This window comes from Streptomyces sp. NPDC020681 (assembly GCF_044334895.1).
In the GTDB taxonomy this organism is placed as follows: Bacteria; Actinomycetota; Actinomycetes; order Streptomycetales; family Streptomycetaceae; genus Streptomyces.
In genome coordinates this window covers 1-55543 of record NZ_JBIRTX010000029.1, presented here as the reverse complement: position 1 = coordinate 55543, position 55543 = coordinate 1, and the positions used below count along the sequence as shown (strand labels likewise).

The 55543-nt window shown below is 68.7% G+C and carries 50 protein-coding genes and 4 pseudogenes; 26 read left to right on the top strand and 28 right to left on the bottom strand.

Features of this window, described 5'->3' with window-relative positions; genetic code table 11:
- Positions 1-215, bottom strand: a 215-nt coding sequence (locus tag ACH4YL_RS37535) for a DUF5937 family protein (protein ID WP_398512012.1), incomplete at its 3' end; no start/stop codon positions are given.
- Positions 216-314: 99 nt separating this feature from the next.
- Here ACH4YL_RS37535 and ACH4YL_RS37530 point away from each other — a divergent pair.
- Entirely contained in the window at positions 315-1529 is a 1215-nt protein-coding gene (locus ACH4YL_RS37530; protein ID WP_398512011.1) for an MFS transporter, read from the top strand.
- Here the strand turns inward: ACH4YL_RS37530 and ACH4YL_RS37525 are convergent.
- Positions 1519-1781: pseudogene (locus ACH4YL_RS37525) on the bottom strand (site-specific integrase); the annotation flags it as partial. The gene ACH4YL_RS37530 and the pseudogene ACH4YL_RS37525 sit on opposite strands and share 11 nt — an antisense overlap.
- A 46-nt stretch (positions 1782-1827) precedes the next feature.
- Here ACH4YL_RS37525 and ACH4YL_RS37520 point away from each other — a divergent pair.
- Positions 1828-2088: an SDR family oxidoreductase gene (locus ACH4YL_RS37520; RefSeq protein ID WP_398512010.1), complete on the top strand. Its 261-nt coding sequence runs from the start codon at positions 1828-1830 to the stop codon at positions 2086-2088.
- 41 nt (positions 2089-2129) lie between these two features.
- Here the strand turns inward: ACH4YL_RS37520 and ACH4YL_RS37515 are convergent, their stop codons facing one another.
- Positions 2130-4940 carry a tetratricopeptide repeat protein gene (locus ACH4YL_RS37515; protein ID WP_398512009.1) on the bottom strand — a complete coding sequence of 937 codons (2811 nt, stop codon included), beginning with the start codon at positions 4938-4940 and terminating at the stop codon, positions 2130-2132.
- Positions 4941-5628: 688 nt separating this feature from the next.
- On the opposite strand from ACH4YL_RS37515, the gene ACH4YL_RS37510 reads away from it, so the two are divergent.
- The 8 genes from ACH4YL_RS37510 to ACH4YL_RS37475 all read left to right on the top strand — a co-directional run bounded on the left by ACH4YL_RS37510 (position 5629) and on the right by ACH4YL_RS37475 (position 12482).
- Positions 5629-6528 carry an aminoglycoside phosphotransferase family protein gene (locus ACH4YL_RS37510; protein ID WP_398512008.1) on the top strand — a complete coding sequence of 300 codons (900 nt, stop codon included), beginning with the start codon at positions 5629-5631 and terminating at the stop codon, positions 6526-6528.
- A 27-nt stretch (positions 6529-6555) separates the two neighbouring features.
- Positions 6556-6774 (top strand): hypothetical protein, encoded by a 219-nt coding sequence (locus tag ACH4YL_RS37505; protein ID WP_398512007.1) that lies wholly within the window; start codon positions 6556-6558, stop codon positions 6772-6774.
- A 347-nt stretch (positions 6775-7121) separates the two neighbouring features.
- The gene (locus ACH4YL_RS37500) at positions 7122-7316 is read left to right on the top strand and encodes a hypothetical protein (protein WP_398512006.1); all 195 of its coding nucleotides are present in this window, start codon (positions 7122-7124) and stop codon (positions 7314-7316) included.
- Positions 7317-7374: 58 nt separating this feature from the next.
- On the top strand, positions 7375-8238 hold the full coding sequence (locus tag ACH4YL_RS37495; protein ID WP_398512005.1) for a DUF692 family multinuclear iron-containing protein: 864 nt from the start codon (positions 7375-7377) through the stop codon (positions 8236-8238).
- Positions 8226-9104 (top strand): hypothetical protein, encoded by an 879-nt coding sequence (locus tag ACH4YL_RS37490; protein ID WP_398512004.1) that lies wholly within the window; start codon positions 8226-8228, stop codon positions 9102-9104. Before ACH4YL_RS37495 ends, ACH4YL_RS37490 begins: the two co-directional genes overlap by 13 nt.
- 2 nt (positions 9105-9106) lie before the next feature.
- A complete protein-coding gene (locus ACH4YL_RS37485) occupies positions 9107-11098 on the top strand; it encodes a B12-binding domain-containing radical SAM protein (protein ID WP_398512003.1) in 1992 nt (663 codons plus the stop codon).
- Between the two features lies 1 nt (position 11099).
- Positions 11100-12092, top strand: coding sequence for a methyltransferase domain-containing protein (locus tag ACH4YL_RS37480; RefSeq protein WP_398512002.1), 993 nt, complete (start codon positions 11100-11102; stop codon positions 12090-12092).
- Between the two features lie 204 nt (positions 12093-12296).
- Positions 12297-12482, top strand: a complete 186-nt coding sequence (locus ACH4YL_RS37475; RefSeq protein ID WP_398512001.1) for a hypothetical protein — start codon at positions 12297-12299, stop codon at positions 12480-12482.
- Positions 12483-12560: 78 nt separating this feature from the next.
- Here ACH4YL_RS37475 and ACH4YL_RS37470 read toward each other — a convergent pair whose 3' ends face one another.
- Positions 12561-13217, bottom strand: coding sequence for a hypothetical protein (locus tag ACH4YL_RS37470; protein ID WP_398512000.1), 657 nt, complete (start codon positions 13215-13217; stop codon positions 12561-12563).
- 120 nt (positions 13218-13337) lie between these two features.
- Between ACH4YL_RS37470 and ACH4YL_RS37465 the strand changes: the two genes are divergently transcribed.
- The gene (locus ACH4YL_RS37465; protein ID WP_398511999.1) at positions 13338-14102 is read left to right on the top strand and encodes a polysaccharide pyruvyl transferase family protein; all 765 of its coding nucleotides are present in this window, start codon (positions 13338-13340) and stop codon (positions 14100-14102) included.
- Complete coding sequence (locus ACH4YL_RS37460; RefSeq protein WP_398511998.1) at positions 14099-14935, top strand: aspartyl/asparaginyl beta-hydroxylase domain-containing protein; 837 nt, start codon at positions 14099-14101, stop codon at positions 14933-14935. The genes ACH4YL_RS37465 and ACH4YL_RS37460 overlap by 4 nt, the downstream gene beginning before the upstream one ends.
- Before the next feature lie 5 nt (positions 14936-14940).
- Here the strand turns inward: ACH4YL_RS37460 and ACH4YL_RS37455 are convergent, their stop codons facing one another.
- Positions 14941-17010 (bottom strand): sulfotransferase family protein, encoded by a 2070-nt coding sequence (locus tag ACH4YL_RS37455; RefSeq protein ID WP_398511997.1) that lies wholly within the window; start codon positions 17008-17010, stop codon positions 14941-14943.
- An 86-nt stretch (positions 17011-17096) separates the two neighbouring features.
- Positions 17097-18458, bottom strand: coding sequence for a 2OG-Fe(II) oxygenase (locus tag ACH4YL_RS37450; RefSeq protein ID WP_398511996.1), 1362 nt, complete (start codon positions 18456-18458; stop codon positions 17097-17099).
- A gap of 49 nt (positions 18459-18507) precedes the next feature.
- Here ACH4YL_RS37450 and ACH4YL_RS37445 point away from each other — a divergent pair, with 49 nt between their 5' ends.
- Positions 18508-19434, top strand: coding sequence for a hypothetical protein (locus ACH4YL_RS37445; protein WP_398511995.1), 927 nt, complete (start codon positions 18508-18510; stop codon positions 19432-19434).
- Here the strand turns inward: ACH4YL_RS37445 and ACH4YL_RS37440 are convergent.
- The 11 genes and pseudogenes from ACH4YL_RS37440 to ACH4YL_RS37390 form a co-directional block, all read right to left on the bottom strand.
- Positions 19370-20194 carry a DUF1826 domain-containing protein gene (locus ACH4YL_RS37440; protein ID WP_398511994.1) on the bottom strand — a complete coding sequence of 275 codons (825 nt, stop codon included), beginning with the start codon at positions 20192-20194 and terminating at the stop codon, positions 19370-19372. The two genes, ACH4YL_RS37445 and ACH4YL_RS37440, sit on opposite strands and share 65 nt — an antisense overlap.
- Before the next feature lie 186 nt (positions 20195-20380).
- Positions 20381-20547 (bottom strand): annotated as a pseudogene (locus tag ACH4YL_RS37435) (glycoside hydrolase family 3 N-terminal domain-containing protein); the annotation flags it as partial.
- 50 nt (positions 20548-20597) lie between these two features.
- Positions 20598-22451, bottom strand: coding sequence for a peroxidase family protein (locus tag ACH4YL_RS37430; protein ID WP_398511993.1), 1854 nt, complete (start codon positions 22449-22451; stop codon positions 20598-20600).
- A gap of 268 nt (positions 22452-22719) precedes the next feature.
- A complete protein-coding gene (locus tag ACH4YL_RS37425) occupies positions 22720-22863 on the bottom strand; it encodes a hypothetical protein (protein ID WP_398511992.1) in 144 nt (47 codons plus the stop codon).
- Positions 22864-22995: 132 nt separating this feature from the next.
- Positions 22996-23784: a winged helix-turn-helix domain-containing protein gene (locus tag ACH4YL_RS37420; protein WP_398511991.1), complete on the bottom strand. Its 789-nt coding sequence runs from the start codon at positions 23782-23784 to the stop codon at positions 22996-22998.
- 123 nt (positions 23785-23907) lie between these two features.
- Positions 23908-24105 (bottom strand): hypothetical protein, encoded by a 198-nt coding sequence (locus tag ACH4YL_RS37415; RefSeq protein WP_398511990.1) that lies wholly within the window; start codon positions 24103-24105, stop codon positions 23908-23910.
- A 52-nt stretch (positions 24106-24157) separates the two neighbouring features.
- Positions 24158-24283 (bottom strand): annotated as a pseudogene (locus ACH4YL_RS37410) (hypothetical protein); the annotation flags it as partial.
- A 197-nt stretch (positions 24284-24480) separates the two neighbouring features.
- Positions 24481-24621, bottom strand: coding sequence for a hypothetical protein (locus ACH4YL_RS37405; RefSeq protein WP_398511989.1), 141 nt, complete (start codon positions 24619-24621; stop codon positions 24481-24483).
- Positions 24622-25009: 388 nt separating this feature from the next.
- Positions 25010-25741 carry a hypothetical protein gene (locus tag ACH4YL_RS37400; protein ID WP_398511988.1) on the bottom strand — a complete coding sequence of 244 codons (732 nt, stop codon included), beginning with the start codon at positions 25739-25741 and terminating at the stop codon, positions 25010-25012.
- A 533-nt stretch (positions 25742-26274) separates the two neighbouring features.
- Positions 26275-26937, bottom strand: coding sequence for a response regulator transcription factor (locus ACH4YL_RS37395; RefSeq protein WP_150497990.1), 663 nt, complete (start codon positions 26935-26937; stop codon positions 26275-26277).
- The gene (locus ACH4YL_RS37390) at positions 26912-28084 is read right to left on the bottom strand and encodes a sensor histidine kinase (protein ID WP_398511987.1); all 1173 of its coding nucleotides are present in this window, start codon (positions 28082-28084) and stop codon (positions 26912-26914) included. The genes ACH4YL_RS37395 and ACH4YL_RS37390 overlap by 26 nt, the downstream gene beginning before the upstream one ends.
- A 175-nt stretch (positions 28085-28259) precedes the next feature.
- On the opposite strand from ACH4YL_RS37390, the gene ACH4YL_RS37385 reads away from it, so the two are divergent.
- Positions 28260-30530, top strand: a complete 2271-nt coding sequence (locus tag ACH4YL_RS37385; RefSeq protein WP_398511986.1) for an MMPL family transporter — start codon at positions 28260-28262, stop codon at positions 30528-30530.
- Between the two features lies 1 nt (position 30531).
- Here the strand turns inward: ACH4YL_RS37385 and ACH4YL_RS37380 are convergent, their stop codons facing one another.
- Positions 30532-30879: an ROK family protein gene (locus tag ACH4YL_RS37380; RefSeq protein ID WP_398511985.1), complete on the bottom strand. Its 348-nt coding sequence runs from the start codon at positions 30877-30879 to the stop codon at positions 30532-30534.
- A gap of 253 nt (positions 30880-31132) precedes the next feature.
- Between ACH4YL_RS37380 and ACH4YL_RS37375 the strand changes: the two genes are divergently transcribed.
- The 7 genes from ACH4YL_RS37375 (at position 31133) to ACH4YL_RS37345 (ending at position 41961) form a co-directional block, all read left to right on the top strand.
- Positions 31133-34630: a SpoIIE family protein phosphatase gene (locus tag ACH4YL_RS37375; RefSeq protein ID WP_398511984.1), complete on the top strand. Its 3498-nt coding sequence runs from the start codon at positions 31133-31135 to the stop codon at positions 34628-34630.
- Positions 34631-34868: 238 nt separating this feature from the next.
- The gene (locus tag ACH4YL_RS37370) at positions 34869-36455 is read left to right on the top strand and encodes an SDR family oxidoreductase (protein ID WP_398511983.1); all 1587 of its coding nucleotides are present in this window, start codon (positions 34869-34871) and stop codon (positions 36453-36455) included.
- Positions 36456-36649: 194 nt separating this feature from the next.
- Positions 36650-36865, top strand: coding sequence for a hypothetical protein (locus ACH4YL_RS37365; protein WP_398512014.1), 216 nt, complete (start codon positions 36650-36652; stop codon positions 36863-36865).
- Positions 36866-36979: 114 nt separating this feature from the next.
- Positions 36980-38359: an NADP-specific glutamate dehydrogenase gene (gene gdhA / locus ACH4YL_RS37360; protein ID WP_398511982.1), complete on the top strand. Its 1380-nt coding sequence runs from the start codon at positions 36980-36982 to the stop codon at positions 38357-38359.
- A gap of 240 nt (positions 38360-38599) precedes the next feature.
- Positions 38600-39112 (top strand): hypothetical protein, encoded by a 513-nt coding sequence (locus ACH4YL_RS37355; protein ID WP_398511981.1) that lies wholly within the window; start codon positions 38600-38602, stop codon positions 39110-39112.
- A gap of 656 nt (positions 39113-39768) precedes the next feature.
- Positions 39769-40902: a hypothetical protein gene (locus ACH4YL_RS37350; RefSeq protein WP_398511980.1), complete on the top strand. Its 1134-nt coding sequence runs from the start codon at positions 39769-39771 to the stop codon at positions 40900-40902.
- Between the two features lie 276 nt (positions 40903-41178).
- Positions 41179-41961, top strand: coding sequence for a methyltransferase domain-containing protein (locus ACH4YL_RS37345; protein ID WP_398512013.1), 783 nt, complete (start codon positions 41179-41181; stop codon positions 41959-41961).
- 72 nt (positions 41962-42033) lie between these two features.
- Here the strand turns inward: ACH4YL_RS37345 and ACH4YL_RS37340 are convergent.
- Positions 42034-42286, bottom strand: a pseudogene (locus tag ACH4YL_RS37340) (LD-carboxypeptidase); the annotation flags it as partial.
- A 214-nt stretch (positions 42287-42500) separates the two neighbouring features.
- Between ACH4YL_RS37340 and ACH4YL_RS37335 the strand changes: the two are divergent.
- On the top strand, positions 42501-44006 hold the full coding sequence (locus tag ACH4YL_RS37335; RefSeq protein ID WP_398511979.1) for a serine/threonine protein kinase: 1506 nt from the start codon (positions 42501-42503) through the stop codon (positions 44004-44006).
- A 371-nt stretch (positions 44007-44377) separates the two neighbouring features.
- Here ACH4YL_RS37335 and ACH4YL_RS37330 read toward each other — a convergent pair whose 3' ends face one another.
- The gene (locus ACH4YL_RS37330) at positions 44378-45283 is read right to left on the bottom strand and encodes a LysR family transcriptional regulator (RefSeq protein WP_398511978.1); all 906 of its coding nucleotides are present in this window, start codon (positions 45281-45283) and stop codon (positions 44378-44380) included.
- A gap of 137 nt (positions 45284-45420) precedes the next feature.
- On the opposite strand from ACH4YL_RS37330, the gene ACH4YL_RS37325 reads away from it, so the two are divergent.
- From ACH4YL_RS37325 to ACH4YL_RS37315, 3 genes are all read left to right on the top strand, one after another.
- The gene (locus ACH4YL_RS37325) at positions 45421-46239 is read left to right on the top strand and encodes a 3'(2'),5'-bisphosphate nucleotidase CysQ (protein WP_398511977.1); all 819 of its coding nucleotides are present in this window, start codon (positions 45421-45423) and stop codon (positions 46237-46239) included.
- 41 nt (positions 46240-46280) lie between these two features.
- A complete protein-coding gene (locus ACH4YL_RS37320) occupies positions 46281-46877 on the top strand; it encodes an NADPH-dependent F420 reductase (protein ID WP_398511976.1) in 597 nt (198 codons plus the stop codon).
- Between the two features lie 266 nt (positions 46878-47143).
- On the top strand, positions 47144-47377 hold the full coding sequence (locus tag ACH4YL_RS37315; protein ID WP_398511975.1) for a hypothetical protein: 234 nt from the start codon (positions 47144-47146) through the stop codon (positions 47375-47377).
- A gap of 601 nt (positions 47378-47978) precedes the next feature.
- On the opposite strand, the gene ACH4YL_RS37310 is transcribed toward ACH4YL_RS37315, so the two are convergent.
- Positions 47979-49088: a hypothetical protein gene (locus tag ACH4YL_RS37310; protein ID WP_398511974.1), complete on the bottom strand. Its 1110-nt coding sequence runs from the start codon at positions 49086-49088 to the stop codon at positions 47979-47981.
- Positions 49089-49377: 289 nt separating this feature from the next.
- Here ACH4YL_RS37310 and ACH4YL_RS37305 point away from each other — a divergent pair, with 289 nt between their 5' ends.
- Positions 49378-49947, top strand: a complete 570-nt coding sequence (locus ACH4YL_RS37305; protein WP_398511973.1) for a suppressor of fused domain protein — start codon at positions 49378-49380, stop codon at positions 49945-49947.
- A gap of 35 nt (positions 49948-49982) precedes the next feature.
- Here the strand turns inward: ACH4YL_RS37305 and ACH4YL_RS37300 are convergent, their stop codons facing one another.
- The 7 genes from ACH4YL_RS37300 to ACH4YL_RS37270 form a co-directional block, all read right to left on the bottom strand.
- Complete coding sequence (locus ACH4YL_RS37300) at positions 49983-50627, bottom strand: transposase (protein WP_398511972.1); 645 nt, start codon at positions 50625-50627, stop codon at positions 49983-49985.
- Entirely contained in the window at positions 50608-50955 is a 348-nt protein-coding gene (locus tag ACH4YL_RS37295; protein ID WP_398511971.1) for a hypothetical protein, read from the bottom strand. The genes ACH4YL_RS37300 and ACH4YL_RS37295 overlap by 20 nt, the downstream gene beginning before the upstream one ends.
- Before the next feature lie 27 nt (positions 50956-50982).
- Positions 50983-51585 carry a transposase family protein gene (locus tag ACH4YL_RS37290; RefSeq protein ID WP_398511970.1) on the bottom strand — a complete coding sequence of 201 codons (603 nt, stop codon included), beginning with the start codon at positions 51583-51585 and terminating at the stop codon, positions 50983-50985.
- A gap of 407 nt (positions 51586-51992) precedes the next feature.
- Complete coding sequence (locus tag ACH4YL_RS37285; protein ID WP_398511969.1) at positions 51993-52517, bottom strand: hypothetical protein; 525 nt, start codon at positions 52515-52517, stop codon at positions 51993-51995.
- Positions 52514-54061: a caspase domain-containing protein gene (locus ACH4YL_RS37280; RefSeq protein WP_398511968.1), complete on the bottom strand. Its 1548-nt coding sequence runs from the start codon at positions 54059-54061 to the stop codon at positions 52514-52516. The genes ACH4YL_RS37285 and ACH4YL_RS37280 overlap by 4 nt, the downstream gene beginning before the upstream one ends.
- A gap of 417 nt (positions 54062-54478) precedes the next feature.
- Positions 54479-54772, bottom strand: coding sequence for a GNAT family N-acetyltransferase (locus ACH4YL_RS37275; protein ID WP_398511967.1), 294 nt, complete (start codon positions 54770-54772; stop codon positions 54479-54481).
- 186 nt (positions 54773-54958) lie between these two features.
- Positions 54959-55345 carry a DUF4440 domain-containing protein gene (locus ACH4YL_RS37270; protein ID WP_398511966.1) on the bottom strand — a complete coding sequence of 129 codons (387 nt, stop codon included), beginning with the start codon at positions 55343-55345 and terminating at the stop codon, positions 54959-54961.
- Positions 55346-55543 lie beyond the last annotated feature (198 nt).

Here is a 55543-nt window from a genome sequence, read left to right as displayed (position 1 = left end):
GCTTGTGAGGAACGCCAGAGGAACTCGGCCTCCCTCAACCGCTCGGCCAGCTCCGGCCGCAGCCCGGCCCAGACATCCCCGGCCCAGCCGGCGAGTTGCGGATGATGCCCGGGTTCGGCCAGCACATGCAGCATCGCGGTCAGCTCGGCCAGCGGGGAGGCGGCGAACCGCAGTCGCTCGGACGGCAGGCCGCTGATGTCGATCCTCAACGTCACCCCCTCATCATCACTGACCCGATGGCCGGCGACGACGTCGGTTGACGGTGTCCGTCAACCGACGTAGCCGGCCCGGCGGCCGAACGCACCGTTGACGCCATGCCAACCACCACCAAGATCCAGCCCCGCGCCCTCGTCCGTGCCTCCGGAGGCCCCCGCTATGCCGTCGCCCTGGCCGTGGACGCGCTCGGCACCGGCCTGCTGCGGCCCTTTCTGCTGCTCTACGGGGTGATGGTGCTGAGGCTGTCCGCGCCGGCAACCGGCATCGCCATGACGGTCGGCGTCGTCGTGGGTCTGGTGTGCATGCCCGCGGTGGGCCGATGGCTGGACCGGGGCGCACGCAGCACGGTCGTGGCAGCGTCGATGCTGGTGCGGGTGCTGGGCGTGGTGCTGCTGCTGGCCACCCCGGCGGGGCACGTCTGGCTGTTCGCGACGGCGGCGCTCTTCCTCGGCATCGGCAACCAGGCATGGCCGGCCGCCCACGCAGCTCTCGTGGCCACGGTCGCCCACGGCCGGGAACGCGACGTCGCTCTCGCGGGAGGCCGCGCCCTGCGCAACGCCGGCCTGGGCGCGGGCGCTCTCCTCGCCACCGCATGCCTGGCGGGCGGCACGACCGCATTGCAGGCGCTGGCAGCCGTCACCGGGCTCGCCTATCTCACTGCGGCGGCCTTGGCGTGGTCGGTTCACCTGCGCGCGCATCCGGCCGCTGCCCTGGCCAAGGACACGGACGATGGGCCCGCACCCCGGATGCGCGCGCTGCTGGCGGCCAACGTGGTCTACGTCTTCTGCCTCAACGTGCCCGAAATCGCGCTCCCTCTGGTCCTGGTGACCCAGTTGCACGCGTCCCCGGTGTGGTCGGCGGCCATCTTCGTGGCCAACACGGTGCTGGTGGTCACCCTGCAGGTTCCGGTAACCGTCCTGATGTCCCGCTTCTCCCGGCGGACCGTGCTGGCCCTCGCCGGCGTGGTACTCACCGCGTCCTACCTCGGCTTCCTCGCGGCGACCTCACTGGGACACGGCTGGGGTGCCCCGGCCGTCGCCGTGGTGTCCGTGGTCTGCACTGTCGGCGAGATCATCTATGCGGGCAGCGCCACCGCGCTCGTCACCAACCTCGCCCCGGCCCATGTCCTGGGACGCACCCTCGCCCGCTTCGAGCTCTCCACGGGCTTCGGCCTCGCCGTCTCCCCGGCGGTCATCACCACTCTCGCACCCCACGGCTCGGCCGCCCTCTGGGGCAGCCTCGCCGCTGCGACGCTCCTCTCCGCCGGCGCCGTTGTCACCGAGAAGGATCAAGGAACGCGGCTCAGCGGTTGATGCCAACGGGCGCGAGCAGGCGCGTGAGCTCGGCAATCGCCTCTGGCGACGGTTTGAAGTAGCGGCGGACGCGTTCTCCGGCTTCTTGTGTCGGGACTTCGCCATCAGCATCAACAGGGACGCGCCCTGCTCCCCGAGACGAGTCAGTGAGGAGTGGCGGTACTCGTGCAGATCCCAGCCTGTGCCCGGCCCGCGAAGCGCGGTGCGCGCGTCCAGCAGGACGCGCGCCTGGTCGCAGGATCTCCGGGTTAGGGCCTGTCCGGCGGATCTCGCGGAGCGATCATGTGCGCCCTTCACGGTGAAGAAGGTGGTGAACTTCCTGACCGCGCTGGCGCTCGAAATCGCCGGCCCCCGGGCTGTGCCGACAGCTGGCCCCGGCACAATCCGCACGCCGTCATGGTCTGGGCGCGAGGACCAACTCGACGCGCTCGCCCACGTCTACCCACTGGGCCGGGCGGGCGAGCCGGACGACATCGCGGCGGGGGTGGCGTTTCTGGCGTCGCGAGACGTGGGCTGGATCAGGGGGACGCTGCGGGTGGAGGGGGATGGCTGGCGGTGAACACGGGGTTCGCGGGGGGCGTGGAGGGCGAGTGACCGTGCCTAAGAGAGACGGACAGTCTTCCGGCCGTTGCGCTTCCGGCCGCGACGCCACGCGGAGGGCTGCCTGCTCGGCTCAGGGACATTCTTCACAGCGGCGAGGAAGGGCTCTTCACCGTTCTGGACTTTGGGCTCCCCGGCCAGCCAGTCGCGCAGCGTCTGCCAAGCTGCCGCATATCCATGGGCGAGTTCGCGGACGGTGGTCGCGTTGAGCGAAGTCAGGCTGTCTGCGGCTGAGGCCTGACTGAGGGTCTGTTGCCATTGCTGACTGCTCGAGTCGGGAGCCCAGCCCCCTTCCGTATCTTTCTTCAAGTTCTTCAGTAGGTCAGCGATGTCCTTGGGGGACGGGCGTCCGTCCGGGGCATCATCGTCAACGAGGACGGAAGGCGGGAAGCCTGCGGTGGCACACGCAGTCGGGTGACTGTTGGCCTGAACGTAGCGTATGAGCTCCACGCGATGTTGCCACCTGTCTGTGTGGTCAGAGGCCGCAACCTCGTTGATCCGCTTCCAGATGTCACGTTCGACTCGCAGCCACTCAGTCGCTTCATGAGTATCGACGCCCGCCGAATTGCTCCGTTGCCGCCAGACTTCCTGCATCACGTTGGCGGTTTCCTCGAGGAGTCGATAGTCGTAGTCCCTCATTTGCTCGATGTTGCTCGGAGCGGATTTATCGGAGGCCTCTGGGGACGGGTAGGCGGTCTGCACGAAGCTCTGGAATTGGTCGTCGGCCTGGAGTACTTTCAGATCGGGATCCTCGTGGACCAGCCATGCCTGCTCCACAGAAGCGAATCTGCCTTTTGAGACCATGACCGCTTTCTCCAGCGTCTCGACCGCACGCTTGGCAAGGTCTTTTTTGAGGTCTTCGGTGGCGTCTTCGGTGGCGTCTTCAGTGGCGTCTTCAGCGGCGTCCTCAGTGGCATCTTCAGTGGCATCTTCAGTGGCGTCCTCTATCATCATTGCCACGGCGTACACACACGCACTGTTGTAAAGGGTCAGCCAGTCACGGCGGCGCCAAAGAGGGCAAAGGGGAAATCTTCTCCGGGCCTTGAGGATCTGCCTGCGGAGTTCCCAGATCTGGATGCGGCGCTGTACAGGAGACCGGGGCCGGAAGACGGATGAGCTCCGCAGCTTCTTCGGCTCGTGCTTGGCATTGAAATACTCACTGGCCCAAGCCAATCGTAGTGGTCCCCACACTCTTTGGTTGACCTTGAATGCTCCGCGGGTCACAGGCTGCAGTGGGCCGCGCGCGCTTTGGACATAGGAGAAGGGCCAGAAGAGCCGTATCCAGCTCCACACCCTGTCGGGCGCATAGAGTCCAGCAACGCGGGCCCACAGGTCATCGGCGGCGAGGAGGCGTGTCTCCTGTGTAGAGGCTCTCTGGAAGGCCAGGCGGATCCGGCTCACGTTCTTTTCGGTCGTACCGGAGTCCTCGCCCGGGCGGCTCTCCAGATTCAGCACTTCCTCAAGCCATTTTTTGCCCGCCTTTTCTTCATTGCCGGAACGTGCACGGTCAGTGGGCAGCGGATCGATTGCGGCCAAGTCGACGGCCACTGGCCAGTATCGATCCACAAGTGTCGATATCAGATTCTCGCGTGTGCGTCCGCTATTGGTTCCCATGCGCTCATACCACTGTTTCGCCGTCAGCTCTGAGATTCCCAGGATGATGGTGTTCCGGTAACGCAGACCGAGCACGTCACGGTAGAGGCGAGGGTGCCAGAGATAACGGAGCCGGCGCGAGTGCAGCCACAGGCGCTTGTGATATCGGTGTTCGGTCTGCCCATCGAGAGTAAGAGCCCGTTGGCAGGTGTCGAGCGCGTCGATGTGCAGCCCCATCTTCTCCTGAACCTCTGCCAACTCGGCTCGCAGATAGGGATTTGCGGGGTCGATCCCGATCGCGGTGTAGTACCGCCTCAACGCCTCGTGATAGCGCCCTGCCCGGCTGAGCTCGGTCGCCTGCTGATAGGCCTCGTACAGCGCGGGGTTCAACTCCCGTCCCCACCACTGGCGCCAAGGCGGCTGCCTCCCTGCGCGAGTCACGGGCAGCAGCGAGCTGATCACACAGCATGCGGCTCTGTGGACGACCTCGTCCCAGTCCTTTCCCCATACGGTCGTCGCGCGTGAGCCGCCGAATACGAATGCCATGACGGTGACTGTCATGCCGTATTGATCCGGCCCTTCATCCCGGAACCGGAGCACCCCGCCCACCCGATAGGCCAGCTTGGGGCGGAGCCTGCTGAGCAGGCGCGGCAGAACTACACCCAGCTTCTTGGGGTCGATCTCGATGTCGCCGAGCAGTTCCAGAAAGCTCGTCGGCGGTGCCTCGGCGGGCAACGTGGTCGGCGCGTACATGCTGCTCTCGGACAGCTGCCGTCGAAACTCGGCTGTCAGGTCCTCGACGGAAGGTGTGTTCCTTCCCAGGGTCGGTGTCGAGTCAGTGAGTTGCTGTACGTCGACCGGGCCCGGCTTGTAAGCCAGCCACGATCGCGTCGCCCTCCAGTAGAAGTAGAGGAGGAGCAGAACGAATGCGAAGAACCCAAGTCGTTGGCCCAGCGAGAGGCCTCCCTTCTGATCGAAGACCCTGCCGAGGCCACCGAAGATTTGCGCCAACCATCCGACGACGTGTTGCACCCATCCCCACGCCCAGTCCCACGCGCTGTCGTCCCAGGCTTGATGATCTTCGCCATCGCCGGCCCACATCAGCAGACCGATCAGTGCTGCGGACCCCAGTCCGCTCCACACCCACCAGGCCACTCTCCGTGGGGCAGGCAGTGAAGAGGTCAGGCCGTGTTCGCTGGCTCCTCGGCGGTTGAACATGGCGATCTAGTCCTGTGTAGTGAAGCTCTTCTCTCAAAACCACCGTATCCACGAACACAGTCGTAGACAGGGCAACCATCTCGCGCTGCCGAGGAAGGAACCGCCCGATTCCGACGGTCGAACTGCGGTGACGAATTCAGCTCGCCCCCCGAATGATCCCGATCCCCACCACCTCAGCCCGGCTGCCCATCCTCGGGCCGCCGAAAGTGTTCCTTGAAGAACGGTGCTCCGATCGCCCCGCCCACGATGATCGAGGTCAAGCATTGCCGACGTAGTGATTGACCTTGGCTGTGACCAAACCGCGCTGGTACCCGCGCTGGTCTTCGATGGCCGGAAGGACACGGGGTCGAGGCGACGAAGCGTGTGGTGTAGGCGCCACCCACTGAAGGAAGCCCTGGCCGCTGCTTTGCGTCTGGGGTCAAAAATGGGAGTCCGGGACCGGGATCCCCGAGTTCGGGAAAACTGAAGGTAGTTCATCGGGAACACGAGGGTCCGGTGCCGCCATTTTCAGCGATAGGCCCCTGGGTTCTTGGGGGTGACGCTGGGGCGACTTCGGCAGGGAGGGCGCGTGGAGCTGGGGTAGCGGAGGACGGCCAGTCGAGAAAGTCGATCGACAGACGAGTCCACGAGGCACTGTGATGGCTCCGACTGCCCGCCGCATGGAGCGGGCCCACCGCAGGAGGTGCTCGTGGCAACCGGGAAAACCGCGGGCTCCTGCCCCGCGATCGATGCCGCACTGGCCAGGCGCCTGGTCGATACGCAGTTCCCGCAGTGGGCCGAACTGCCCCTCAAACTGCTCGACCCCGCCGGTTCGGACCATGTGATCTACCGGCTGGGCGAGGACCTGACCGTCCGGCTGCCCCGCCATGCGGGAGCCATCAGGCAGGCCATGAAGGAGTCTGAGTGGCTTCCCCGGCTCGCCTCGCACCTGCCATTGGCCATCCCCGAACCGGTGGGGGTGGGCGAGCCCGACTTCGACTATCCGTGGCCGTGGGCGGTGTCCCGCTGGCTGGACGGGGAGTTGGCGACTGCCGAATCCCTGGCCGACTCGTCCCAGGCTGCCGTCCAACTGGCGGAATTCCTCACCGCTCTTCAGGCATTCGTGCCCGAGGACTTCCCGGTCGAGGACGCTCCCCAGGACCTCACCGGTCGGCCGCTGGCCGACCGGGACCGCGCGACGCGGGCCGCCATCGCGGAGGTCGACGGTGCGTTCGACGCCGCCGCCATGACCGAACTGTGGGACGCTGCGCTGAGCGCCCCCGAATGGGATCGCCCTCCAGTCTGGTTCCACGGCGACTTCCACACCGGCAACCTGCTGACCGTCGACGGCCGCCTCAGCGCGGTCATCGACTTCGGCGAACTCGGCATCGGCGACCCGGCCTGCGACCTGACCATCGCCTTCACCTTGATGTCTGCCGAGAGCCGGGCTGCCTTCCGCGCCACGCTCGGCGTCGACGACGCCACCTGGACCCGGGGCCGCGGCTGGGCCCTGGCCACGGGGCTGAACGCCTACACGTCCTACGCCGCCGTCAGTCCCCGGGTCGCCGCGCAGACCACCCGACAGATCACCGAGGCTTTGATCGGCTGACTGGCTGATCAGCCGGTTCCGGGATATGTGGTCACGGTTGCAGACGCCTACCACGGGCTGACCGAGCGGCACATAGAACTGGCCCGGCAGATCTCTGCCGTGGCACGCACGCTGGACATCCCGGCCGACGCGTCCGCCGTGCAGACCGTCCAGGTCACTGTCGACGCCCTCGCCGGTCCGGACGTGGTGGCCTTCTGGCGTGCCCTGCTCGGGTACCAGGACCGCGCGAACAGCGGCGAGGCCTGATCGACCCGCACCGCCGCGGGGCACCGTTCAAGGCCTGCAGAATCAACGAGCAACCAAGTCGACAGGCACGTGATCGGCAGCGTCTGTTTCACCGTTGACGCGGCTCCTGCTGACCAGGACGAGCGGCATCATGCGCACCTGTAGCGGACCGAGCTGGCACTGCGCAGACCAACTGCTGCACAATCCGCCCCTCCTGGGTGGTCAGTCTGCGCACCCGCACAGGCTCGGCCACTCGCGCTTTGAGCGCTCGGACGGCACCGTATGCGGAAGTCACCTTATGGACCGTATGGGTCAAGTCCCCAGTTTCGTCTTGACATCCGCCCCGGAAGTCGGCAGAGAATCGAGACATGGCAAACACCGAGCTCCCTCAAGTAGTGGTTACGCCGTCCTCTCTGATTTTCTCGCTCACGCCTGAACATCGGGAACAGGCACGCAAGTGCCTCGAGGGGTCGGGGCAGATCCGGATCTCTTTCGAGGAGGTTTCCGTGACCAATCTGACTGAGATTCGGGAATTGGGCAAGGAAGGTGTGATCATCGACTGACCTGCCCGGCGTATGTCGCCCCACTGAGATCGGCACGGAAAGGAAAAGGGAGGGTTGGGTGCCGCGCTTTCACGTGTCGGCTGGGACTGAAGTCGGGGTTGCGTACAGCAGGTCCACGCCTGACTTCATCGGGAGAAATCCCGGCGCGGTCGACTACGTAGAGATTCCATTTGAACTCCTCCGCCACGACCCGGCGGTTGCGACGAAAGTCGGTACGCCTGTCGTTCTGCACTGCGCGAGTCTGTCCATCGCCGGGTCGGTGACGCCTCCATCGGCGGTCGTGAGGAGCGTGGAGGAGTGGATCAGGCGGACGCGGACCCCATGGCTCGGCGAGCATCTGTCCTTCATCACGGCCGAGAGGGAGAAGCCCGGCGAGTTCGCTGACGAGTACGCCCCGGGCGAACCCTGGAACATCGGATACACGGTCAGTCCCCCGATGAACTCCGAGACGGTCGAGACGGTCGTCCGGTCCGTGGACCGTGCCACGTCCGCGTTCAGCGTACCGGTGATTCTTGAGAACCCGCCTGTCTACTTCTCCATGCCCGGCTCCACGATGAGCCAGGTCGAATTCATCTCGGAGGTATGCGCGCGATCGGACGCCCGTCTGCTGCTCGACCTCGCGCATTTTTACATCACCTCCCGGAATTTGGGATACGACCCGCTGGTCGAACTCGCGCGGTTTCCGCTTGAGGAAGTGGTGGAAGTGCATGTCTCAGGCGTCGACACCGACGCCGGCGGATGCTGGGACAACCACGCGAGCCGTGCACCACAACTGGAACTGGACATGCTGGCCGTGGTCATGGAGCGCGCTCCGGTACGCGCCGTGACGCTGGAGTACAACTGGTCCTCCCGTTTTCCCGAGAGCGTCTTGCGGGAGGAAATCGCCCGTGTCCGGGAGGTGGTCGACGCATGTCGGCCGTAGTGAACGCAGCGGTCAGCTCGGTCGTGGCCCGGTGCCTGCTCGACCCGGGATATCTGGACCGGCTGACCCAGAGTCCGGATGACGAACTTGCAGAACTCCCGGTCGATGCCGAGACCCGGGTCGCGATCGCGGGGCTCGACTTCGAGCGGGTGCGGCTGTTCGCCGGGTTCATCAGCAAGGTCCAGCACAACGATCTGTGGGACAACTTTCCCGGTACCCGCGCCCTGCTCAAGTACTGCGGAGCCGAGCTCGCCACCTTCGCGGACTACCGCGCCCAGCACCTGGAACTGGGACGCGCGGCCAAGCCGTCGCGTGCGGCGAAAACGTTGGCCTTTCTCGATTTCCTGGAAAGCCGACTCCGCAGCCCGGACGCGCCCGAGTACCCCGGACTTCTGGACGTGCTCACCCACGAGCGACTGCACTGGGAGGTGACCGAGAGTGTCCTTGAACGCCGCCTCCCGATCCAAGGAAGGCCGGCCCCCGGTCCTGTCCGCATGGACACTGCCGACCGTCGCGCGGTGGTCGCATGGGACGCCGTCCGTGTCGCCGTGCTGAGCTACGACCCTCTTGAGGTGAAGGCTCGACTCCGTAACGGCGGACAGGCCCTGAGTGATCTCTCTCCGAAGGCCGTCTGCCTCTGCTACTGGGGGCGCCACAGCCTGGGACGGGTCTCCGTTCTCACCGTGGATCCTCCGACCGCCGCCGTACTGGCCGCTGTAGACGACGGCCGGCCCGTCCATGAAGTGCTTGACGCGAGCCAGACCCTGCTGCCGGAGGCGGATCGCAGCGATCTGGCTCGGATCCTCGACGCGGCGGCGCAGCAGGGCCTTGTACGGCTGATCGACGTTCCGACGCCAGTGGGGTAAACATGCGGGTCGCCTTTGTCGACAACCTTCTCCTCGAACAGAGGCCGGACGGATACCACTTCGACCTCCAACCGCATCTCGGTCTCATCTCCTTGCTCGCGGTTCTCCAGCAGGGCGGACACCAGGGCACCCTGATCGACCCCAAGCTGGAGGTCAGCTCGGGGCGAATGCCCATGGACGTGTCGCTGTACGAGAACATCGCCGAACTGGTCCTTGCCTCACAGCCTGACGTGGTCGGCATGACCAGCCTCGGCTGCAACTTCATGGCAACCGCCAAGATTGCGGCGCACTTGAAGCACCGGAGCCCCGAACTGCCGGTTTTGCTGGGTGGTCCGCACGCCAGCATTCTCGATCTGCCGGTGCTGCAGCGGTTTCCGCAGTTTGATCTCGTAGTGCGGGGGGAGGCGGAGCTGACCCTGCTGCCGCTGCTCGACAGGCTTTCCTCCCGACGGTTCTCAGGACTGCGCGGAATCACCCACCGCAGTGCGCATGGCGTTCACCGCACCCCCGATGCGCCGCTGGTCTCCGATCTGGACACGCTGCCACCGGCGGACTACAGCCACTATCCCGTGGCGGAGGCAGGACTGTCGCTGCTCCGGGTGGAAGCCGGGCGAGGCTGCCCCTTCGCCTGCACTTTCTGCTCAACCGCCAGCTTCTTCGGACGCCGGTACCGGCTGAAGTCAGCGGAACAGCTCTGCGCGGAACTGGATCGGCTGCACGAGACATACGGGATCAGCCACTTCGCGCTGACCCACGACCTGTTCACCGTCAACAAGGCCAAGGTCAGGGAGTTCTGCGAAGCGGTGACGCCACGGGGTTACACCTGGACCTGCTCCGCGCGCATGGACTGCGTCGACAGCGAGCTCCTGGGCATCATGGGGCAAGCTGGCTGCCGCTCCATCTATTACGGCGTCGAAACCGGGTCACCCCGTATGCAGAAGGAGGTGGCCAAGCGTCTCGACCTCTCCCTGTTCCGGCCGACGCTCGAAGCCACCCGCCGGGCCGGGATGGAAGCGATCGCCTCCTTCATCACCGGGTACCCCCAGGAGACCGCCGAGGACCAAGAGATGACCCTGGACCTCATCGGGGAAGCCTGGAACCGGCACGCCGGCACCCTGACGACACAGCTGCACCTGCTGACACCGGAACCCGGCACCGAGCTACTCGACCAATACAGGGACCAACTCGAATACGACGGTCATATCTCGGACTTCAACCTCCCCGCTCTTGAAGCGGACGACGCAAACATCACGCGCAACGATTCCGAGATTTTCGTCAACCACCACTACTACCGCAGTGTCCTGCCAAGGCAGCGGCACGTTCTCGTCACCTCCTTGTACCGGACCCTGTGCCGACTCAGCCGCGATGTGCAGCGTCATCTGCTCGCGCGCTACGACAACAGTCTCAGTGCGCTCATCACCGATCTGCTCTCCTGGGCCGGCGCCCACACGGACCCCCCGTCGGACGCCGCGGAGCTGCTGCAGGCGTACGGGGCAGACAGGTGGGGTGCCGAGGACTACTTGCTGTCCCTGGTCCGCTATCTGCTCGCGGCTTCCGACCCGGTACGGGGGGCTTGTGGCGGCCGGGCTGACCCGTCGGAGTCTCGTACAGACACCGCTCAGCCGCTGATGCAGCTCTCCCCCCGGGCCACGATGCTGAGGGACATCCACGCTTGCCCGGAGATCCTGGACGTACTGAGCGCGACTCCGGCGCCGGAAACGGCAGAGGTCTCGGCGGAACTGCGAGCGCGGCGGGGCCACTACCTGTTGCTGCCGGGCGACGTCGACCTCACGGTGCGCAACCTGACCATCAGTGGCGACTCGGTGAGACTGCTCACCTTCCTTGAGACGCCGCGGAGCAGACCTGAGATCGCACGGCACATCGGCGTCGAAGACAGCGGCAGCGGCGCGGAAGTACTGGGCGAGCTCCTCGACCACCTGCTCGATCTCGGCGTTCTCCGGCGCGGGGAGCCCCACCTGACGGCTGGGGTCTGACATGCCGCAGCGGGACGTCATGGATGTCGTCGAAGGGTTCTGTGCCTCGCACGCCGTGTGGGCACTGCACCGGCTCGGTGTGCTTCCCAGACTCGAGACAACCACTGAAGTCCGCTGTCTTGCCGAAGAGTTCGCCCTGGACGAACAGATCCTCTCTGCGGTGCTGGACTACATCCACCAGACGACCGGCCTCCTGGACCGTGAAGGCCACGGATACCGCCTGGCTCCGGACTGCCGGCCATACCATCGCGTCGCGTTCCACCTGGAAAAGTTCCTGGGAGCCTACGGAGCCACCGTCGTCCGGACCGGAGATATCCTCCAGAACCCGGGAACAGGCCCCGCGCTGAGAGACTTCGACGCGCTGGCCCGGGCGTTCGCGTATCTGCAGCCACGTAGTCCCTCGCTGACGGCACAGGTGCTGCGGGCGTGGGATGTCGACTCGCTGCTGGATCTGGGCTGTGGAGCCGCCACCCTGCTCATCGAACTCGCCCTGGCAAACCCTCAGTTCCGGGGCTGGGGTGCCGACGCCGGTGAGCGCATGGTGCGGGTCGCCGACGGTCACATCCGCCGTGCGGGCCTCAGCGATCGCCTCAGCGTGGTGCACGCAGATGTGCGGGCACTTGGGGACCTGACGACGCTCCCGGCGCCGGAGGACGTGCAGGCGCTGTATGGCAGGAGCATCCTGAACGAGTTCTTCGCTGACGGCGGCAAAGCTGCCGTCAGCGTGCTGACCGGGCTCAAGGCGCGGCTCCCGGGGCGCCTGCTCTTTCTCGAGGACTACTACGGCCGACTGACCCACGACCGGCCCGCAGACGGAGCCCACGGGCACGCCCTGGCGCAAGATCTCACGCAAGTGCTCAGCGGACAGGGCCTTCCGCCCCCGGACCTGTCCAGCTGGGCGCGCGTCTATCAAGCCGCCGACTGCACTTTGGTGAAGGCATACGAGGGGGACAACGACGGAGTCGCTTGGTTCATCCACGTCGTAGCCCTTTGAGCGCGAGGCAGTACTCACCCCACTGATCAATCGGCTCCGCGGTTGGCCCCCCTCGCGGCGCCACCCGTCTCTCCTTGGCTCATGCAGCTACACAAACGACGCCTCCCGCTGGGCTGGGCGCTACTGATGCGGAGCAGTTGGCGCGCGGAGTGGACGCTGACCACCCGGCGCAGGGTTCGGAGCACTCGTGCGTGCAGTTGCGTCGTGCAATGCGCTCGACACCGGCTGGGGGCCAGGCAGCTTCCGCCGGCGGAACTGGCCCGGCATGTGCGGGAGGCCGCCTACGAGTACCGGGAACAGTTGCGCGCCCGGGGCTGGATCGCCTGGTGGTGGGTCGGCGCGACGTCGCTGGCCTGGAGACGCGCCGAACCGCATCGGATGCGTCCGTGAGGCCACTGGGCGGTGAGCCCTTCGCGAGGAGTCGCACAGGCCCGCGAGGGCTGGAGGAACGGCACGCGTTGCGGTGAGTCAAGGGCCACCACGGCGCCGCCTCCCTACTGCGGAATGTGTCGACCCTGTCGGCCCGCCGACGATCCCTTCCAGCTCGCGCCGCACGCCGGCGTCGATGCCGCCCCTGCTCCAGTACCACCTGCACAACTGCGGCACCTGCGCCGTGTCCGCGTCGTACCAGGCGAACGCGGTGCGGTGAGTGCCGTAGGCGTGGGCACCGAGCACGTTGAACTCGGAGAAGCCCCGAGGCGGCCGACCCGTCACATAGCGGTCCAGCGGGATTCCGTGACGCTCCAGGGACAGGGCGCGCACTTCCGGGTAGAGCCGGCGCGGGTAGGTGAAGGGCGGCTGCTGCATGAAGTCGTAGGCGACCGGCCGGCCCAGGAACTCCTCCGTCGGGGCGAGCCAGGGCCGGTGCCGACCGAGTTGGGAAACCGCCCGGCGGACGATCCACGGGCGGCCGCCGTCCAGGAGGTCTGCGGGTGAGACGGGGCGGGTGAAGATGACGTCCGAGTCGACGTGGCAGATGAGGTCGGCGGCCGTGAACTCGTCCGCGTACAGCTTGCTCACCTGCTGCCCAAGGTAGTCGTCCCGGTAGTCAGGGCAGATCTCCAGACGTACGTCGCCGCCGATCGCTCGGCGCACAGCGGCCGATCCGGTGCGCGGGGTGATCACGACGACCTCCGCGAACCCGTGGCACCACGTCTCGATGGCCGCCAGCGCGTACCTCAGCCAGGGGACATCCCGGTGGTAGGTGCGAATGAGAAGGGCGGTCCGTTCGCTACAGTGAGTGACGTGGTCGATACCGTACCCGCCTTCTGGTGCCGGGCGCCCAGCCAGGGCAACGTCGGTGACCGGCTCACTCCCTGGCTGATCCGCCGGATCTCCGGAGCCCCGGCCCGGTGGGTCGCTCCGCATACCCCGGGCCGCAAGCACTTCGTCACGGGCAGCGTGGTCGCGCTCGCGGGGCCGGGCTGCGTGGTGTGGGGAGCCGGTGTGATGGAGGCCGGCGAGTACGTGGATCCGCGGGCCGAACTGCTCGCGGTCCGGGGGCCACTCACCCGGGAGGCCGCTCTGCGGTCGGGTGCGGCGTGTCTCCCGGTCTACGGTGACCCCGGTCTGCTGGTGCCGAGATACCTGCCGCGTCGCCCCACCCGGGCGGGCGGAGGGCCCGCGGTCGTACCGCACTTCGCCGACAAGGCCCGGGCCCGGCGCGGCGTTCCGGAGGGCTGGCAGATCGTCGATGTGCAGAACAGCGTCGAGGACGTCGTCGAGCAGCTGATGGGTGCCGGCCTGGTCGCCTCGTCGAGCCTGCACGGCATCGTCCTCAGCCACGCCTACGGGATTCCCGCTGTCTGGATCAGCTTCCGGGACCTGCCCAGCGGCGACGGCAGCAAGTTTCACGACTACTTCCTCTCTGTCGGGGTGCCGGTACCGCCCCCGGTGTCCGTCGGTCCCGTCGGCGCCGGTTTGGACGCGGTCGCGCTGGGCGATTTCGCGACGCTCCCCACAAGCCTGCCTGACCTGGACCTGCTCCTCGAGAGGTGTCCCTTCCGTTGACCGGTGAAGATCGAGACCAGCACCACGATCAGGACCATGATCCGGATCCGCGACTGCTCCTGTACGGCATCCGTGACGCCAACTACCATCGCGCCGGCATCCGCTGTCTGCGGCTGTTCTCCGCGGACGCCCCGACCACGAAGAGTCTCGCTGCGGAGGTGGAGCGGTTGCGCGCCCGGCACACTCCCTCGCTGGCGAGCGCCACGGGCCACGTGACGGCATGGGCCGGTCCTCGGGGCCGAGTGGAGCAGTTCAGTCTGCTCAACGCCTCCGGGCGCTGTGACGACTTCTCCCGGGATCACGATCTGTCGTGTTTCGGCAAGCGCTTTCACCATCGCGCGCACTACCCAGCGTTGGCGGCACTGACCGAAGCTCTGCCGCACTTGGTCAACTTCCGGATCAACGTGCTCGGCCCGGGTGCCGCGCTCGCGCCGCACGAGGAGCACAGCGTCGTGCGGTCGCGGACCGGCACGGTAGGCGTACGAGCCCGTTTCCACCTGCCGCTGGTCACCAGCCCGCAGGCGTCCCTGCTGCTCGAGGGCGATGTCCACCACTTGGAGGCCGGCACCGTCTACCTGGTCAATCACGGCTGCGTGCACGCGGCCGAGAACGCCGGGGCCGCGGACCGGATCCACCTCGTGTGGGACTTGCTGCTGACCGTCGCCGCCGCCGAGGCGATGTTCGGGACGGGAGCGGCGCCCGAGGGCTTCACCCGCACGCGGGCACGCGAAGTACGCCCTGCGGGCCGGCGGCTGGTCACCCGGTGGGAACGGATCGCGCCCCAGGTCACGGAGGCCGAGGCCCGGCAAGTCGGCTTCCTCGAGCCGCAGTAGCCGCTTCAGTACAGGGTCCTGGAGAACTCGGCCGGAACATAGTGGAACAGCAGGGTGGTGTGGGTGCTCCCGTCGGGCAGCGGAGGGCGCCAGTGCGCCACCCGGGTGCCCCTGAAGAGCACGGCTTCGCCGGGACACTGGAGCAGGGAGACGGACCCCCGGCCCGTGTCGAGGAGCAGCGGCCACCCGCCTTCCATTCCCGATCCCGATTCCCCGAGCAGCAGGGAGACCGTGTACTCGCACTGCTCGCGGTCAACGTGCCGGTCGAGGACGGCGCCGCCTCGGTACGCGGAGACGTAGGAGTACGACGGCCGCACCGGCCGTCCGGCGAGGCGGCTCACCAGAGCGCGGAACTGATGGTGGAGGAAGCGCGACAGCGACTCGTTGTACCAGCCGTAACGGCCTTTCACCTGCGCGTCTCCGAGCGGCCAGCAGCCGGTCGCGATGAGCCGTTCGTAATAGTCGAGCAGCGCCTCGCGATGCCGGGGGTGCAGCAGGCGGCCCATCCCGCAGACATCGGTGCGGGCGAACTCCTCGGCGGCGACGGCCACGGTGTCATCGGCCAGAGCCGTCCGCCGGGCGCGCACCTCTGCCGCCCCGAGCGCACCGGCTCCGGTGAGCGAGGCGCGCAGCCGTGCGGGGAACCCGGGAGGCAGGGGGCGCCCGGGGGTGAGGTCGCGCAGCGCCCAGAACTCCTCGAAACGGATCCAGAACGGTACGAGTGCCCCGGTAGCGGGTTCGTCGGTCCACAGGATGGGGTGGCCGGGCAGGAACCGGTCCCGGAAGCGGGCGCGGCGCGCCAGCCCAAGGGGGATGGTGACCCCTGCCTGGAGCACCACGGCCGGATCGAGCACCATGCCATCGCGATGGCCCATGGTCTCGGCGGTGTCCGGCGCATCGGCGTCCACCTCGTGGAGCCAGCAGGCGAAGGAGGGGAGATCACGGGTGGCCGCTGGCGTTGCCCGCGTGACCTGGGCTGCCCGGGAGGCCGGGGTGGACTTGGGCATCGTGGTGCGTCCATTCGTGAGGCGCCGCAGGGTCTCCTGCACGGCATCGAGCGCCGATGGGTCGAAGCCGGGGGTGTGGCGCCATTTGCCGGAGCGTGGGGGGCTGATCGTCGTGGCCGACAGCGGCAGGTCCCTGCCCTGCGCTGTTGCGGGCAGGCCCAGCACCGCCTCCAGCCACCGCAGCGTTCGGGCCGGTGCGCCGCGCAGCTCGGCGTAGTCGACGTCCACCCAGGGGACGGCCGGACGAAGGGCCCGGGCATCCAGGGTCGCCTCCACGGCAGCGGCCCACTGCCGGGCCGCGATCCGCGTGAGGTCCTGGCCGGCCCAGGCCCGCCAGCCCGGTGGCAGCAGCAGGTGCCAGGCCCGCCGGGGCCAGCCGGGCAGGTCCGGGATGTTGACGAAGCCCGGGTGGGCCCATGCCCGCACCATGCTGGCTACCGTGTCGCAGATCTCGCGGTGCAGGTGGATGACCGTGGCGTCCGGAAACAGGTGCAGCAGGAAGGGGAGCCGCAGGCTGTTCTCCGGTGTTTTCTCCAGCAGCCTGAGAGGCGCGGCCCGGGGGCCACCGTTCTCGAGCCGGCGTCGCCCTCGCGCATCGAGCAGATCAGCGAGGAAGCCCGCGCGCACCGGCTCTCCCCAAGCTTCGGCATCCTGGGCACCCAGCGCGTGCGAGGCGTAACCGCGGGCCGCCGGATGGAGTCCGGGCACGCCCTCGATCACCCCCTCGCTCTCCCCACCGACCGTCCACAGGGCAGGGTTGCGGGCCAGGGCATCGAACAGCGCGGTGCTGCCCGAGCGGGGCGGAGAGACGATGATCACGGGCGCCACGAGCGCGGCCGCCGGGACGGTGCGTACCGGCCCAGTAACCGGTGTTCCCAGACGGGTCAGTGCGGGGTCCTGCGCCGCGGAGAACCCCGAGGCCGCCGCGGCTGAGGCGAAGAGGAAGCGTGCGCGCACTCCACGGGCGTCGGCCCGCACACTGCGGGCGAGCAGCTCCGGCACATCGGGGAAGGGCCCGTGGTGCGTCGCGCGCGCCGCCTGCCGCGCGCGGCCGGACGGGAGCGCCACGTGGCCCACCAAGGACCATGCCGCGAAATCCCTTCGCTCCTCCAGTCCGTCCCGCCCGTTGTCTTCCCGTCCTTTCTGCCGGCCGTTCACTTCCGGTGGATCCAGCCGGTCACACTGAACCGGCTGTCGGTGAACGCCTTGCTCGGCACCCGGATGGGCAGTACCTCGTGGTCGTGCCGGCTCGGGAAGAACATCGCTAGGTTCGCACGCGGCACGATCGTCTGGCTGCGATCCGTAGGGACGACCTTCCCGTCCTCCACGATCGTCTCGAAGACGCGCAGTTCCCCACCGGAGAACCGGCGCGGCTCGGCAGAGAAGAAGTAGACGAACGTGAGCTCGCGGGTGTCCCCGCCATCGCTGTCACGGTGCATGCCGAAGTAGTCTCGGTCGCCGTTTGCCGTTACCTGCAGCTCGATACGGCCCAGCGGGAAGGCCGGGTGGCCCAGGCGGGCCCGTACCGCCTCGAGTTGCTCCTTGATGCGCTCCGTGAACAACGCTTCGAAACGACCGAGCCCGTCGAGGACCAGGCTGCTGCGGATCCGCTCATCCACCACCGCAGAGCGAGTCCCGCGCGGCTGGACGGTGGCCGCCGAGAACTCGGATTCCCTGCCCAGCACGTACTGAAGAAGCTCGTGCTGCTCCGCTTCGGTGAGGAACTCCCGCACCCCCTGGGCGACCTCGGCGATCACGTCCCTCTCGAACCGGCCTGTCCCCGTCGGCACTCCCGCCGGCTTGCTGTAGTGGCCGCCCCGCACCAGGCGGGCGATCTCGGACGGGACACTGACCCGGTCCGCCATCCATTCCGCGCGCGACCCCAGATAGACAGTCCCGTGAAAGGCGGCGTTGCGCTCGTACACGTCGTCCTCAACCGCGCCCGCGAGCACGTCGACGGAGTCGGTCCCGGCCAGACCGAGGCTCTCCAGCAGCTCACCGGCCGGCGCGCGATAGGTGAGATAGCGCGCCGCCTCGGTGAGGAAGACATCCTCCGTGCGCTGGAAGCCGACGCGGCGCATGGCCAGGTCGGCCAGCCTCGAGTTCTCGGCGATGAGGTAGTGCACCTCGGCGCCGGGGTCGACGGCCAGAGTCTCCAGCGCCTCCTTGTACAGCGCGGCGCACAGCCCGGTATTCGTCAGACTCTCATCGCCGACGTGCACCGGGCTCAGCCCCCAACAGCCGTCGGAGACCAGGTGCGTCTGCAGGACGGCGACGATGTTGCGCGCGCCCAGACCCCACGGCGGCCACGGCCGGTCGCGGACCGCGGCGAAGATCTGCGAATCGCCGTCATAGAACATGGGCAGCACCACCTCGTCCATCAGATGCGGTGCGCCCGTCCGCCGGAAGAACTCGTACAGGGCGGCCTTCGCGGTGTCACTGAGCTCGTCGAAGATCTCGATCCGCGTGCCGCCGTTGCGATCCGTGAAGAAGTCGCGTCTGATGAGCTGGGTCATGGCCTCTCCTGTCATGTCGCTGTGGTGATCCGGGTGTGGAGGACGACGGGTGGACCTCGCCGCAGGCGCACCTTTTCTGCGGGTGACCCGTCCCTGCGGCCAGGTACTGCCGTGGGTGGTGGTCCGGGCGCCCGTCGTCACACGCGCCCAGCACGTACGCCTGAATCAGCTGGCCGAAGAGGGCTGCCGCTTCGTCGGTGCCACCAGCTATCTGGGCTTCCCGGGGACGGGGTTCCGTGACGAACGCGACTACGGACTGCTCTGCGAGGCGTGGCTGCACTGCTTCCGGGACCCGGACCGGTTCCTGCCGCCGAACGGGCCGCGGGCCCAAGTGAGCGAGTCCGACTTCACCGACCCGCTCCGCGTCGACCCGTGTCTGGCGGCACGAACCCTGCCCCCGGAACTGGTCGCGGACGTGGTCCACGTATCCGGTGCGGAACCCTGGCGGCAGCGGGCCAAGAACTGGCCGCTCGCCGCTCGCTGCCTGCGCCGGCTGGCCGAGGAGACGGACCTGCGGATCCTGGTCGTCGACGCCCCTCCCGACGTGGAACCGCCGCCCGGCGTCAGGCTGACAGGACCGCTGGAGTGGCCGCTGCTGCTCGCCGCGATCGCCGCCGCGCGCTGCCTGTTGGTACCGGCGGTTCTCGACGCGTCGCCGAGGGTGCTCGCCGAGGCGCTCTGCCTCGATGTGCCCGTCGTCGTCAATCAGGCCATCCTCGGCGGCTGGCAGTACGTCAACCCTTTCACCGGGATTTTCTTCGACGGCGCGGACGACGTGGTGCCCGCCGTCCTCAAGGTGGTCGCTGCCGCGGGCCGGCCGAGGGCCTGGTTCATGGCCCATCACGGGCCGGCCCGCGCGGGCGCGCGCGTGCTTCGCCTGCTGCGTCCCCTCGATTCCTCGCTGCCGGCCCTCACCCACGTGCTTCTGGCCTCCGACCGCGGCGGGCGGGAACAGGCTGTGCCGGGGACACGTTGAGAACCAGCCTCGGAACGCCCTGCATGGGCGATCGGTGGATCCACACGTCTGTCACGGGATGCGGCGACCAGTGCTGTCGTACGTCGATGTGCTTGAAGTAGACGGTCGCATCGCGCGGCACCCGGTGAACGGGGGCGCGGGGCCGCAGGAACGAGGGTGCCTCGTCCATGGCGATCAGCTGGCCGGGCGTCGAACCGGCGGCTGTCACGCTGCAGGCCTCGGCGCCCGTCGCCCGTGACAGCCGCTCCCTGCGAGACAGGTAGGTGTAGAAAGCCGCCATGCTCACCACGTCGTCGCAGGCCACGTACTCGGTCGTCGGACCGTTGTAGACCCGCACGGCACCGATCGTCGGCGCCTGCGGTGGGACCGTGTCGACGTGGAACCCGCAGCGGCGGGTGGGGGGCTCGGTGAACACCCGCACCATCACGTGCCCGACATCGGCCGTGGCCATGACCTGCTCCACGATCCCCTTCATGTCGTCCTGGAGTGGACCCGACACGGCCCTGGTCGTATCGGCGAGGGCGGTGCGGGACCAGCGGGCGAAGTCGTCGAGGGAGGCCGCGGTCAGTGTCGTACGGGCGATGACGAGCCGCCGCGTGACCACCAGCTCGGCCAACTCGTCCAACCAGCCGGCATGTTCCTCCCGGGGAACGATGACGGCGGTTAGCCCGGGGTCCGTCAGCCGCGCGATGTCACGTGCCGTGGATCCGTGCAGGACACCTGAGGGGAACGTATCCCCGTTCCGGATGATTGGGACCACGGGTCGCACCGTAGTCACCGGCTCGTCCGACAACGGGCCGACAGGCAAGACCCGAGGCGCGAGCACCCGTTCAGCTCAGACGCCGGTCCCGGATCCCTCGGGATCAGGACTCGCGGGGGTGCTGTCGGCCGGCTGGTCGGTGGCGGTTGATGCCGGCGTTGTCGGCGCTCTTCAGGTCGCGGACTAGGCGGTGCCGGTGGTGGCGACGAGGTAGGGGTCCTCGCCGAGGGTCTCCCCGACCCGGCCCAGAGGTAGTCGCGAACGACGATCAGGACGGGGGAGAGGCCCTGGTGGACGCCGACCCGCCGCGTGCTGGAACCGACGGCGTGGGACACGCGCTCGACCAGGTCAGGTCAGGGTTGTGGGCGGCGGCCAAGGCCAGGCGGCGGGCGTCTCTCAGCTGTCAGGAACCGCCCGTGCCGGACTGTGCCTTGTGCCATGGCACAAACGCATTTGTCAGCCCCGCTAGGGCCGGGCGCAGCTCCGGGTGGTGCCGCAGGATCACCGTGGCCATGGTGTTGTCGTCGATCCAGGCCATTCCGGCCTTGGAGTACACCTCCGGGGTGTAGTACGCGGTGAAGAAGCGGTCACTGCTCAACCTGACCGAAGCCATCAGGATGAAGATGCGGAACGCGGTGTTGCTGAAGGTGAACCCGGCCGGAAGCTTCTCGGCGTACATCCCGATCGTCAGGTCGACCTTCTCGATGTCGTTCCCGTACAGCCGCTTGATCTCCTCGGCCCACGTCGGATTGTCTGTCAGATCCTCGAAGCCTGCCGCCGGCTTCATCCGTAGAAGCCGTCGGAACTCGTTGTAGCGGGGGAGGCCCAGCTCCCGGCTGCGCAGGATGTCGGTGGCGGCAAGATCCTGCAGGTGCCCGTCGGGGCGCTGGAACTCCTGAAGAAACTTCGGGAAGTTGTGCAGGGTGACCAGACCCGGGTGGAGCGTGCCGAAACTGTAGAACAGGTCGGCCATGTTCGTGGTCTCGAGGACCTTCAGCGCCTCGGGTCCGGAGATCTCGCGCAAGGAGCAGTGGCGCAGGGTCTCGTTGTCGACAGCGGAGCGCAGGTGCCAATCGTCGCGGATCAGCGGATGCATGCGGTAGATGGCCACGAACTCCTCGGTGAGGGCGAACGGAGCGCCATAGTGATCCGTTTTCGCGCCGGGGATGCCGCTGACGAGCTCACTGTCGCTGATCCGGCCAAGAAGGTTGTGGACGTGTTCCCCCGCGAGGCCCCACCAGTTGGTTTGCAGGGCCTTGACGGTCGTGGGATGGCTGATCACAGCAGGCGTCCACTCCACGGTGTGGATCTTGGCGATGAGTGCGGAGTTGACGAGCCGCGCCCGCTGGAACAGCTCCTCGTCGTCCCAGGACGGATACGCAGCATGCAAGTGGTCGCAGATTGCGTTGTGCTCCCGGGCGAACAGGTTCTGCATGATCACCAAGCCCAGCCAGAAGCCGGGCACCCGCGACGGGTCGCGAGAGGGGTCGGGGAACGGGGTTTGCTCGTCGTCCCACAGCCGCAGCCTGCCCAGCTCACCGGTGCGCAGTTGGCGTTGCTCCGCGTCACTCGACCCGTAGATCTGCGACGCATCCCACCAGTGGGAGGAGACGTTGACGCGCGTGTCGGGCATTTCGGCACCCGCCTGCGGGTCCCGGGTCGGGTCGTCGGGTGTCCGCATGATCCGCATCGGGCGCTCCGGCCAGGGATCGTCGTCCATGAGGGGCACTTCCCAGGGCCGGCTCTCAGGACTTGTACCGTGGCTGAACCAGTCGCGGATCATGAACTGCAGCCATGTGGAGATGAGGGAGTTCACGGACTCGGCCGGGATCAACTCGTGACGGGTGAGCAGGGCTCGGCTGACCTCGCGCGGGTTGGGGCGGGACAGGACGTCCTCGGGCGTGGCCGGCGCGATTTTGTTCAGCGGGATATTGCGGTTGAAGCGTGTGCCCGCCATGCCCATCCGAGGCTCGTCGAGGTCGTTGAAGCTGCCGTCGGCGCTTCGGTTGACCTTGCGCTTCTCGGACTTCGGCCCGGGATCGGGAAGGTTGACCGAGGGTAGGTGCGTGGTGTCGTGGAGGTTCTTCTGACGGAGCCTCACGCGCAGTCCGAAGAGGACCGCCAGGCCAGGAATTACGGCCAGCTTGTCCCAGCCGATGCGCCGGTCGACATACTCGGCGAGGTCGCCGGCGATCCTCCACAGAAGAGACGCGGATGAGGAGCGGGAGCGGCGGAAGAGGGAGCGTTGTGTGCTCATGGTGGTACTCCTTGGGCACTCCTGGTGGGTCCTCCATCGGGCTGACCACACCGGCCTTGTAGCGGTTCGCGTCGTCACCCGCGCCGAGGAGGCATGACGCGCATGCAGACGGCGGCGAGACCGGCCGCGGACGGCATCCGCAGGCTCCCGCGCTGACGATGTAGTCGAATCCCGTGTCGGGCTCGCGGAACGCCGGACTCCGCCGTCACCGCGGCGCCTTCTGCCCGGATAGCCGGCGGACGGCACGGTGTTGGCAGCGGAGGAGAGACTAGGTCATGGCGGCGGCGCTATGGAGCGGCCGCTGGGCCGCGACCGCCGAACTGACCTCACGGTTCGGGTCGAGGCGCCGGGAGAGCAGGGCGGGCACCAGCAGGCCAGTGATCCCGTTGAAGAGCCGGGCTCCGGCTGGCACGTGACCGAGGCGAGCGGCCGGGAGGCGCGTTGCTTGGCCATGGTGGCTCCTCGGATCTCGGATTGCGATGACCTCTGCCGCGATGGCGCACATGCGTCTCAACATCACATCTGAATCGGCATGAAATTCACACTAGGAGAAGTTCCGCTCGCCCGCATGTCGGAACAGCACCGGACGCTGGGCGGTGAGCTGCGGCCAGACCGGAACGGAGGCGGGCGCCCGCAGGGCGCGGCGTGCCGTACGGCGGGTCATCCGGCGACTGGCGCGCCTGGTGGAGAGGAGGGTGGTTCCCAGCGGGGTGGTGGTGTGCCGCACCGTGTTGGCGTGGCGGAGGCTGGTGACCAGACCGGCGGCTCGCAGGGAGGTGGCATGTTCGGAAGCGGAGGCGGGGGAGATGCCCAGGTGCTGGGCGAGCTGTTTGGTGGTGTGGCCGGCGGGGTCTGCCAAGGTGTGCAGGACGGCGGCGCGGGTGCGGCCCAGCAGGGCAGCCAGTGCTGTTGGTGCACCTGACAGGGCATGGGATGGCTCGGCAATGAGGTCGCTGGTCTGTAGGTCACGGATTGGTGCGTAAATCAGCACTGGAGTGTCGACGTCGTTGAGCAGGGCCCGGGGGCGGGGGCCGCAGAAGATGTGGGCGCACACGAGGATTCCCCGTCCTTCCAGGTGGAAGTCGACCTCGCCTTGTTCGGGGAGAACGGGAAGTTCCAGTACCGGTTCCCGCCAGCGCACCTGCGGATGCAGTCCCGCCAGCAACGCGCCGACTCCAGCGCGCGCCATGGTGTGCACCCGCCAGGCACGGTCCGCGTCCAGCACGGCTCGCATGCGGTCGGCGAAGGGCGTTATGGCGATGTCGTAGTAGGCCGCCAGTGCGTCGGCCACCGCGTCCAGTGCATCGCGGTCGCCATCGGCCAGTTGTCCCACCCTGGCAGGCGAGCGGCGGTGAGTTGTCAGGTGGCCCAGGTCGGCCGCCGCACGCCTGCGGGGCGTGGCTCGTATCGCCTCGAACGGCCCTCGACGGGCCACCGCCAACCATGCACGAGCTCGTTAGAGCTTCTCGCCGCCGCGCCAGCGCATCCAGCTGGATCCCGTGACCGTGCAGAGAGCGAGCGAGACCAGGGGTGTTGGCGTCCGGCTGCGCCTCCACCAGGTCGCGCCACAGACGTACCGCTTCTGCACCAGCCTCCAAGGCTTCCCGCCGCCGCCCCAGAGCATGTAGCTGAGCGCCGCAGCTGTCGAGGGCAAGGGCGAGGTCGGAAGTGTGCGTGTCAGGTGCCGCCGCGTCGAGCTCCCGCCACAGTTGCACGGCTTCTGCAGCAGCCTCCAGCGCCTCCGCGGGCTGCTCCACCCGAGTCAGGTGGTACCCAAGGTTGTCCAGAGCGCGGGCGAGGCCGTCGGTGTGCGCGTCTGGGGCCAGTTCCACCAGTCTCCGCCGCAGCCGCACCGCTTCCGCAATAGATTCCAGTGCCTCCGCGCTCCGCCCTACTTCATCCAACCGTTTCCCGAAATTCAGCAGTGCGCCGGCGAGGCCGGGGGTGTGCGCGTCTGGGTCCACTTCCACCAGTCTCCGCCGCAGCCGCACCGTTTACGCGATGGTTTCCAGTGCCTCCGCACGTCGCCCTACAGCACCAGCCGGTTCCCGAAATTCAGCAGAGCGCCGGCGAGGCCGTAGGTGTGCGCGCCCGGGTCCTGGGCGGCGAGCTCCCGCCGCAATCGGACCGCTTCTGCAGAGGTCTCCAGTGTCTCCGCACGTCGCCCCACAGCAGCAAGCCGGGTCGCAAGGGAATCCAGTTCGTCAGCGAGGGCAGCGTCATCAGGGGCCTTGTCACGGCTCTGTCGTGAAGCAGTGCGGTGCGGGGCAATGTGGTGGTGAGGGGAGGAATTTGCCGCTTGAGGGCCGCTACGCCGTCGTAGTCCAATGAGGCTGCGCTGACAGCAGCGACGATGGCGTTGTCGAGTGGGTAGTGTCCGGCCCGTGCCACATCTACTGCTACGGACAGGAGTACTTTCGGGTAGGCAGTGACGACTTTGGTGAACACGTGTTCCGCATCTGCCGAGTGCTGGGCGGCTCGAGCGAGCCGGAGCAGGAACCGAAGTGCTTGGCCCGCGTGCGCAGAGGAGGCAGAACTAGGCATGGTTACTCCCAACGTCACGTGGTGAGAGCCGCTGTAGCTAGGGCGGCCGGTAGCGCAGGCTGGGTGGCGGCACAGCGGACCGCGTAGCGTTCGGCGAGCCGGGCGGGTAGGTGAGGGTCGAGCCATTGACCGCTGCGTTGGGCGTAGAGCTGGTGGAGCCAGAGGGCCAGTTCGGTGAGTTGGTCGACAGGTCTGGTGGCGAGCCCTGGTAGGCAATGCAAGCGGCGCGCCATCTGTGCGCAGTCGTCGGCGCCGATGAGAGTGGCGGCTGTGATCGCTGCCTGCAAGGCAGCGAGAGGGTAGGTCAGGCCCATGTCGGCAGCGTTGCCCTGCCACCAGGTCTCTTCGATTCTGAACAGGTGGAGCAGGGCGTTCTCAATCGTTAGCGGGCCAGTCAAGGCTTGCTGGGCGGCGGCCGCGGCGGCTGCATGTAGTTCGGCGAACGTGGTCGTTGGCTCCAAGCCAGTGAGGGTCACGGACGGTGTTCGGCAGTTGAGGTGACGGGCATAGTGCTGGGCCGCAGCGTTGAACAACTGCTGCTGGTCAGCCGACCCCCCGGCGAGAGCGCTTAGCTGTGTGGGGCCGGAGGGGGAGAGGGCGGCATGCACGCTCGGGTCCAAGCCGGCGCGCAGCTCGCGCCACCAGCTACCGAACTCGCGGCCTGCCAGCACGATACGGACGTGTTGGGTGTCGTCCCGGCGCACCCGCGTTGTGATCATCTCGGCAAGATCGTAGTAGTCGGGCACGGTGTCAGCGTCATCGACGATCAGCAGGACACGCCCGTGCTGCAAGGCTGCGGCTTCTACGGCTTACTTGGCTTTACCCCGACGCACCCACTCGCAGGACCAGCCTTTGGCCTCCAGTCGGTGCGCCGTCTCCAGGAGCAGCCGCGTCTTCCCAGTGCCAGCCGCACCAGCCACCCGCCAAACTGGGCCCCCGTCGGGGCTGCTACACCAGCGCGATATCGCCGACAGCGGCCGAGTGTGCAGCGGGGAGAACGGCACTACTTCCCGGTCTGGGTTCAAGGCGGCTAGGCCGCGTATCGAGTCGTGATCATCGGGTGGTCCTGGTGAGGTCTTTGATCCAGATCATCGAGGCGTGCAGGTGGAGACTGGCGAGGTAGCTGTCGGGAGTCTTGTCGTATCGGGTGTCTCACCGTCCCAGTTCCGGCCTCCTGGTACGTCACGCTCTGGGGCGGGTGAGGCACGTGGAGCCGACGTGAGCCGACCGTGCACTGATGTCCGGGCGGGGACTCATGGGACATGGCCCGGCACCCGGCTCAGGTTCCGGGGAGGATACGGCGCGTTTCGTAGGCCCACATCGCGATCTCGACCCGGTTGCGGGCGCCGAGTTTGGCCATCAGGCTGGCCAGATGCGTCTTCACCGTGCTGAGGCTGATGTGCAGTGCATCGGCGATCTCGGTGTTGGTCAGCCCGCGAGCGACGGCGAGGAGCACCTGCTCCTCGCGGGCGGTGACGGGGGAGACCGGCTGGGCCACGGGCCGGCCGGCGGGCAGGTCCGCGAATGCCTGGAGCAGACGGACGGTGACGCTGGGCGCGATGAGCGCCTCACCGTCGGACGCCGACCGTACGGCCTGCGCCAGAAGGTCCGGTCCCGTGTCCTTGAGGAGGAATCCGCGGGCGCCGGCACGCAGTGAGCCGTAGACGTACTCGTCGAGGTCGAACGTGGTGATGACGACCACGGCCAGCGGGTCGGCGACGCCCGGGCCGGCGACCAGCCGGGTGGCCTCGAGCCCGTCGAGTACGGGCATGCGGATGTCGAACAGGCAGACGTCGGGGCGTAGTTCGCGGGCCAGACGTACCGCTTCCCGCCCGTCGGCGGCCTCGCCGACCACCTCGATGCCGGGCTGGGCGTTCAGCATGATCCGCAACCCGGTGCGGATGATCGTCTGGTCGTCAGCGACGAGGACGCGAATGGACACCGCTCTCGCTCCTCGCTCTCGGCAGTTCGGCTTCGACATGCCAGCCCCGGTCAGTACCCGGGCCGGCTCGTAGTGTGCCGCCGAGCAGGGTCGCGCGCTCGCGCAGTCCGGTAAGTCCGTATCCGTCGCGACCCCGGCCGGTGCGCCGGCCGTTGTCGCGCACGCTCACCCGTACCGTGTGCCGTTCCGCGGCGACCCGAACGACGAGCTCGGTCGCGTCGACCGCATGGCGCAGCGCGTTGGTCACCGACTCCTGCACGATCCGGTAGACGGCCGCGTCCACGGCCGGGGGCAGCGCGTCCAGTTCGCCGTCGAGCCCCAGGTCGACCCTGAGGCGACCACCCGGGGTGCGCACCAGGCGCTCCAGATCCGCGACTCCGGCAGGGGGCGCCAGCTCGGCGCCGACCCCGCGGTCGCGCAGTGTGGCGACCATGGCGCGCATTTCCTCCAGCGTGCGCGCCCCTTCCTCCTCGACCCCCTCCAGCGCCTCGACGGCGGCGGACGGGTCGGTGCCCGCGAGCACCCGGCCCGCCTGGGCGATGATCACCATGGCCGACACGTGGTGGGCCACCGTGTCGTGCAGTTCCCGGGCGAGCTGCTCGCGCTCGCGGGAGCGCACCTGGTCCAACTGCCGCTCGCGAGCGGTCACCCGGAACCGCACGGCAGCCCCGACCACGCCGGGCAGCAGCAGGAAGACGAAGCCCCCGACCTTTTCGACGACCGGGGTCTCGTACGTGACGACACACAGCGCGCCGACCGCGAGGATCACCGCGCCGCCCAGCACGATCTCGCGTCCCGATCCCCACCGGGTCAGCGCGTACACCAGCACGAGCACGACCGCGCCGGTGTCCAGGCCGACGGGCTCGCGCGGTGCGGCGACGAGCGAGGCCACCGGAAGCAGGATCACCGAGCCGAACGCCAGCGTCACCATCGCCAGCGGGCGGGTCCGGCGCCACAGGGGCAGCAGGCACAGCCATACGGCGACCACCACCGCCACCGGCCGCCACACGACGTTCTCGCGCAGGGTGGCCTCCAGCGCCACACCGGCAAGGCCCGCGGCGAGCAGCGCCCAGTCCCGCCACACCCGGGCGGGCGCGTCGGGCGGCCGGGGTTCGGTCCACAGGGTTCGCAGGTCGTCTCGGAGCACGGTTCTCAGCCTAGGGACCGCGGCGTGCCGCGCATCGGCCGAAAGGACGGGTCGTCACTCCGCCCTGGGGCTGACGGATCCGCGGCCCGCGGGCCGATGCCGCGGAGCGCCGTGGCGACGAGCCTCGGCATCGGTGGCCGTACTAGGACGGCCACCGAGGTGGTTGGAGGACCCGATGCTCTCGAAAGCCCTGTTGCGCCTGGGCGCAAGCGCCGCCCGCCATCCCTGGCGGGTGATCGCGGCATGGCTGATCGCCGCCACGCTCGCCGTCCTCGCCGCCGTCGCCTTCGGCGGGCGGACCGCGGACTCGTTGACCGCTCCGGGACTGGACTCCCAACGGGCCGCGGAACTGATCGAGCGGGCAGGCACCGGCCAGGAGGGGATGACCGCCCAAGTGGTCGTCACCCCCCTCGACGGCGCTGCGACGTTCTTCGACCACGACAGCGCGCGCACCGCTCTCACGCGGCTGCAGACCGAGGTGAAGCGGCTGCCGCACGTGCTCGGCACGAGCGACCCGGCGGGGGCACTCGGCACGGGCGGGGACACCGCCGTGCGCGGCGGCCTCGTCTCGGCCGACGGGCGGATCGCAGTCGTCCGGGTGCAGTACCCCGACCAGAGCCGGCTGTCGGCCGAAGACCTCGACGCCCTCGTCGATCTCGGCGACCGGCTGCGCGCCGAGCTGCCGCTGCGCATCGAGATGGGCGGGAACCTCTTCTACGCCTTCTCCGACCCCGACGGCGGCGCGAGCGAGCTGATCGGCCTCCTCGCCGCGGCCGCGATCCTGTTCCTGGCGTTCGGTTCGCTCGTCGCCGCCGCGCTGCCGATCGGCATGGCGGTCTTCGGGCTGACCGTCGGGGTCGCCACGATGACGGTACTGGCGGGGGTGACAGAGGTCCCCACCTTCGCACCGGTCCTGGGCAGCATGGTCGGGCTCGGAGTGGGCATCGACTACGCGCTGTTCGTGCTCGCCAGGCACCGGGAGTACCTCGCGTGCGGGCTCGATCCGCAGGCGGCGGCCGGACGAGCGGTGGCAACGGCGGGGCGGCCGGTGGTCTTCGCCGGCGGCACCGTCGTCGTGTCGATCCTCGGCCTGGCGGTCGCGAACGTGCCGTTCATGACGGTGGGCGGGGTTGCCGTCTCGATCGTCGTCCTGACGATGGTGCTCGCGTCGGTGACGCTGCTGCCGGCCTTCCTCGGCGCGGCGGGCCCGCGCCTGGCCCGGGCCGGCCGGATCGGCCGGGCTCTGCAGACCAGGAAGCCAGCCCGACTCGCACGGCGGCGGGACCCGGCGGCAGGCGCCGCCCACGCCGCCGGGTGGCGGCGCTGGATCGGGCACGTCAGCCGGCACCCGGTGCCGTACGCGATCGGCGCGGCGGGGCTGCTGCTGACCGCGACGCTGCCCGTGCTCGGCCTGCGCGTCGGCCTGCCCGACGACGGCTCACTGCCCCACAGCCGTACCGAGCGCCGGGCCTACGACCTCGTCGCCGAGGGGTTCGGCCCGGGCACCAACGGTCCCCTCGTCATCGCCGCGGACCCCACCGGTGATCCGGGAGTGCTGGACCGACTCGTCGCAACGGTCGCGGCGGATCCGGGCATCGCATCCGTCGCGCCGACGCACATCGATCGGGCCACCGGCATCGCGACCCTCGTGGTGTTCCCGACCACCAGCCCTCAGGACAAGGCCACGGCCGACACCATCGCCCGGCTGCGCACCGACGTGCTGCCCACGGCGATCGGGCACGGCCCGGCCAGGGCCCACGTCGGCGGCGCCGCCGCGAGCCTGTCCGATGTGGGCCAACGCACCAGCCAACGCCTGCCGGTGTTCGTCGCCGCCGTGCTGGCGATGTCGTTCCTGCTGCTGATGCTGGTCTTCCGCTCGATACTCGTACCGCTCAAGGCGGTACTGCTGAATCTGCTGAGCATCGGCGCGGCCTACGGCATCATGGTCGCGGTCTTCCAGTGGGGCTGGGGAGGCGCACTCATCGGGCTGGAAGCGACGGTTCCGATCGTGTCGTTCATCCCGATGTTCCTCTTCGCCATCCTGTTCGGCCTGTCGATGGACTACGAGGTGTTCCTCCTCTCCCGCGTACGCGAGGAGTACCTGCGCACCGGCGACAACGGCACGGCGATCGTTGAGGGCGTCTCGCGCACCGCCCGGATCATCACCTCGGCCGCCCTCATCATGGTGGCGGTCTTCCTGTCCTTCGCCGTCGCCGAGGACCCCTCCACCAAAATGTTCGGGCTCGGCCTGGCCACCGCGATCTTCATCGACGCCACGGTCGTACGCATGGTGCTGGTACCGGCGACCATGACACTCCTCGGCCGGACCAACTGGTGGCTGCCGAAGTGGCTAGACTGGATGCTTCCCCGCGGCCCGGTCGGCACCGACGACACCGACGCGGAATCCACGGGTGAGGCCCCGCGTCCACGGCTGGTTGACCGTTGACTCAACTCCTGCCCGCCCTTGGCGTCCGGCACCTCAGCGCGTCACCTAGGGGCATATCGAGTCCTGATGTGGCGTCGAGGCCGAGGTCCGTCAGTCGGGTGGCCAGGGCGGAGCCGCCCGCGATGGCCTCCAGGCAGCCGGAGTTGCCGCAGCGGCACGGATCGTCGCGTTCTCCGACGCGGATGTGGCCGATGTCGCCGGCCGAGCCCTGGGCGCCGCGGTGCAGCCGGCCGTCGGCGACGATGCCACAGTCGATGCCTGTGCCGATCTTGATGTAGAGCAGGTAGCGGGTGTCGGGGAAGGCGCCCGTTGCGGCCCGCCACCTTCTTCTCGCCGTCCGGGCCGACACCGTCGGCGCCGACAGTGTCCACCGCCCACAGGGACTGCGAGTCGACGATCGCCGCCGTCGGCGTGCGGCTGCAGGCGTAAACTGCTGGGCAAATCATCTTTTTGACTATTTTGGACCTGCAATTTCGGCAGGAGCGTAGCCGGAACCGTCGGATCCGGCGTCTGATCTGCCCGGAAGGTCCGCAGCGAGTGGCCGTCGGCAGCCTGGGGAGGGCGCGGGCGGATCACAAAGGCGCCAGGAGGAAGATTCCTCGATGACCCGGCCCGATGACCCGCGCACTGCTGCGGCCCGGATGTTCGCCGATGCCGGCGCGTTCGGTGAGCGTCTGGCCGGGATCGACTGGGCGACGACGCCGCTCGGGCCCCCCGAGTCCTGGCCGGGGCCCTTGGTGGACACCCTGCGCCTCATGCTCACCTCTGAGCACGGGATGGCTCTGTACTGGGGCGCCGAATTCGCCACGCTGTACAACCTGGGCTCCACACCCATTGTCGGCGCCAAACACCCCTGGGCGCTCGGCAGGCCGTATAAGGATGTGTTCCCCGAGGTCTGGGACCACCCCGTGAGCTCCCACTTCCACTATGTGACCGACACCCGCAAGCCCCTGCTGATCCCCGATGAGCCGCTCATCATGGAGCGCCACGGCTTTCCGGAACAGTGCTACTTCGACTCCGCCTTCCAGCCCGTGCTGCTGGACGACGGCACCGCCGGCGGCGTGCTGCAGATCATCACCGAGACCACCGGCCGGGTACTGGGCGAGCGCCGACTGCGTCTGCTGAGCGAGACCGCAGCCCGCACCGCCGGGCTGCCCACCCCGGACGAGGTCGCCCGCGTCGTCGCGGAGGTGCTGGGCTCCTATCCCGAGGAGATCCCGTTCCTGGGCCTGTACCTGGCCTCCGAGCCGGGGATGCTGCGGCCGGCGGCCTCCGCCGGGCTCCTGCCGGCGCCCGAGGCCGTCTCCCTGAGTGCAGCCGACGGGTCGGAGGTCGCGGCCCGGCTGGCGCAGGTGGCAGCCGACGGTGCCCCTGCCACGCTGCCGGCCGCCGCGCTCACCGGCGCCAACACGGCCGGGCAGCACGCCGCGGCCGCCCAGCTACCAGTCAAGCAGGCGCTGGCCCTGCCGCTGCACTGCGCGGGCCAGGTGGAGGGCGTGCTAGTGGTAGGCGTCAACCCCTGCTTCCCTCCTGCCGGGGCCTATCGGGACTTTTTGGAGGTGCTCGCCGCCGCCGTGGCCGGGGCGCTGACGGCCGCGCTCGCCCACGACGAGCAGCGCCGGCGGGCGGAGGCGCTGGCCGAGCTGGACCAGGCCAAGACCACCTTCTTCGCCAACGTCAGCCACGAGTTCCGCACCCCGCTCACCCTGCTCCTGGGCCCGCTCCAGCAGGCCCTGGCCGACGAGGACCGGCCCGAACGGCGCGAGCAGCTGGAGCTGGCCGAGCGCGGCGCCCTGCGCCTTCTGAAGCAGGTCAACACCCTCCTGGACGTCACCAGGGCCGGGGCCGGGCAGATGCGCCCTGCCCTCGAGCCGGTCGACCTCGCCGGTGCCACGGCCGAGCTGGCCGGGGTGTTCCGCTCCGCCTTCGAGGCGGCCGGGCTGACGCTGGAGGTGGACTGCCCGCCGCTGCCCAAGCCGGTGGCCCTGGACCGGGAGATGTGGGAGAAGATCATCCTCAACCTGCTCAGCAACGCCTTGAAGTTCACCTTCACCGGCGGCGTCCGAGTGCAGGTGGCCCCGGCCGGCGACCGGGCCCGTCTGACCATGACCGACACCGGCACCGGCATCCCCGCGGACGAGCTGCCGCGCCTGTTCGAGCGCTTCCACCGGGTCCGCGGCGCCCGCTCCCGCTCCCACGAGGGCAGCGGCCTCGGACTGGTGCTGGTGAAGGACCTGGTGGAAGCGCACGGCGGCACGGTCGGCGTGGACAGCCGGCTCGGCCAGGGCACTGCCGTCACCGTGGACCTCCCCTTCGCCGCCGCCCCCCGGCCCCGCCCGGACCCGCCCGCAGTCGGCGCCGGATCCCCCGGGGAACCCCCCGGGGAAGGCGGCGGCTGGCCCGGCCGCGCCGCGTCCTACGTGGACGAGGCGATGGGCTGGCTGGCGGCCGACCCCGCCTCTGCAGCAGCCACCCCCGCGGCACGCACCCCGCACGCGCCCGCGACCAACGATGCCCCCCACGGCCCCGGCCCGCACGAAACCGACCGCCCCCACCGGGCCCGCCTGCTGGTCGTCGACGACAACACCGACATGCGCGCCTACCTCACCCAGCTCCTGCAGCCCGACTACGACGTGCTGCTCGCCCCCGACGGCCGGGCCGCTCTGGAGATGGCCCTGGCGCAGCCGGTGGAGCTGGTGCTCAGCGACGTGATGATGCCCCGCATGGACGGCTTCGAGCTGGTCCGGGCGCTGCGCGCCGACCCGCGCACCGCCCGCCTGCCCATCGTCTTGCTCACCGCCCGCGCCGGCGAGGAGGAATCCGTGCAGGGCCGGCATGCCGGCGCCGACGACTACCTGGCCAAACCCTTCTCCGCGCGCCAGTTGCTGGCGCGCGTCCGCACCGGGTTGGAGCTGTCCCGGCTGCGCGAACAGGTCCTGACCGAGACCCGCAACCAGCTGGCCGTGCTGACCTCCCTGGCCGACGCGGGCCTGCGGCTGTCCTCCACCCTCGACCCGGACCAGGTGCTGCAGACTGTCGGCCAGGTCCTGCTGCCCGACTTCGCCGACCAGATCAGCATCCACCTCACCGCCGCGGCACCCGCCCCGGCGCAGTCGCCCCCGGCATACATCGCCGGCACCCCTCTCCTTACCCGCGAGGCCCTGGCTACCGCGGCCACCCACGCGATCAACAGCACCGCCCCAGCCGGCCCGCACTCGGCGCCCGCCGCCGTGCTTGCGCTGCCGCTGCACGCCCACGACCAGACACTGGGGGCCCTGGTACTGGTCCGGCGCACCGACTACTCCGCGGTCGAACACAAGTATCTGGAGAACCTCGCCCACCGCCTGGCCCTGGCCTACGACAACGCCACCCGGTACCACAACGAGCGCCGCCTCGCCCTGACCCTGCAGCGCGCCCTGCTGCCCCACCGCCTGCCCCAGCTGCCCGGGGTGCGCCTGGCTGCCCACTTCCGGGCCAGCAACCGCGGCGCCGAGGTCGGCGGCGACTGGTACGACGTGCTCGCGCTGCCCGACGGTGCCGTGGGGCTGGCCATCGGCGACGTCATGGGCCACGACGTGGAAGCCGCCACCTTGATGGGCCAACTCCGCTCCGCCCTGCACAGCCTCGCGATGGAGGGCGCCGGCCCGGCCCAGGTGCTGGCCAGGCTGGACGCCTACCTGCAGTCACTCGCCACCGAACGCTTCGCCACCTGCCTGTACGCGGTGTACAACCCACACCGCCACCGCCTGCGCTACGCCGCCAGCGGGCACCTGCCGCCCCTGCTGATAGCCGCCGACACCGCCTATCTGGAGTTGCCCCCGGCTCTGCCGCTGGGACTGGGCAGCACACCAGTCGACCGCGAGGTGGCGTTCCCGCCCGGTACCAGCCTGCTGCTGTACACCGACGGCCTGGTGGAAAACCGGGCGCTGTCCCTGGACGACTGCCTGGCGGCCCTGCGCCAGACCTGCGGCGCGCTGCCCGCCGCTGCCCGTACCGACCCCCAGCAGATCACCGAACGGGCCCTGGAGCTGCTGAACACCCCCGACCGGGTCGACGACGACACCGCTCTGCTCGCCGCCACCGCCGAACCGTCGCGTTGACCGGCGACCGCAGGCCGGCGGAAGTGCCATACGACCGACCGCTACTGCTCGTAGTCATTGCTGAAGAAGCTGCGGATTGCCAAGCCACTGCCGACGAACGAGACGGGGTGACTCGGGCCGCCCCCCGCGTGCATCCGGCGGGGCCGAAAGGAGGGAAGGCTGGATGTGTAACCCCGCTCAGAACGGGGCGGTATCCGATACGAGGTGTCCGGCCGGTCAAAAAGGGGAGTGGCTGTCGATGGTGACGCACACACGGACCGCATCTACGGGCGAGCGGTGTCTGGTCACCGGGCCCGGTGGCTACATCGGCGGCCGGCTCGTGCCCGAACTGCTCGACGCCGGGTACACCGTCCGCTGCCTGGCCCGCACCCCCGCCAATCTCCGCGAACATCTCTGGGCGGATCGCGTCGACGTGGTCTGCGGCGACGTCACTGACGCCGACAGCCTGCGCCCCGCCCTGCGTGACGTTCGGGTGGCCTACTACCTGGTGCACTCCATGAGCTCCGGGCGGGACTTCGAGGAGACGGACCGCCGCGCCGCCCGCGTCTTCGCTGCGGAAGCCCGCGCCGCCGGGATCCGCCGGATCGTGTACCTCGGAGGGCTCACCCCCGCGGGCATCCCGGACGAGGAGCTCTCCCCGCACCTGCGCTCCCGGGCCGAGGTCGGCAGGATCCTGCTCGCTTCCGGGGTGCCGACGACCGTGCTGCGCGCGGCCGTTGTGATCGGCTCCGGTTCGGCCTCCTTCGAGATGCTCCGCTACCTCACCGAACGCCTCCCGGTCATGGTGACTCCCAGCTGGGTCGGCACCCGCGTCCAGCCCATCGCGGTCCGCGACGTCCTGCGCTACCTCGTGGGCAGCGCCGCTATGCCCGCGGACGTCAGCCGGACCTTCGACATCGGCGGCCCCGACATCCTCACCTACCGGCAGATGATGGAGTGCTACGCCACCGTCGCCCGGCTGCCCCGCAGGCTGATCCTGCCCGTCCCCATGCTCACCCCACGCCTGTCCAGCCTATGGATCGGACTGGTCACGCCGGTACCTGCCGCCCTGGCCCGGCCTCTCGCGGAGTCCCTGCGGTGCGAGGTCGTGTGCGCCGAGCACGACATCGCCGAGCACGTGCCCGACGCGTCGGGGTCACCTGTCCCCTTCGATCGGGCCCTCGCCCTCGCCCTGCAGCGCGTGCGCGACGCCCAGGTCGTCACCCGCTGGTCCTCCGCCGCGTTGCCGGGCGCGCCGAGCGACCCGCTGCCCACCGATCCCGGCTGGGCCGGGGGCAGCCTGTACGCCGACGAGCGGGAACGGGAAGTCGCGGCCGGCCCCGAGGCCCTGTGGCGGGTCATCGAGGGGATCGGCGGTGAGAACGGCTGGTACTCGTTCCCGCTCGCCTGGGCCGTGCGCGGCTGGCTCGACCGCCTCGTAGGCGGGGTCGGGCTGCGCCGCGGCAGGCGTGACGCAGCCCGGCTGCGGGTCGGCGACGCCTTGGACTTCTGGCGTGTGGAGGAGATCGAGCGGGGGAGCCTGCTCAGACTCCGGGCGGAGATGCGGCTGCCCGGCCTCGCATGGCTGGAGATGCGCGCGGAGAAGGACGGCGTTGGCCGGTCGCGGTACCGGCAACGCGCCCTCTTCAACCCCCGGGGTCTTGCCGGACAGCTCTACTGGTGGAGCGTCGCCCCCCTCCACGCCGTCGTGTTCGGCGGGATGGCCCGCAGGATCGCGCGGGCCGCGGAGCAGTCAGCCGGTGCGGGCGACGGCGACGCGCGCGGCCGTGCGGCGGCGGCCGACGGCACCGCCACGGGAGACGGCGTGGGGCGGCCGCATACGTGAGGGTTCTGCCCGGGGATGACGGTGTCCCTGGTGGCTCTGCCCGGGGAGAGTTCGCATCGCGACTGCTCCGCCGGAGAAGCGGCCGCATCCGTGGACAGCCCGCCCGGAGAAACCGGACCGCAGTGCACGCGCAGCAGCGCACCACCGGTCGCTCGCGCTGCTGACCCGTTGCCCGAATTGCCAGGAGCGGCGCCATGAACGTCTCAGTCGTCCTGTTCACCTCCCACCTCCGCTTCCACGACCACCCGCCCCTGCGGGCCGCGCTCGAGGTGGTGCCCCTGTTCGTCAGTGACCCGGCCGTGGACCGCCCCGAACGCCTCGCCCAAGCCAGCGAGGCTGACGGGGGGAGGTGCCGCCAGCACATAGGGGAGCCGTGCAGTGCGGAGCTGAACCCCTCCCGTCAATGGTGAGTTGTGCCGCCGCCATAGTGACGTCGCGGAGCGCTGCGAGTGCATAAGCTGTCGCCCTTGTGTCTCCGGGCATGTCCCGTCAGGAGACGCCTCAGATCGCAGGAGAGTGATTCGATGACGACGCTGATCCCTTGGAAGCAGGATGGCGCGCCCGCGGACGGCTTGCTGGAGGCACTCCGGGAGGAGATCCTCCGCCGCAACCCCGGCGAACCGGAGTTCCATCAGGCCGTGGATGAGGTACTGGACTCGTTGGCGCCTGTGCTCATGAAGCGCCCGGAATTCCGAGAGGCGGGCCTGCTCGAGCGCCTCTGCGAACCAGAGCGGCAGATCATGTTCCGGGTGCCGTGGACGACGGACCAGGGCCGGGTGCGGGTCAACCGGGGATTCCGTGTCGAGTTCAGCAGCACCCTTGGGCCGTACAAGGGCGGACTGCGCTTTCATCCGTCCGTCAACCTCGGCGTCATCAAGTTCCTCGGCTTCGAGCAGATCTTCAAGAACGCGCTCACGGGTCTGAACATCGGTGGCGGAAAAGGCGGTAGCGACTTCGATCCCAAGGGACGTTCGGACGCCGAGATCATGCGCTTCTGCCAGTCGTTCATGACGGAGCTCTACCGGCACCTTGGCGAGCACACGGACGTTCCGGCCGGGGACATCGGCGTAGGCGGCCGGGAGATCGGTTACCTCTTCGGCCAGTACAAGCGGATCACCAACCGCTGGGAGGCGGGGGTCCTCACCGGCAAGGGCCTGAGCTGGGGCGGCTCGCAGGCGCGCAGGGAAGCGACTGGGTACGGAACCGTCCTGTTCACCGCCGAGATGCTCGCGGTGCGCGGTGAGTCCCTCGACGGCCAGCAGGTTGCGGTCTCCGGCTCCGGGAACGTGGCCCTCTACGCGATCGAGAAGGCGCAGGCGCTGGGCGCGAATGTCCTTACCGTCTCGGACTCGGGCGGATACGTGGTGGACGACAAGGGCATCGACCTCGCTCTGCTCAAGCAAGTCAAGGAGATCGAGCGCGGACGCGTCCGCGACTACGCGGAACGCCGGGGTTCGTCGGCCACGTTCGTCCCCGGCGGCCGGGTGTGGGACGTCCCCTGCGACGTGGCGCTCCCATGCGCCACGCAGAACGAACTCGACGGCACCGCCGCAAAGCAACTGGTACGGGGCGGCGTCAAGGCCGTAGCCGAGGGCGCGAACATGCCCACCACGCCGGAGGGCCTGCGCGTCTTCCAGGAGGCGGGTGTCGCCTTCGCCCCGGGCAAGGCCGCCAACGCGGGCGGCGTGGCCACCAGCGCGCTGGAGATGCAGCAGAACGCCGGCCGCCAGTCCTGGACGTTCGAGGTGGCCGAGCAGCGTCTCACCGAGATCATGCGTGACATCCACCGCGCATGCCACGAGACGGCCGAGCGGTACGGCGCCCCGGGCGACTATGTGCTCGGAGCGAACGCCGCAGGATTCGAGCGGGTGGCTGGCGCGATGCTCGCGCAGGGCCTGGTCTGAACGGCTGCCCGGGCCGGGCCGCCCGTCGCGGCCCGCCCCCGGCAGCGCTGAGGCTGCCTGTGCCTGAGTACGGGAGAGGCAGCCGGATGACTGTCAATGACCAAGTCTCTGGCGGCCTCAGCGTAGACGCCCGGGCCGTGCGCACCAGCGCCCTCGCAGCATCGGAGCCGTCACTCGCCGTCGCCGTCGAGGTCACAGCCTGGGCCGGCCTTCTTAGCGTCCACCCGACGGCGCGCGCAGGTGAGAGAGCATCCGCGCTGCGAAGTGCCGGCCTGGCTCGCGGCGAAGAACCGCAACTGGCCGGTCGCGGGAGTTCTCGCCGCCTTGGCCACCACCACCCGGATCAGCGGCCTGTTCCTGGCCGCCGCGATCACGGCCGAATGCGTCCTGGCCCGAGACGACCGCCGAGGGCGCCGCCGTTGGCGCTCCCTGCCCTGGTGTGCTGTGCCCGCCGTACCCGCCACGGCCTACACCGTCTACCTGCACGCGAACACCGGCGACTGGACAGCCTGGAAGCACGCGCAGGAACGCGGCTGGCACCGCGACTTCCACACCCCCGCCGAAGCGTTCCGGAACACCTGGCGGAACGCCTTCGACCACCTCCAGACCACCGGCTACGCCTGGGAGTTCCAGCTCGAACTGGCCGCGACGGCGTTCGGTGTTCTGCTGCTCTTCTTCCTTTTGCTCCGCCGCCGCTGGCCGGAAGCCGTGTACATCGGGCTCAACCTCCCGAGCCCCAGGGAGAGAACGTGAGTTCCATGCAGACCGCAATGCCATGTCTTGCACCAGTTGGCAGTGCCTCGCATCAGCGACGGAGGATCGCTGTGATCGGCGGTGGCGCTTCGGGGACCACGTTCTTGGTCGCTCTGGTGAAGCAGATCTCGGCTGAGCCTGTCGTGAATGCCCCTGACGTCGTGGTGTTTGAACCGGATGGGCCGTGCGGGCACCAGCCACATGCCGTGGAGTCGACGTTCACTTCCCACCTGATCAGCCCGGCCGCATCCGCCCGGCACTGAGCCACTCGCAGCCGCCACAACGCCGCGGCCACAGCACACGAAGGCGCGGCCCCGAGACCGTAGGCCCGGTTGCAGTACGGTGGCACACATGTCCTGGCCATGCATGCCCACGCAGGGCTTATCTGGCGCACCGGAAGGCAAGTTGCCTCGGCGAGCCGCTGCCCACAGGACGAGGTGACTACGGACTTGGCCATCGGAGCAGGATCGGATCCGGAGACTCATCCCGGGCCGGACACCGCGGCAGGCGGGCGCACTGCCCCATCCTCATCTTTGCCGGCGCGCCGGTGGCTGCGCCGCTTGGTCGCGGTCGTCGTCACAGTCTGCGCCTTGGTAAGCGCGGTGCGGCTGGCCGGACCTGCTGCCACGGAACCGACGGGGGAGCCACCCGGGGTTGTGCGACAGCTGTCCTTCCTCCGGGCGCAGTTGAACGGCAAGGCCGGTGACGAGGCACAACAGCAGTTCCCGGAGGGGTACTTCTTCATTCACGCGCTGTACGGCCTGAGCTGGGTCGAAATCGGGCTTCGCGATCCGGCCGGCAAGCGGGCGGCCGCCCTGCGGGAAGCCCGTTGGGCGCTGCGTCAGTTGGACTCGCCGGCCGGCCGCGCTCCGTTCAGCGCCAACCTCGTCCCACGCCATGGTGTCTTCTACCGTGGCTGGAGCAACTGGCTGCGCGGTGGGATACTGAGCCTCCAGACGGCTGGGCAACGCCAGCCCAACGAACTGCGTCGGTTCGCCGACGATTCCGCCGGCCTCGGTGCCGCTTTCGAGGGATCGGCATCGCCTTTCCTGCACGCCTACCCCGGGCAGGCGTGGCCGGTGGACTCCACCGTCGCGATGGCGTCCCTGCGGCTGCACGACACTCTGCTGCCGCCCCGGTTCAGTGAGACAGTCCAGCGCTGGGTGCATGGAGTACGGCAGCGTCTCGACCCGCGCACCGGACTGCTCCCGCACCGTGTCGACGCCTCCACCGGTGAACCGGTGGAGGTGGCCAGAGGCAGCTCGCAGAGCCTGATCCAGCGGTTCCTTCCCGACGTGGATCCCGTCTTCGCCGACGACCAGTACCGGCGCTTCCGCGACCAGTACGTGACCTGGCCGCTCGGCCTCGGACCGGCCGTGCGGGAGTACCCCGACGGCATGGACGGCCCAGCCGACGTCGACTCCGGCCCCCTCCCGCTCGGCGTAAGCCTGTCGGCGAGCGTGGTCACCATCGGCGCGGCCCAGATCCACCACGACGCCCCGCTCGCAGCGGCGCTGGCCCAATCCTCCGAGTTCGTCGGCCTGCCGGTCGACACCCCGTGGACCAAACGCTATGCCTTCGGCCTGCTTCCCATCGGCGATGCGTTCTTGGCATGGTCCAAGGCGGCACGTCCCTCGGTGGCGCGCGCTGCTTCGCCCCCGCCGTCAACCGTCTCGCCATGGTGGCCGACGCCGCTGCTGTCGATTCTGGTCGTCGTCGGCGCGGCGCCGTGGCTGCCCGCGCTGCTGCGGCGCCGCCAACACCGCCGCACCGGAATCCGGGGCCTCTAGGTCAATGCCGTGACTCTGTTGGTGATGTTGGCGGGGGTCATGCGGCGGCTGAGCACCGGGTGCGGAAGCGGGTGGCGCGGCGTCGCGTTCTCGGTTCGGCATCGAGCCAGTCCGCACACGGGCCATGTTGCAGGCCAGCGCGGTGAGTACGTGCTGGACGTGGGTTTTCGCCAGGCCGCGGTAGCGGGAGCGGCGCAGACCGGCGTGTGGCCGTACTGCCGCGGCGCGTCCGTAATCCTGGTGCGGGCGTTTTTCGCCGTCTGCCATTCTCGCCTCATGTCCAGGTTCGAAGATCTTGTCGCCGAAGGTGAAGCCGTCCCGACGGAGGGCTGGGACTTCTCCTGGTTCGCCGGTCGCGCGACCGAACAGCGTCCGTCCTGGGGTTATGCGAAACTCCTCGCGGATCGGATGGCGAAGGCCGAGGCAGCGCTTGACATCCAAACCGGCGGGGGCGAGGTGCTGGCCTCGGTCCCAGTTGCGCCGCCGGTCCTGACGGCAACGGAGTCATGGCGGCCGAACTTGGAGATCGCCCGGCGTAACCTGGCCAAGTTCAACGGCACCGTTGTTGAGACCGGTGATACGGCTGACCTGCCGTTTCTATCGGATCACTTCGACCTGGTGGTCAGCCGTCATCCGGTGGTAACCCGCTGGGACGAGGTCCGCCGGGTCCTGTGCCCCAACGGCACATACCTTTCCCAGCAGGTGGGCTCGGGCAGCGTGCGTGAACTGACCGACTTCATGATGGGGCCGCAGCGGGCTGCGGCCGACTGGTCTCTCCCTCCGCTGGCGACCACAGCAGGCGCGAGCCCGATGGAGGCCGCGGCTGTCGCGGAAGCGGCGGGTCTGGATGTTGTGGCCGTGCGCCAGGAAGCGCTCCGGATGGAGTTCCACGACGTTGCGGCGGTGGTCCACTTCCTCCGCAAGGTCATCTGGATCGTCCCGGACTTCACGGTGAAGAAGTACCGCGACCGTCTGGCAGAGCTCCACGACTTCATCGAGCGTCACGGCCCCTTCGTGGCTTACGCGCAGCGCTTCCTCATCGAGGCCCGGAGGAGTTAACACGGATGCTCGGTCGGGAGCATGCGCCAGGCGCTACCACCCTCATGGGGATCCGAGACCGCGAGGGTGGGGACTACGTGACGCGACTATCTGGTCGCTGTTGTGCCAGGACCATCCGTCAGCGGGTTCCATCTCCGGTTCGGACTCGAAGGTCCGCGGGTCTTCCCAGGACCGGCTGATGTCCCCGTAGGTGCTTGCCGCGCTGAGCTCGTACTCGCCGGAGGTGAACAACGCTGCCATGAGGGACTCCGCGGTCAGCGGGGTGCATCGCGCCGGGGCGCCCGAGCTCGACCAGCACGGTGGCGCCGTGGTACCCGACGATGCCCAAGGCGCCGGCAGGCGGGCACATCCAGGTACAACCAGCCGGTCCGCGGCCTGCTCGAGGTCGAACTTCTCCGGGAGGCTGTGCCGGCACAACAGCTTCGCCTTTGGGCTGGGGCGGACGAAGATCCGGCCGCCCAAATCGCGTACGCGTTGAACACCCGCGGTCAGTCCCGCCGTACAACTGAGAAAGGCGAAAGACCGGCGCGCAGCAAGGGATGACCGTGACCGAAGGGCAAGCCACCACACAGGAGTTGATCGCCGGACGCTACTGGCCGCAGGAGGTCGTACACCGTGAGGAAGGCCGCACCGGCTGGCACGGTCAGGACGTCCGGTTCGGACGGCCGGTTTCCTTGATGGAGGCGCGGCCAGTTCAGGCCACCGGTGCACGCGGCACCGCCGCTCGGATTCTGCGCGAGTCCGAAGCCATGGAACTGACCTGCCCCGGCCGGGCGGCCACTGTCTTCGACGTCCTGGAGGAGAACGGCGCCGTGTGGACGGTCATGGATCGGATTGAGGGCGCTCCCCTCAGCGACCTCCTGTTGCGAGGCCCGGTCAACTACGTCCGCGCTGCTCGCATAGGCCTGGAGATCCTCGACGTTCTCGCGGCGGCCCATCGTGAAGGCATCACGCACGGCGATCTCAGCCCCGGGCAGATATTTGTGCGCAAGGACGGCGGAACGCTGGTTGCCGGCTTCGGACTGCTGGGGAACGCGTCGGCCCCACGCGTTACCGCGCCGTCGTACGCCTCTCCCGAGCAAGCCCGCGGCGAGGGCACGGAACCCGCGTCAGATCTGTGGGCGCTTGGGGCAATCTTGTACATGATGGTAGAGGGGCGTCCGCCTGTCCGGGACCGTGGACCGGTCGAGGCGACGCTGCGAGCTGTTGACCTGCAGCCCATCCGGTCCCCGCGGAGCGCGGGGTTGCTCGGCCCTGCAATCCAGGGGCTGCTCCGCAGGGACCCGCAGGAGCGCCTGCCCGCGGCGGTGGTCCGCGCGGCGTTCACCCGCATCCTGCGCGAGGATCCCGAGGAACCAAAGCAGGCGGCGCCGCTCCCCTGCCTGCGCGCGTACGCTGCCGTCCGGCGGACCGGGCGGGTGTGGAGCAGACGAACCGTCGGTCGGCCCGCGCTCCTCGAGGTCCTGGCGCTGGGCGCGGTCGTGGCCTCGCTCACCGCCCTCGCCCTGACCGGAGGATCAGACGACGGCCCCTCCGCGTCGGGCCCCACGCCGTCCCGCCCGGCCGCCAGCGGAACCGCCGACCCCAACTCTTTCTACCGCTACGAGGCTCCGGAGGGGTTCTCCATCGACCTGCCCACCGGGTGGAAGCCGCTCGACCGCAGCGGTTCAGATGTGTCCTACCGCGTCACGTTCGGCGCGTCCGGCGACCCTCGCACGCTGGCGATCACCTACAGCCAGCAGCTCGGACCGGACCCCGTCGCAGTCTGGCGGGAACTGGAGCCGTCCCTGAAGCGGGTGTTCGTCGACTACGAGCGGCTGGGCGACGTCCGCGCCGCCGACTACCGTGGCCTCGACGCGGCGGACATGGAGTGGTTCTCCGAGGACACCGGTGTCCGCGAGCGCACGCTCGGCCGCGGTTTCCTCATCGGCTCCGGCCGTGGCTTCTCCTTGCGCTGGACCACCCCGGCCGACAACTGGAACGACGCCGCTAACCGGCGCGCGCTGGGTGTCTTCCTGCGCTCCTTCCGGAGCTCCGCCAACTGACCGTGCATTGATGGCCCCGTCACAAAGCAAAGGAGCCCTGGCTCCGACCCTGGTTCCTGGGCCTCCGGTCGGAAGGGCTCCTCGCACGACGCCCCCTGAAGACAAGGACATCTGACAAGCCGTTGTCTTCAGGTCGTGCGGTCGGTCCTTAACCGCGACCACCGTGGGAACCAGGAATTCGGGCAGGGACTCGGCCCAAGCGCGGTGGCGGGACGCTGACGCCCTCCCACAGATCCGCGATCGTGAGCCGCAGGCGTCGGTCTGGCCGTCCCCACGGCCAGCACCCGCACGGACAAGCCGCTGCTGACGTTCAAGCAGCTCGCCGTGGTGGTCGCGTGGGCGTATGGGTGAAGCGGCCGGACGGTCGCCGACTACGACGATCCGCACATGGCCAGCGCGGTTCGCGCCAGCCCGCGCAGCCAAGCGTGGGCGTGGTCGGTGTCGTAGCGCTGATGCCACGACAGGTATATCGGTGCCGACGGCAGTTCGAGCGGGAGGGGGAGCACGACCAGGCCGAGGTCGGCGACCGCGGACCGCGTGGTGGCTTCGGGGACGCTGATCAGGAGATCGGAGCCGCGCGCGAACTCCAGCGCGGCCGCTTCCGTGGGCGCGGTCGCCACCACGCGGCGGGTGAGGCCGAGCCGCGCGAGGGCGTCGTCGAGGGCATTGCTGAGGTTTCCACGTCGCGAGACGGTCACGTGCTCAGCGGCGGCGTACTGCTTTGCGGTGACGGTCCTGACGCGGGTGAGGGGGTGCCCGTGCCTCACGACGATGACGAGGCGGGTCTCGCCCACGTTCTCGGCACGGATGTCCGGTGCGCTCGGGCGGTTGGCGTTCGCCTCCAGGTCGACCTCGCCGCGCCGCAACTCGGGGGTGTCGATGCTCGATTCCGCGACGAAGCGCAATCGCACGCCCGGCGCCTGTCCGCGCACCGCCGCGAGCAGTGCGGGGCCGCTCAAAGCGACCAGGGAATCGTGCCAGCGGAGTGTGAAAGTGCGCTCCAACGTTGCCAGATCGAGTTCACGGCTCGGTGCCAGCACCCCCTGGACCTGGTGCAGCAGCTCGTGCACCTGCTCCCGGACGGCGATCGCATACGGCGTCGGGGTCATCGTGCGGCCGGTGCGCACCAGGATCTGATCCCCGGTCGTGCGCCGGATTCGGCCCAGACTCCGGCTCATCGCGGGGGCGGTGACGTGCAGGCGCGCGGCAGCCCCGGCCACACTTCCCTCCTCCAGCAGCGCGTCGAGCGCGGTGAGCAGGTTCAAATCCAATTGCATGTGAGTAATCCTAGCCGTGCTTGACATGCATTTGAAGTTAATGAAGGGGCTGTATAGCTTCGAGACGAGAGCGCAAGACGGAACGCGCAGCTTCGCCCGACCGGCCTCATCACCCCTCCTCACACGGGAGTACCACCATGTCCGAAACGCCTCAGACCACTGACGTCGCCGCCTCCGACGCCGACCTGCTCGGCCAGACCGCGATCGCCGTGCGCGCGGCCGGTTCGGCGCTGCGCGAGCGCTTCGGCGAGGTGGTCCGCTACCAGACCCGCGAAGAGCTGATGCGCGCGCTCGCCGCCAACGACGACACGGCCCTCGACATCCTGCGCCCCCGCCTCACGCGCCTGGGCCCGGACGCCGGCTGGGTGGAGGACGAACTGGACGGCGGGGCGCTGCCGCCCGGCGAATGGTGGGTCGTGGATCCGGCCGAAGGCAACGTCAACCACCTGCACGCCCTGCCGGAGTGGGCGGTGACCGCCACCCTCGTGCGTGAGAACCAGCCGGTGCTCACCGCGGTCCACCTGCCGTTGACCGGCGAGACCTACACCGCGCTCACCGGCGCGGGCGCCTACCTCGACGGCCGGCCGCTGCACGTCTCCCAGACCGCGGACCTCGGCCTGAGCATCGTGGCCACCAGCCAGGCCCGGCCGGACGAGGACGAGAAGGTCGTGCGGCGCGTCGGCTCCTCGATCACCGCGATGCTTTTCGACGCGCTCGTCGTCCGCACCGCCGTGCCCGCGACCCTGCACCTGCTGAACGTGGCTGCCGGCCGGATCGACGCCTTCTGGCAGTTCGCCGGCGCCCGCGCGGACCTGCTGCCCGGGGCGCTGCTCGTCACCGAGGCCGGCGGACAGATCTCCGACGCCGAGGGCCGCCCCTGGACCCCGCAGAGCGAGAGCTTCCTGGCAGCCGCGCCCGGCGTCCACGCCGAGGCCGTCGCCACGCTCTCACGCTGACCGCGCACCACAACCTGCACGCACGGAAGGACCAGATCATCATGACCACGATCGCAGTTCTCGGAAACGGCCGCGTCGGCGGCAACCTGGCCACAGCCCTCATCGAGGCAGGGCATGAGGTGACCGTGGCGGACCGCGCGCCGGGCGCCGCCGCCGACGCTGCCCGGACAGCCCAGATCGTCATCAACGCCACCCCGGGCGCCGGCTCGCTGGACCGGCTCGCCGCGCTGCGCGAGGAACTGCGCGACAAGATCCTCGTCGACGTCTCCAACGCCACCGTCGACGGACCGGACGGACTGCCCGCCGACCTGATCTACCCCGGCTCAAGCCTCGCCGAGCAACTCCAGGAAGCGCTCCCCGAAACGCGCGTCGTCAAGACACTCAACACCATGCTCTTCCCGGTGATGACCGCGCCAGCCACGCTCACCCAGGCGCCCGATGCCTTCCTCTCCGGCGATGACCCGCAGGCCAAGCAGACCGTCCGTGACCTGCTCATCATCCTCGGCTGGCGCAAGGAGTGGATCACTGATCTCGGCGGGATCCAGACCGCCCGCGCCACGGAGGCCGCGATACTGTTCGTACCGCACGTGATTCGGTCCAGCGGATTCGCGCCCTTCGCGATCTCGATCGCCCGCTGATCCGCACACAGTGCACCGCCCCCGGCGGGCCGAACATCCAGAACGGATACGACAGCGCAGCCAGGGCCGGCAGCTGCCACGGGCGTGTCAGCGCTCGTGTTGATCTTCCCATTGGCTTGGTGGGTGGCGGGGTCGTAGCAGGCTCCGTCACGCCAGCAGGCCCAGATCATGCGGAGCCAGGCGCGGGCCAGTATGCGGATGGCGTGGGGGTGTCGCTTCTTGCGGGCACGGGCCTCGGTGTAGATCGTCGCGGCCCAGTCGCTGCCGTGTCTGCTGTTGTCGGCGAACGTGGTGACGGCCAGATGTGCGCGGCGGTTGGTCGCGTAACGGAAGGCGACGGTGCGGGACTTGCCGGAGGCTTCGTGACCGGGACGACGCCGGCTTCGGCGATGAACTGCTCGCAGGTCTGGGAGCGTTCGAGGATGGGGCCGAGTTCGCCGATGATCTGGGCGAAGTTGACCTTGCCGATTCGCGGCATCGTCGCGAACAGCGGCGCGTAGGGGTGGGCCTTGACGGCCTCGGTGATGGCCTTGTCCAGCGCGCGGACGGTGGCACGGATGCCCTGGACGAGTTGGACCTGGACGCGGACGAGCTGTTCGACGGTGGCCGGGCTGAGCCGGGACGCGGCCGAGGGCGCCGACCGCAGACGCTCGACGAGGAAGCTTCCGGGCTTTCTTGCCCGAGTAGCCGTGGCGTTTGCACCAGGCTTCCAGACGTCCGGCGGTGAGCTTGGAGGCGGCGGCCGGGGTGGGGTAACGCTCCAGGAAGGCCAGGGCGATGTCGCTGTCGAGTTCGTAGAAGACGGCCTTGCCGCCGGGCCAGTGGGCGTCCAGCAATGCGGCGAGCTGGTTGACGGCGGCGACTTTGGCCTCGATGTGGTCGGCGCGTTGCCGGGTGAGCGGCCTTGGGGGCACCCCAGCGTGGGCGCATCGCGTGGAAGGCGTTGGGTTGTACCGGCACCACTGGGTGACCGGCGGCCAGCTGGTTTGTCCATGTCGTGCGACTCTGACACCGAAGGCTGGCTATGTTCACGAGAATGGACAGCAGATGTTGACCACTTCGGGCGGCAGGAGAGTCTGGCACTGTTCGATTTCCAAGCGACTAGAAGAGGTCGGCCGACATGTCCTGCGTGAGGTTCTTGAGGATCGTGCGCATCCACACGCTGCGAACGGCTGGTAGCCGAACCAAGGTGTGCTGGAACGTTCCCCGGTCGGTCCGGAACGGGTAGTTGGGGCGCGGCGGGAGCGGGTCGTCGCGGAGGACGTCTTGGGGTATGCCGCCCGACGCGGGAACCGGCAAGTACGGCTGGGGAGAGGCCAGCCACAGCCACACCCCCAGCGGCAGGGGCACCGGGTATGCCGATGCAACCGGGCTGGCGGGGGTCCAGGTCTGACCCGTCTGGGGATGGACCGGTACGAGGAGGATGTCGACGCCCGCGTCGGGGGAGGGCCGTCCCGGTCCAGCCAGGACGGCGCGCCGCGTTGGCGGGCCTGCGGGCAGCAGGGCGTCGAGCGCGCGTTGGAACATGTCCGAGGTCAGACCGTTGGGGACCTTCACCGGCTGCCCTTTGGAGGCCGCCAGCAGGTGGGCGAGCGCCTGGCCGGCTGCCGCCTCCCATTGCGGACTCCACGACCAGTAGTGGCTCGGCCCAAACCGTCCTCCTCCCCACGTGGCAATCGGCTCGAACGGGGGCGTGTTCTCGCCCTTCTCTGCCAGCTCCGCCCAGGAGAGCGGCGCTACGTGGACACCGTCAACCAGGACGCGGCGCACGGCGTATGAGCTGAGCCGCACTGCCTGCCAGAGCGAGCAGTCGTCGACCCTGGTCGCCACCGGCAGGTCGCACGCCTCGCAGGCCATGTTGGGCCCGTCGGCCCCGTCGAGGCCACAGCAGGCACCGCCGCGCTTCTCGGGGATCAGCCGGGTTCCGCGGATATCACCGGGCGCGATGACAATCGCCCCGGGCGCGCCGTCGGACAGGGCATAGACCGGCGCGTAGATGCCGCGTGCCTCCGCCTCGCCCGGATCGATCTCGTCCCACATCCGCCACGGCCCTCCCCAGGGGTCCGGGTCCACGGCAAACGTCCCCGACTCCATGAGCACCGGAAGCTGGACCCCATTCCCGTAACTCTGACGGGCGTGGGCCGGAAGGGAGACCTGGGACAACGGGACGGTCAGCTCGGCATCGCACCTCGCACACACGAAAACGAACAAAGGCCCCTCCGCATGGGAAACAGCCGCATCGTCGCAGCCCGGCGGCAGCCAGCCAACGTGTTTTCTCGTCCGTCGTGGGAACGGCACCTGCTACCGGCGTGGAGCGTCAACGCAGCGCGGGCGGCTCCCTCAGTGTTCGAAGCCTCGGTGTGCTGTGGCGCCTCCCGAAGCGGCGAACATCTGCTGTCCATTCTCCGGTTCTGGCTCAACTTCTGTGGACCGGTTGCAGCGGGTTACTGGTGGCGCCCCCAGTGGCGCCCACGTGTGAGTGATCGTGCAGGCTAGTTGCATGGCCAGTCGCGTAGAGAATTATCTTGCCCATCTTGATCGCCTTTCCGGGGGCAGGGAGCCGCGGTTCTTCCCCGTCGAGTCGACCAAACAGGGCCTGCGTGGCGTGACGGAGATCGTGTACGACGACCTTCCGGACGGGCTTCTCACGACGCTCACCTACGGCTTGTCGCTGGCGGAGCACCCGGACTGGCAGCACGGCTCGCCGGAACTCTGCCTCAGCGTGAACTCGACGAACGTCATCTGGGCCCACGCGGTGGGCTTCCTCGCCGAGCAGCTCCGTGGCACCTGCCCCTTCAACTACGGCAGCACCATCAACTTCGGCGAGCGCATCGTTCCAGAGTCGGAGATGACGGCGTTCTGTGTTTTCGCGCCGTTCGTCCTCGACGAAGAGGACTACCTGGGCATCGACGTTGGTGTTCCGGGACACGAAGGGCACGACGTAATCAACATCCAGGGGATGTACCCCATCCACGAGGTAGAGCGGCAGTTCATCAACGAGCGTGGACTTGAAGCCTTCTGGAAGAGCGATTGGGAGCCCACTGACGTGTTGCGCCGCCCCGCAATCTGACCTGGGGAGCACAGCGGCGGCCCTGATGGAAGACATCAGGCGAGCAGGACTCGCTTGCGCAGGAGGTCGATGCCGGCTCGGCCGAACATCTGGCGCTTGAGCATCTTGATCCGGTTGACATGACCTTCAACGACACCCGAGTTCCAGCGGAGGGTGAGGCCGGCGATGACGGCTTCACGGTCGCGGTCGATGCCTGCGGCGAGCGTGTGGAGGCTGGGGAGGTCGTCCTGTCTGACGGCGTAGAGCCAGTCCGGCAGGCGCTCGCCCTGGCGCTCGGTGAGCATGGTCGCGAAGGACCGGACGTGCCTGGTGAGTGCGTCGATTTCGGGGCAGTTGGCCCGGAGGTTCTTCAAGTGGAGGTGTTCGATCTCGGAGAGGGTTTCCGGACGACGGAGAATCCATCCGGCGACTGCCCGGGGCGAAGGCGGCCGAGCTGCCACGGGCCGTGGGCAGGTGCGCTTCTGGCGGAGGTAGGCGCGAACTCGCTGGTAGCTGCCCTTGTAGCCGAGCGGGACAATCTCTTCCCACAGTTTCCAGGCGTTGGTGCAGCCCTCGTTCCAGCGGTCGTCGAGGTAGGTCTTGTACTCGTCGAGGACCGAGGTCCGGGCCTGCCACTGACCGGTGAAGAGGTCTTCCGGCGTGGCGGCGTCCGCGTACCGTTTAACGGTTCGGCTCGTCATGCCGAGCTGCCGCTGGATCGCGCGACGGCTGTGCCCTGCCTCCACCAGAGCATGGACCGTGGCGTGAACGGTTCGGGCGCGGTCGGCGAACCGGTGACCGGTCGGCCAAAGCGAGCCGGACGGCTCCTCCGCGGGGTCGGGCTGGGGTCTCCGGCGTTTCAGGTGTCTCAGGCACCAGGACGCGCAGACATCGACGGTGCTGGGCGATGCTCCGCTCGGCGGCCTCGCTGAGGTTGTGCCAGAGATGCCACCGGTCCGCGACCTGCACGGCCTGCGGTGCACCGGCGGTGGCGCCCTCGGCGAAGAACGGCGCGCGGTCCCGGCACACGACCTCGATTCCAACCCTCTGAGCCAGTCACGCGGCCAGGCTCGACGACTCCCGGTCGGGCAGCAGGTCGACGGGGCGGCGGGTTTCGACGTCCACGAGGACGGTGCCATAGCGGCGGCCCTTGCGGGTGGCGTACTCGTCGACGCCGACCACCCGTGGAGCTGGCACCTTCGGCTCGGGAAGTGCGTCGATCAGCCGTAGGGCCGTGCTGCGGCTGACCGGCACACCGACGACGTCAGCCAGGCGGGCGCCGGCCCGGCCCGCGAGGGCGAGACCGATCGAGGCCAGAGTCGAGCGCAGGCGCTCGGTCCGCTGGCCGTTCCTTCGGGTCAGGCCGGGTACCTGCTCGACGAACGTGCGACGTCCGCACTCGGCGTTCTGGCAGGTGAACCGGCGGACCCGCAGCTGGAGTACGACGCTTCGTCCCGCACTCGGAACATCAGCGGGAAACCGCAGGTAGGAGCCGTGAACCCGGTCGGACCACGCTCCGCACCCCGAACACGAGGCACCCGCGGCGGTGCACCGCACATCAACACGCACTATCGCGACGTTCACGTCCACCGACTGCACGGCGATGTCGACGATCGACGGGAACAGCAACTCCTCCAGCCGGAGCAAGACCTCTTTCACAGCCCTGAACTGTCGGCCCAGCCGCTCCTGCCACTGCTCGTTTTGAGGCAACCACCCGGAGCGCCAAAGGGAGTTCAGCCGTCACTCACAGTGCACGGACCACACAACCTGAGCCAGAACCCATTCTCCTGAACATAGCCACTGGCTCGGTGCCTGCGGCGCAGCGAGCCGATCCCATGCCGGTCGCAGGCTACGACGGTGCACCCGCATTGTGACAAAACACTGTGTCAGGAGGCCCTTTCGGTGTCATCGGCATTTGGTTCGTGCAGCTGCCCGAACCAGATCCGCCAGGGTGGCTGCCGGCTCCAAGTACATGGCGCGGGCCCGGGGGCGCCGCCGTTTGCGCTCTGAGCACTCCGCGGCCGCGCTGCTCGCCTGCCGCATTCGTGGTTCGACGGTTGATGTTGCTACACCGGCGGGGGAGCGGGAGGCTGCGCCTGCCCGGCAGCGTTCGTTGCGCCGCGGGCACTGAGGGAGAGGTCCTTCATGTCTTCGGCGTCGCTACGCCGCAGCACGTAGAGCTTGCCCATGGCTAGCAGGCTGGGGCCGCATAGCAGGATGGCGAGCCACCACACGTCTTTGGAGACGTAGATGCCTGCGCCCAGCATGACGACGCTGATGACCGCGCCGACGCAGAGGCCGGTCATCCGGAGGACGTGCTGACGTTTCGCCTGCGCCTCTCGTGCTTCGCGGTCTGCGGTGGCCTTGGTGTTCGCCGCTTCACGCTCGGCAGCCTCGCGCTGCATCTCCAGTTGCTTGAGCCGGATCTGGTGCTCACGCTTCAACTGCGGTTCAAGCGCTTCGAAGGCGATCTTGAGTTTTTCCGGTCCGCCGAGTGCAGCGCCCCACTTCATGGCGATGTCCATGCCGGCAGAGACGACAGGGTCGCCTGGCGGGAGGGGGAGCGCGCTGCTGCTTTCTTCCAGGCTCACTGCTGCGCGCCTCCGTCGCCGCTTCCTACTGGGGCGTAGTCGAGTTCGGTGGGCTCCGGTGGTGGTCCGAGCCGTACGAAGAGGCGGGCCAGGGTGTGTTCAAGGGTCTCCTCAGCCGTCACGGCCAAGGCAACGGCATCGGCCTCGCTGAGGGGCTCGACCAGCATCTCTTGCAGGGAGGAGTGGCGAAATTCCATCTCCATCGGTTCGACGAGCTCGTGTCGGACGGAGGCCGTGCCCTGGTCAGCGACGCGAACTTCCCATTGCTCACCGTCGTAGTACACGACGTTTCCGTGGTTCAAGGCCTCCTCGGCCGCTGCCGGCGCATCCCCAGCGCCCTCACCCACGGTTCCCCGCGATGTGGAAGTCCCTGACGCTTGCTGAGCGCCCTCAGCTGCGGAAATCCTGTAGGTGACGGAGGCCTCGCTACGGGCTCGCTTCCTCAGAGCCGTAATGAGCGCCCATCGGTTGCGCCAGCTTTCCAACATGGGGGAATTACGGTCGGGCGGCTCGCAGGGCACGCCGAACTCGTCCCAGGACATCAAGGTGCGCACGAGCCACATCAGCTTGTCCAGACCGATGAATCCGCCGTTGAAAGCGGTGCTCTGCGTGGAGGGAGGCAAGGACACCTTCTCGTCAGCGAGCACCTTCTTGGCGCGCGACTCGATCTTCCGCAGAGCAGGGTTGCCCCGGGACATCTTCAGCCGCCGGAGTTCGTCTGCCTGCTGGCGCAGCAGGTCATCGTATGTGCCCGGACCGCCTTCTGCGTCATGGTCGGAGGACGCGTCGATGTCGGCCGCCGGCGGTTCCGCGACCGGCCCGGCCGCCGGGTCGTACGCCGCGTTACGGACCAGGCCCAGCTCGCCTACGAAGTTGACGGTTCGCCACTGCGGTTGCGGATACCCCAAGGAGAACATGGCGTGACGGAGTTGGGCAGCGATGGCCTCGAGAGTCAGGAACTCGGCCGGTCCGCGAATGCCTTGCTTGAGGAGCTTGATCAGCTCACCGGTGAAGGCGGTGAACCGTTCGCCCGAGGGGGCCAGCGACATGGCGCTGGCCGCTACCGACGACAGGATGAATGCTCCGGAGATGTCGCTCAGCGCGGCAGTGTTCGGGGTGTTGCTGCTCATGAGCAGGCTGCTGCCACTGAAGCAGCAATCCAGGATGAGGATCTTGCTCTGTGCCGGACTCTGCTCCAGGAAGCGCCGCACGGTCTCGTAGGGCAGGGCCGATGTGGACAGTCGGTTCTGTGTGGTGCCCGACAGTGCAAGGTGCAGCTGCCCATCGTGGTCTACGAGACCATGGCCGGCGTAGTAGAGGAGCAGCACATCCGTGGCCTGGTCCGTCCTGCGGAGCGCATGGTGGACCTCATCCACCGATTGAGGCTCATCCATGACCGTGGTGCGGAACCTGCCGGATTCCTCGAAGATTCCGGCCAGCCCCGTCAAGTTGTTGCGCACCGAAGGAATGTCGACAAGGTCCGCATAGCTGCTGCAGCCGATAAGAACGGCCTCCGAGCGCAGTGGATCCGGCAGCCGTGCCACTTTCCCCCCATGGTCCGTAGCGATTGCCTCACGGCCTCGGTCACCGCCCACAACACGGTATCGGCACTGAAGTGGCGGTGTGCCGGCGACGGCTGAAAAATTGGAGCAGCAGCAACTGCTGTGCACCGTTGCGAGTTTCGACCCCGACACGAGCACCTGGTAGGCCCGGATCGGCACGCTCGATGCCGCGTCGCTGCACATCGTGCAGCATCTGTACGAGGCCGCGCGGGCCTTCGGGGCGGAGGTGGACCTCGAGCCCGTGACGGTCCATGACTGCTGGAAAGGGCCGTCGTTCACCGGGGCGGAGCTCGCCGCCCTGGTCGCGGCCCGCGCCGACGCCGGGCGTCCACTCGGTCACCTGCCGCGCGCATGGCGGGGGCGTTGCTGTCTCCGAGTGGCTAGAAGTCAGCCCTAATGTCAGCTCTTGTTCCAGCGGTAGAACAGCTGCTCGCCCGGCCCGGCTCCCAGGCCGATCGGCCTGCCGGTCAGGACGAATCCGACGTCGGTGGTCGCTCCTGGTTCCAGCACCGTGAAGCCCTGCCGCGCGTAATACGGTCCGAGGGCTCGTTCGATCTCGAACTCCCCGTACAGCAGCATGAAGTCGAGCTGCCAGTACAACTGGGCACAGCGCTTCAGGAGTGCCGCACCCAGGCCTCGGGCCCGCGCGTCTTCGGCTACTGCAAGTGCTTTGATCTTGACGTACTTCAGCATCGCCAGGAGAGCGTGCTGTTTGTAGCCGCCGCAAGCACTGCACGATTGTCAGCCTTCCGCCGGCCCCCACCCTGCGGCCGCACGGGCGGCACAGGAGCAACCGTCTGAAAGATCTCCCACAAGTCATCGGGCACGAGACGCTCCGCTATTCCCATGCAGATAACAAGGAACGAAGGGGGTCCGCGGTTACCTGCCCTCGGCCGGAACGGGTGTGGCCTGGTGGTAGTACATCTGCCACGTCGCGCCCGCACTCTGCTTGCGCCAGAGCGAACTCCGTCGTGCCCGAAATCCGCCGAACGTGGTCTCGTAGGTGAGGTGCACCAGCCCAGGCGCCAGTATGAGGCCGATCATCTCCGAGGGCTCATAGCGCGGGCCGTCCTTCGTCGCACCGTCCATCTCGGGCAACTCGGCGAGCATCTCTTCATACGTCCACCGCCGGCCCGAGGCACCGACTTCTACGAAGTGTGGGTCAAGGAGTTGCCGGGCCAGCGACTGTGACACGCGCACGCTGGGGTCCATAAGACGCAACTCGCCCGCGATCGCTTCCCTTACCTCGTCGGTCTCTCTGCTCATGCATCATTTTCGTCCAGGTGACCAAGGCCACCGCAACCGAGTTACTGCCGCATGCAGCTCAGCCTCCGGACGCCATCAATCACCACCTATCGAGACGACCCCTTAGCTTGGCGTTTAACCGCGCAGGTCACCCGACCTGCTGATCTGCGGTTCTTTCCGGGACAGCGGAGGCGGCCGTTCTCCACGCTTCGAGATGTC

Coding starts and splice junctions, on each gene's coding strand:
- ACH4YL_RS37500 (WP_398512006.1), top strand. CDS start 7,122: ATGGCAAACACCGAGCTCCCTCAAGTAGTGGTTACGCCGTCCTCTCTG.
- ACH4YL_RS37335 (WP_398511979.1), top strand. CDS start 42,501: ATGACCGTGACCGAAGGGCAAGCCACCACACAGGAGTTGATCGCCGGA.
- ACH4YL_RS37375 (WP_398511984.1), top strand. CDS start 31,133: ATGACCCGGCCCGATGACCCGCGCACTGCTGCGGCCCGGATGTTCGCC.
- ACH4YL_RS37515 (WP_398512009.1), bottom strand. CDS start 4,940: ATGTTCAACCGCCGAGGAGCCAGCGAACACGGCCTGACCTCTTCACTG.
- ACH4YL_RS37300 (WP_398511972.1), bottom strand. CDS start 50,627: ATGACGAGCCGAACCGTTAAACGGTACGCGGACGCCGCCACGCCGGAA.
- ACH4YL_RS37385 (WP_398511986.1), top strand. CDS start 28,260: ATGCTCTCGAAAGCCCTGTTGCGCCTGGGCGCAAGCGCCGCCCGCCAT.
- ACH4YL_RS37450 (WP_398511996.1), bottom strand. CDS start 18,458: ATGACCCAGCTCATCAGACGCGACTTCTTCACGGATCGCAACGGCGGC.
- ACH4YL_RS37365 (WP_398512014.1), top strand. CDS start 36,650: ATGAACGTCTCAGTCGTCCTGTTCACCTCCCACCTCCGCTTCCACGAC.
- ACH4YL_RS37370 (WP_398511983.1), top strand. CDS start 34,869: ATGGTGACGCACACACGGACCGCATCTACGGGCGAGCGGTGTCTGGTC.
- ACH4YL_RS37275 (WP_398511967.1), bottom strand. CDS start 54,772: ATGCTGAAGTACGTCAAGATCAAAGCACTTGCAGTAGCCGAAGACGCG.
- ACH4YL_RS37325 (WP_398511977.1), top strand. CDS start 45,421: ATGTCCGAAACGCCTCAGACCACTGACGTCGCCGCCTCCGACGCCGAC.
- ACH4YL_RS37270 (WP_398511966.1), bottom strand. CDS start 55,345: ATGAGCAGAGAGACCGACGAGGTAAGGGAAGCGATCGCGGGCGAGTTG.
- ACH4YL_RS37345 (WP_398512013.1), top strand. CDS start 41,179: ATGTCCAGGTTCGAAGATCTTGTCGCCGAAGGTGAAGCCGTCCCGACG.
- ACH4YL_RS37305 (WP_398511973.1), top strand. CDS start 49,378: ATGGCCAGTCGCGTAGAGAATTATCTTGCCCATCTTGATCGCCTTTCC.
- ACH4YL_RS37320 (WP_398511976.1), top strand. CDS start 46,281: ATGACCACGATCGCAGTTCTCGGAAACGGCCGCGTCGGCGGCAACCTG.
- gdhA (WP_398511982.1), top strand. CDS start 36,980: ATGACGACGCTGATCCCTTGGAAGCAGGATGGCGCGCCCGCGGACGGC.
- ACH4YL_RS37330 (WP_398511978.1), bottom strand. CDS start 45,283: ATGCAATTGGATTTGAACCTGCTCACCGCGCTCGACGCGCTGCTGGAG.
- ACH4YL_RS37430 (WP_398511993.1), bottom strand. CDS start 22,451: ATGAGCACACAACGCTCCCTCTTCCGCCGCTCCCGCTCCTCATCCGCG.
- ACH4YL_RS37485 (WP_398512003.1), top strand. CDS start 9,107: ATGCGGGTCGCCTTTGTCGACAACCTTCTCCTCGAACAGAGGCCGGAC.
- ACH4YL_RS37490 (WP_398512004.1), top strand. CDS start 8,226: ATGTCGGCCGTAGTGAACGCAGCGGTCAGCTCGGTCGTGGCCCGGTGC.
- ACH4YL_RS37530 (WP_398512011.1), top strand. CDS start 315: ATGCCAACCACCACCAAGATCCAGCCCCGCGCCCTCGTCCGTGCCTCC.
- ACH4YL_RS37480 (WP_398512002.1), top strand. CDS start 11,100: ATGCCGCAGCGGGACGTCATGGATGTCGTCGAAGGGTTCTGTGCCTCG.